The sequence below is a fragment of the Thiosulfativibrio zosterae genome (assembly GCF_011398155.1).
Classification (GTDB): Bacteria; Pseudomonadota; Gammaproteobacteria; order Thiomicrospirales; family Thiomicrospiraceae; genus Thiosulfativibrio; species Thiosulfativibrio zosterae.
In genome coordinates, this window is the sequence record NZ_AP021888.1 from 2,481,374 (window position 1) to 2,539,044 (window position 57,671).

The 57,671-nt window shown below is 39.6% G+C and carries 46 protein-coding genes (2 of these 46 running past the window's edge); 24 read left to right on the top strand and 22 right to left on the bottom strand.

Annotated features, from left to right (window positions below; all coding sequences use genetic code 11):
• The 17 genes from THMIRH_RS11350 to THMIRH_RS11430 all read left to right on the top strand — a co-directional run.
• Nucleotides 1-441 carry the final stretch of an MATE family efflux transporter gene (locus tag THMIRH_RS11350; RefSeq protein ID WP_173292200.1) on the top strand. Its footprint begins 783 nt before the window's first position, so the window shows 441 of its 1,224 coding nt (coding positions 784-1,224); its start codon lies beyond the left edge, outside the window; the stop codon is at nt 439-441.
• Nucleotides 422-1,870, top strand: coding sequence for a hypothetical protein (locus tag THMIRH_RS11355; protein WP_173292201.1), 1,449 nt, complete (start codon nt 422-424; stop codon nt 1,868-1,870). Before THMIRH_RS11350 ends, THMIRH_RS11355 begins: the two co-directional genes overlap by 20 nt.
• Complete coding sequence (locus tag THMIRH_RS11360; protein ID WP_173292202.1) at nt 1,867-2,766, top strand: glycosyltransferase family 2 protein; 900 nt, start codon at nt 1,867-1,869, stop codon at nt 2,764-2,766. Before THMIRH_RS11355 ends, THMIRH_RS11360 begins: the two co-directional genes overlap by 4 nt.
• The gene (locus THMIRH_RS11365) at nt 2,766-3,905 is read left to right on the top strand and encodes a hypothetical protein (RefSeq protein WP_173292203.1); all 1,140 of its coding nucleotides are present in this window, start codon (nt 2,766-2,768) and stop codon (nt 3,903-3,905) included. Before THMIRH_RS11360 ends, THMIRH_RS11365 begins: the two co-directional genes overlap by 1 nt.
• A complete protein-coding gene (locus tag THMIRH_RS12150) occupies nt 3,902-4,306 on the top strand; it encodes an LbetaH domain-containing protein (protein ID WP_173292204.1) in 405 nt (134 codons plus the stop codon). The genes THMIRH_RS11365 and THMIRH_RS12150 overlap by 4 nt, the downstream gene beginning before the upstream one ends.
• 68 nt (nt 4,307-4,374) lie before the next feature.
• Nucleotides 4,375-5,313 carry a glycosyltransferase family 2 protein gene (locus THMIRH_RS11375; protein ID WP_173292205.1) on the top strand — a complete coding sequence of 313 codons (939 nt, stop codon included), beginning with the start codon at nt 4,375-4,377 and terminating at the stop codon, nt 5,311-5,313.
• 4 nt (nt 5,314-5,317) lie between these two features.
• Nucleotides 5,318-6,535 carry a glycosyltransferase WbuB gene (locus tag THMIRH_RS11380; RefSeq protein WP_173292206.1) on the top strand — a complete coding sequence of 406 codons (1,218 nt, stop codon included), beginning with the start codon at nt 5,318-5,320 and terminating at the stop codon, nt 6,533-6,535.
• A 5-nt stretch (nt 6,536-6,540) separates the two neighbouring features.
• Nucleotides 6,541-7,659, top strand: a complete 1,119-nt coding sequence (gene gmd / locus THMIRH_RS11385) for a GDP-mannose 4,6-dehydratase (protein ID WP_173292207.1) — start codon at nt 6,541-6,543, stop codon at nt 7,657-7,659.
• A gap of 272 nt (nt 7,660-7,931) precedes the next feature.
• Nucleotides 7,932-8,174 (top strand): type II toxin-antitoxin system Phd/YefM family antitoxin, encoded by a 243-nt coding sequence (locus THMIRH_RS11390; RefSeq protein WP_173292208.1) that lies wholly within the window; start codon nt 7,932-7,934, stop codon nt 8,172-8,174.
• Between the two features lie 5 nt (nt 8,175-8,179).
• Nucleotides 8,180-8,443 (top strand): Txe/YoeB family addiction module toxin, encoded by a 264-nt coding sequence (locus THMIRH_RS11395; protein WP_173292209.1) that lies wholly within the window; start codon nt 8,180-8,182, stop codon nt 8,441-8,443.
• Nucleotides 8,444-8,458: 15 nt separating this feature from the next.
• Nucleotides 8,459-9,418 carry a GDP-L-fucose synthase gene (fcl, locus tag THMIRH_RS11400; RefSeq protein WP_173292210.1) on the top strand — a complete coding sequence of 320 codons (960 nt, stop codon included), beginning with the start codon at nt 8,459-8,461 and terminating at the stop codon, nt 9,416-9,418.
• Nucleotides 9,402-9,884, top strand: coding sequence for a GDP-mannose mannosyl hydrolase (locus THMIRH_RS11405; RefSeq protein WP_173292211.1), 483 nt, complete (start codon nt 9,402-9,404; stop codon nt 9,882-9,884). Before fcl ends, THMIRH_RS11405 begins: the two co-directional genes overlap by 17 nt.
• 51 nt (nt 9,885-9,935) lie before the next feature.
• Nucleotides 9,936-11,321, top strand: coding sequence for a mannose-1-phosphate guanylyltransferase/mannose-6-phosphate isomerase (locus THMIRH_RS11410; protein ID WP_173292212.1), 1,386 nt, complete (start codon nt 9,936-9,938; stop codon nt 11,319-11,321).
• Nucleotides 11,322-11,451: 130 nt separating this feature from the next.
• Nucleotides 11,452-12,879 carry a phosphomannomutase gene (locus THMIRH_RS11415; RefSeq protein WP_173292213.1) on the top strand — a complete coding sequence of 476 codons (1,428 nt, stop codon included), beginning with the start codon at nt 11,452-11,454 and terminating at the stop codon, nt 12,877-12,879.
• Between the two features lie 209 nt (nt 12,880-13,088).
• Entirely contained in the window at nt 13,089-14,081 is a 993-nt protein-coding gene (galE, locus tag THMIRH_RS11420; RefSeq protein ID WP_173292214.1) for a UDP-glucose 4-epimerase GalE, read from the top strand.
• A gap of 236 nt (nt 14,082-14,317) precedes the next feature.
• Complete coding sequence (locus tag THMIRH_RS11425) at nt 14,318-15,715, top strand: undecaprenyl-phosphate glucose phosphotransferase (RefSeq protein WP_173292215.1); 1,398 nt, start codon at nt 14,318-14,320, stop codon at nt 15,713-15,715.
• 64 nt (nt 15,716-15,779) lie between these two features.
• The gene (locus THMIRH_RS11430; protein WP_173292216.1) at nt 15,780-16,142 is read left to right on the top strand and encodes a VanZ family protein; all 363 of its coding nucleotides are present in this window, start codon (nt 15,780-15,782) and stop codon (nt 16,140-16,142) included.
• Nucleotides 16,143-16,162: 20 nt separating this feature from the next.
• Here THMIRH_RS11430 and THMIRH_RS11435 read toward each other — a convergent pair whose 3' ends face one another.
• On the bottom strand, nt 16,163-17,509 hold the full coding sequence (locus THMIRH_RS11435) for an O-antigen ligase family protein (protein WP_173292217.1): 1,347 nt from the start codon (nt 17,507-17,509) through the stop codon (nt 16,163-16,165).
• A gap of 480 nt (nt 17,510-17,989) precedes the next feature.
• On the opposite strand from THMIRH_RS11435, the gene THMIRH_RS11440 reads away from it, so the two are divergent.
• Both THMIRH_RS11440 and THMIRH_RS11445 read left to right on the top strand, forming a co-directional pair.
• On the top strand, nt 17,990-19,774 hold the full coding sequence (locus THMIRH_RS11440) for an EAL domain-containing protein (protein WP_173292218.1): 1,785 nt from the start codon (nt 17,990-17,992) through the stop codon (nt 19,772-19,774).
• A gap of 343 nt (nt 19,775-20,117) precedes the next feature.
• Complete coding sequence (locus THMIRH_RS11445) at nt 20,118-20,462, top strand: helix-turn-helix domain-containing protein (protein WP_173292219.1); 345 nt, start codon at nt 20,118-20,120, stop codon at nt 20,460-20,462.
• 228 nt (nt 20,463-20,690) lie between these two features.
• Here THMIRH_RS11445 and THMIRH_RS11450 read toward each other — a convergent pair whose 3' ends face one another.
• Nucleotides 20,691-21,089, bottom strand: coding sequence for a L,D-transpeptidase Cds6 family protein (locus THMIRH_RS11450; RefSeq protein WP_173292220.1), 399 nt, complete (start codon nt 21,087-21,089; stop codon nt 20,691-20,693).
• 373 nt (nt 21,090-21,462) lie between these two features.
• Here THMIRH_RS11450 and THMIRH_RS11455 point away from each other — a divergent pair, with 373 nt between their 5' ends.
• The 5 genes from THMIRH_RS11455 to THMIRH_RS11475 all read left to right on the top strand — a co-directional run bounded on the left by THMIRH_RS11455 (nt 21,463) and on the right by THMIRH_RS11475 (nt 33,254).
• Entirely contained in the window at nt 21,463-26,553 is a 5,091-nt protein-coding gene (locus THMIRH_RS11455) for a PAS domain S-box protein (RefSeq protein WP_173292221.1), read from the top strand.
• Nucleotides 26,554-26,785: 232 nt separating this feature from the next.
• Entirely contained in the window at nt 26,786-27,820 is a 1,035-nt protein-coding gene (locus THMIRH_RS11460) for an IS481 family transposase (RefSeq protein WP_173289970.1), read from the top strand.
• Nucleotides 27,821-28,052: 232 nt separating this feature from the next.
• Nucleotides 28,053-29,444: a hypothetical protein gene (locus THMIRH_RS11465; RefSeq protein ID WP_173292222.1), complete on the top strand. Its 1,392-nt coding sequence runs from the start codon at nt 28,053-28,055 to the stop codon at nt 29,442-29,444.
• A 3-nt stretch (nt 29,445-29,447) separates the two neighbouring features.
• Nucleotides 29,448-32,723 carry a hypothetical protein gene (locus THMIRH_RS11470; protein ID WP_173292223.1) on the top strand — a complete coding sequence of 1,092 codons (3,276 nt, stop codon included), beginning with the start codon at nt 29,448-29,450 and terminating at the stop codon, nt 32,721-32,723.
• 177 nt (nt 32,724-32,900) lie between these two features.
• On the top strand, nt 32,901-33,254 hold the full coding sequence (locus THMIRH_RS11475) for a hypothetical protein (protein ID WP_173292224.1): 354 nt from the start codon (nt 32,901-32,903) through the stop codon (nt 33,252-33,254).
• A 251-nt stretch (nt 33,255-33,505) separates the two neighbouring features.
• Here the strand turns inward: THMIRH_RS11475 and THMIRH_RS11480 are convergent, their stop codons facing one another.
• The 20 genes from THMIRH_RS11480 to THMIRH_RS11570 all read right to left on the bottom strand — a co-directional run.
• Nucleotides 33,506-34,078, bottom strand: coding sequence for a hypothetical protein (locus THMIRH_RS11480; RefSeq protein ID WP_173292225.1), 573 nt, complete (start codon nt 34,076-34,078; stop codon nt 33,506-33,508).
• Nucleotides 34,030-35,760, bottom strand: coding sequence for an MFS transporter (locus THMIRH_RS11485; RefSeq protein WP_173292226.1), 1,731 nt, complete (start codon nt 35,758-35,760; stop codon nt 34,030-34,032). The genes THMIRH_RS11480 and THMIRH_RS11485 overlap by 49 nt, the downstream gene beginning before the upstream one ends.
• Nucleotides 35,761-35,781: 21 nt before the next feature.
• Nucleotides 35,782-35,952, bottom strand: a complete 171-nt coding sequence (locus THMIRH_RS11490) for a hypothetical protein (RefSeq protein WP_207710569.1) — start codon at nt 35,950-35,952, stop codon at nt 35,782-35,784.
• A gap of 27 nt (nt 35,953-35,979) precedes the next feature.
• Nucleotides 35,980-36,954, bottom strand: coding sequence for a hypothetical protein (locus tag THMIRH_RS11495; protein WP_173292228.1), 975 nt, complete (start codon nt 36,952-36,954; stop codon nt 35,980-35,982).
• Nucleotides 36,945-37,172, bottom strand: coding sequence for a hypothetical protein (locus THMIRH_RS11500; RefSeq protein ID WP_173292229.1), 228 nt, complete (start codon nt 37,170-37,172; stop codon nt 36,945-36,947). Before THMIRH_RS11500 ends, THMIRH_RS11495 begins: the two co-directional genes overlap by 10 nt.
• Nucleotides 37,173-37,176: 4 nt before the next feature.
• Nucleotides 37,177-38,496, bottom strand: coding sequence for an ankyrin repeat domain-containing protein (locus THMIRH_RS11505; RefSeq protein WP_173292230.1), 1,320 nt, complete (start codon nt 38,494-38,496; stop codon nt 37,177-37,179).
• Between the two features lie 53 nt (nt 38,497-38,549).
• Nucleotides 38,550-42,797: a CHAT domain-containing protein gene (locus THMIRH_RS11510; RefSeq protein ID WP_173292231.1), complete on the bottom strand. Its 4,248-nt coding sequence runs from the start codon at nt 42,795-42,797 to the stop codon at nt 38,550-38,552.
• An 88-nt stretch (nt 42,798-42,885) separates the two neighbouring features.
• Nucleotides 42,886-43,821: a hypothetical protein gene (locus THMIRH_RS11515; RefSeq protein WP_173292232.1), complete on the bottom strand. Its 936-nt coding sequence runs from the start codon at nt 43,819-43,821 to the stop codon at nt 42,886-42,888.
• A gap of 186 nt (nt 43,822-44,007) precedes the next feature.
• Entirely contained in the window at nt 44,008-45,618 is a 1,611-nt protein-coding gene (locus tag THMIRH_RS11520; protein WP_173292233.1) for a CHASE2 domain-containing protein, read from the bottom strand.
• A 116-nt stretch (nt 45,619-45,734) separates the two neighbouring features.
• Nucleotides 45,735-47,015 (bottom strand): CHAT domain-containing protein, encoded by a 1,281-nt coding sequence (locus THMIRH_RS11525; RefSeq protein ID WP_173292234.1) that lies wholly within the window; start codon nt 47,013-47,015, stop codon nt 45,735-45,737.
• The gene (locus THMIRH_RS11530) at nt 46,982-47,734 is read right to left on the bottom strand and encodes a tetratricopeptide repeat protein (protein WP_173292235.1); all 753 of its coding nucleotides are present in this window, start codon (nt 47,732-47,734) and stop codon (nt 46,982-46,984) included. The genes THMIRH_RS11525 and THMIRH_RS11530 overlap by 34 nt, the downstream gene beginning before the upstream one ends.
• Nucleotides 47,735-47,739: 5 nt before the next feature.
• A complete protein-coding gene (locus tag THMIRH_RS11535; RefSeq protein ID WP_173292236.1) occupies nt 47,740-49,623 on the bottom strand; it encodes a tetratricopeptide repeat protein in 1,884 nt (627 codons plus the stop codon).
• Between the two features lie 83 nt (nt 49,624-49,706).
• On the bottom strand, nt 49,707-51,155 hold the full coding sequence (locus THMIRH_RS11540) for a type II secretion system protein GspD (RefSeq protein WP_173292237.1): 1,449 nt from the start codon (nt 51,153-51,155) through the stop codon (nt 49,707-49,709).
• A gap of 10 nt (nt 51,156-51,165) precedes the next feature.
• Complete coding sequence (locus tag THMIRH_RS11545) at nt 51,166-51,573, bottom strand: hypothetical protein (RefSeq protein ID WP_173292238.1); 408 nt, start codon at nt 51,571-51,573, stop codon at nt 51,166-51,168.
• Between the two features lie 507 nt (nt 51,574-52,080).
• Complete coding sequence (locus THMIRH_RS12155) at nt 52,081-52,209, bottom strand: hypothetical protein (RefSeq protein WP_279585848.1); 129 nt, start codon at nt 52,207-52,209, stop codon at nt 52,081-52,083.
• Between the two features lie 4 nt (nt 52,210-52,213).
• Nucleotides 52,214-52,729: a hypothetical protein gene (locus THMIRH_RS11550; protein ID WP_173292239.1), complete on the bottom strand. Its 516-nt coding sequence runs from the start codon at nt 52,727-52,729 to the stop codon at nt 52,214-52,216.
• A complete protein-coding gene (locus THMIRH_RS11555; RefSeq protein ID WP_173292240.1) occupies nt 52,689-54,131 on the bottom strand; it encodes an Lcl domain-containing protein in 1,443 nt (480 codons plus the stop codon). The genes THMIRH_RS11550 and THMIRH_RS11555 overlap by 41 nt, the downstream gene beginning before the upstream one ends.
• Before the next feature lie 699 nt (nt 54,132-54,830).
• Nucleotides 54,831-55,790, bottom strand: a complete 960-nt coding sequence (locus THMIRH_RS11560; RefSeq protein WP_173292241.1) for an ATP-binding protein — start codon at nt 55,788-55,790, stop codon at nt 54,831-54,833.
• A complete protein-coding gene (locus THMIRH_RS11565; RefSeq protein ID WP_173292242.1) occupies nt 55,787-57,346 on the bottom strand; it encodes an ATP-binding protein in 1,560 nt (519 codons plus the stop codon). Before THMIRH_RS11565 ends, THMIRH_RS11560 begins: the two co-directional genes overlap by 4 nt.
• A 112-nt stretch (nt 57,347-57,458) precedes the next feature.
• Nucleotides 57,459-57,671, bottom strand: the 3' end of a protein-coding gene (locus tag THMIRH_RS11570; protein ID WP_173292243.1) for a tetratricopeptide repeat protein. The gene runs 738 nt beyond the window's last position; only the last 213 of its 951 coding nucleotides appear in the window; its start codon lies off the right edge, out of view — the gene reads right to left on this strand; it ends in the stop codon at nt 57,459-57,461.

Below are 57,671 nucleotides of genomic sequence, written 5' to 3' on the forward strand. Positions count from 1 at the left end.
ACAGCTGCAAAAATTTATAAGGCTGGTGGTATAAATAAATTAAAAGTTTACTTAGTAAAATCCACCTTATATCTGTTTGCACCAGCACTGGCTTTAATACCATTAACTTTATTGTATTCAGACTTTATTATCGATTTAGTTTATGGCAACGAATTTACAGAGTTTTCTTTTGTCCTAGTATGGTTTGCGTTTATGACAACGTCATTAGTACTAATGACGGGATTACGCACTTATCTTAGAGTCTTAGAACAAACAAAACCTTGGTTTCTAGGTTATTTAATTTCTTCACTATTCTCACTAGTTTTTGCCTACCCATTAGAAATCACTTTTGGTTTGAACGGTGCATTGTTTGGAATGACTGCAGCACAACTTATACTAATCTTAAGCGCATTAATATATGCAAAAAAACTAGGGCTTTTTAATGAAAATCTGCAAGCTTGAACTAAATTTAAACTCAAACTTAAAAAATCAAATGGACGAAAAAGACTATATACAAATTTCAGCTGATGCTAAGGAACTATTAAGTTCTAATAGATTTGATTTAGCTGCAAAACTCCTTTTTTTAAGGTTTTATGAAAATGGTTTTCCAAATGGTTTTGGTAGAGAAGTTTATATTGAACATCAAAAAGCAATGAATGGACTTTACGAAGCTGACGGTTCTAATAAAATTGGAGAAGAACAATTTATAAAAGCTTTTATTGAAGTGTTTAACTCAATAAAAGACAGTGGTTTTAATCAAGAAAATATTGTACCCACTGCTAAAGATAAAACCATATTGGATGGCGCACATAGAATAGCCTCTAGCATCTACACAGGTAAAGATGTTGTTTATGTGGATACAGGACTAGACTCATTAAACCTCAATTATCAGTTTTTTAAAGATAGAGGTCTGGCAACGGTTTATCTTGATGCAATGGCCAATGAATACATTACTTACAAAAAAGAAATTTATCTCGCGATTGTATGGCCTACGGCAGGCCAAGAAAACAATCAAGCGCTTAAAGAATTACTCTCTAGTAATGGTTCTATTGTTTATAACAAAACAATCCACTTAACACGGAATGGCTCCCTATTGTTAGTAAAAGAAGCTTATTCAGAAGAAGCTTGGTTAGGCAACTATGCAGACGGTTTTCAAGGCGCGCAAAATAAATCTAGTTGGTGCTTTAATAAAGAAGGGCCAGTACAAATCTATTTATATGAAACATCACAAGATTTGATTGAACTTAAAGATAAAATTAGAGCTATTTATGGTGAAGGCAAACACTCTATTCATATGACTGACAATAAAGAAGAAACAGTTAAACTTGCAAACCTATTATTTAATGACAATGGTATACATTGGTTAAACAACGCAGGCCTACGTGATTTTACATGGTTCAGAGAGCTATTATCTAATTACAAATCGTTTTTAAAAACAAACAACCATAAAAATCAAGACTTCTGCCTTGATGGCAGTAGCGTACTTGCCGCTTATGCCATAAGAGAACCAAGAGATCTCGACTTTATTCATAACGGTCAAAATGAAATTGATACAGGGTACAAAGAAATTGGTGACCATAACTCTGAACTTACTTACCACCCGCTACCTAAAGATTCACTAATAAATGATCCACGAAATTTTTTCTACTATGATGACGTAAAAGTATTAGCCTTACATGTTATTCAATCCCAGAAAAAGAAAAGAAATGAAGATAAAGATATAGAAGATTTACGCTTAATAAAAATGATGATTGATAAAGGCGTCATCAACTACAGCTTCAAAGAAAGCATTAACATTTATAAAAGCCCTGCTTTTTGGAAAGGTCGAATTAAATTCTTTCTTTTAAAAACAAGGTATTTCTATACTAAAATTAAGTTGTCTATGAAATGAAAAAAATTTCCGTTGTTATTTTAACTTTTAACGAAGAACAGCACATAGAGCGTTGTTTAAATTCTTTAAAAGAGGTTGTTGAACAAGTATTTATTGTGGATTCTTTCTCTACTGACAAAACAGTCGAACTGGCAGAAGCTTTAGGTGCAAAAGTTTACCAAAACAAATGGGTAAACTATGCCAACCAATTTGAATGGGGCTTAGATAATTGCCCTATAGTAACGGAATGGGTCATGCGAATGGATGACGACGAGTATCTTGAGCCGGAGCTATCTAATGAAATCAATGATAGCCTAAATACGTTAGATGATGAAATTACAGGCATCTACTTAAAACGTAAAGTCTTCTGTAAAGGTAAATGGATTAAATATGGCGGCTTTTACCCGCACATATTACTCAGAATATGGCGCAATGGTATAGGCCGGATAGAACAGCGTTGGATGGATGAAAATATCGTCTTATCTAAAGGTCAAATTGTGCAATTTAAAAATGATTTGGTAGACGATAACTTAAATGATATTACCTGGTGGGTAAACAATCATAACGCCTATGAAACAAGAGAAATGCTTGACCTTATGAATATAAAATATGGCCTATTCGAAAGTGATGATGCACTTCTAGAAACTAATGTCCCACAGGCAAAAAAGAAACGGTTGTTAAAAGGAAAAGTATACTCAAAAATACCAACGGGTTTAAGAGCATTTTTATATTTTGTATACCGTTATGTTTTTAAATTAGGTTTTTTAGATGGTTCAAAAGTGTTTGTGTTTCATTTCATGCAAAGCTGTTGGTACAGATTACTTGTCGATGTAAAGGTTGATGAGTTTGGACTACAAGTAAAGTCCAAAGGTATAGATAAAACACTGGACATGTATCATGTTCTGAGAACACAATAATGCTTCACTCCCCATATAATGATATGAATTTTCTTGCAAAAGCAGTTTTGCTTCTATTTATAACTTTAGCTATTTACAGTTTTTTGTCCATCAATACAGCGTTAAACACTTCAAAATATTTTGAGCTTTTTCTTATTGTTTTGGCAGCCTTCTCGGCCTTGGAAGTACAAAAAGTAGCAATACCCTACATTACAGTTCTCGCAATTTATATCACTTTTTCTTTAATCTATGCACTACTATTAACAGATACATATTTTTTAGATTTTCTTGTTGCATATAAACTTTTCTTCTACTTATTAATAGGTTTTCTATTTCTACACAAACAATACTTTGATAGTAGGTTTATAAAAAACCTATTTAATCTATTGTTGTTTGTATTTTTTGTTAAGTATTCAATATCATTACTCGGTGGCTTCTCTCATAGACCAAGTGTATTCATTGAAAACAATTTTGAACTAATGTTTTTGTTATTGCTTGGTGTACTCTCATACCATATTCATGGCTTTAAAATAACAAGCTTTATAGTTCTTTCACTCATTTTTATCATGTCTGGTTCAAAGTCTGCAATTTTAGCTCTTGCTTTCGCAATACCCGTTTTATTAATTCAGCGTTTAACGCTTATCAGAATTTTATCAATAATTGTTTTTAGTATATTTTTACTAAGCGCTGTTTATTATGTATTCCTTACAAGGGGAGCTCTTTCACTAGAAAATATCGATCGTTTTTTATTCCTAAATGTATTTCTAAGTGAATACACTGCTTTCAATTGGGTAAATTTATTATTTGGTGCAGAAAGGCTAACTGAACTATCTAATCAATCCTGCTCATCGTTGGTTTATTACGAAAAATTATTTAGCTATAAAGACGCAAACAGTTGTTATTCCGTAGTTTTCCACTCTTACCACTTGAGAACCTTGTATGATCACGGATTGGTAGTTTATATTTTGGTTATTTTATTGGTTTATAAAACATTAAGATTAGCTGGTCATAATAATAGATTAATATTGATTGTTATTGGCGTCGCTTTAATAAATGGTCTTTCAGTATCATCTTTCAATAGCGTCTTTTTTGCATTATCTTTGTTTTTTTATCTAACCACTTACCAAAACGAAAGTTACCCGAGATTTAGAAAAAAATGAATTGCCCTGATAATTTTAGAAGCCGTAGTGCTTTAACCGTACAAATTTGGTGGTTTGTTCAAAGTACCTTATTTGGTCTTTCACATCAATTTATGTTCCAGTGGCGTAATTTTTTATTACGTTTTTTTGGTGCAAAAATTGGTAACGGCGCCATTATCCGACCAACGTTTAAAATCACATACCCTAGGGAACTAACAACGCCCCCATTCCAAGGAGGCGACTTATTTTTTTTGAATACTTTATTGGAAAAAGACAATGAACTTAAAGATTTTGGGCTGCCTGCACAAGAAATCGCTTTGGCTTTATCACGATACATTTCAAGCCAAAATAGTACACCAGTTTGTTCGATGTTTTCACCAGAGCACATAAAGTCAAATGTAAAAGCAATGGAAAAAATATAACCTTTAATTTAGTTACAACATGCTGTTTATCGGGCGGCTTTAAGAAATAGATAAGATTGGATGACGTTATGAAGCCAAAAATCACAGTTCAAATTTTAACCTTTAACGAAGAAAAACATCTTGCACGCTGTATTGATTCAGTTGCTTCTTTTGCAAGCCAAGTCGTCGTTATCGATTCTTTCTCTACTGATAGAACCGTTGAAATTGCCAAAGAAAAAGGTGCGTTAGTCTTGCAAAACAAATGGCTTAATAATTATGCCCATCAGTTCAACTGGGGTTTAGATAATGCAAATATTGAGAGCGATTGGATTATGCGTTTAGATGCTGATGAATACATCACACCAGAACTCGCTGAAGAAATTGTAAATAAACTACCAGGCCTGGTCGATTCTGTCAGTGGTATTTATATGCGTAGACGTATTTTCTTTTTAGGTCAGTGGATGAAACGAAGTGGTACCTACCCAATGTGGGTTTTACGCTTATGGCGTAATGGGCATGGTCGTTGTGAAAACCGTTGGATGGATGAACACATATTACTTTCTCAAGGTGAAAGTACTCGTTTTGAACATGATTTAGTGGATGATAATCTCAACGATCTGACTTGGTGGACCAATAAACATAATCACTACGCAACTAGAGAAGCGGCTGACTTACTAAACCATAAATATCATTTCACACCATTTGACGAACGTGATGAAAGTGATGGTGAACAAGCTATGTTTAAACGCTGGTTAAAAGAAAAAGTCTATGCCAACATTCCTCTATTTGTACGCCCTTTTATCTACTTTTTATACCGTTACTTCATTCGTTTAGGTTTTTTAGATGGGCGAAGAGGATTTATGTGGAATATTCTGCAAGGTTTTTGGTATCGCTTTTTAGTCGATTCAAAAATGTTTGAAGCAGAAGAAATAATTAAACACGCAAGCAACAAAAAAGAAGCGGCACAGGATTTAGTTGAAGACCAATGGGGTTTAAAACCACCAACTAAAACAGCTAATAAAGGATAATCTGATGAAAATCCTTTTAATCTCCACTAACTATTCACCAGAACTTACCGGTATTGGTAAATACTCTGGTGAAATGACTGAATGGTTAGCGAAACATGGGCATGATGTGCGGGTGATTTGTGCTCCACCTTATTACCCTGAATGGAAAGTGAGTGAGGATTATTCTGCGTGGAAATATCAAAAACAATCTTCTGAAAACCTAACGGTTTACCGCTGCCCTATTTGGGTGCCTGCTAAACCAAGCGGCTTAAAACGTTTGTTACATTTAGCCTCTTTTGCGTTAACCAGTTTGCCTGTTGTTTTACGCCATATTTTTTGGCGCGCAGACGTAATCATTTGTGTTGAACCGCCTTTGTTTAATAGTTTTGGCGCTATTTTAACGAGCAAATTATCGGGTGCTAAATCAATCTTACATATTCAAGATTTTGAAGTGGATGCAGCTTTTGAATTAGGTATTGTAAAAGCCAATTGGTTAAAACGTTTTATCTACGGGGTTGAACGTTTTTTAATGCGTCGTTTTGATAAGGTCTCAACCATTTCTGAGGCGATGCTTAAAAAGCTGGATGAAAAAGACATTGCCAAAGACAAACAATTGTTTTTTCCTAACTGGGTAGATACCAGCTTTATCCATCCTTTAAGCACTGTCTCTGAATATCGTTCTGAACTCAATATTCCATTAGATAAACCTGTGGTTTTGTATTCTGGCAACATGGGTGAAAAACAAGGATTGGAGATTGTGATTGAAGCAGCTAAAAACCTAGCGAATGACAATATTCAATTTATCATGTGTGGCTCAGGGGCGGCCTTAGATCGTTTGCAAACTTTAGCAAAAGGTTTAGATAATATTCTTTGGTTACCCTTACAGCCTTTTGAACGCTTAAATGAATTTTTAAACCTAGCAGATATTCACTTATTACCTCAACAAGCCGGGGCAGCCGATTTGGTTATGCCGTCTAAACTCACGGGCATTTTATCGTCTGGTCGCCCCGTTGTGGCCACTGCACAGCAAGGCACCCAAGTCGCTTGTGTGGTTGAGGGTAAAGGCATGGTAGTTGCACCTGCCGACAGTGAAGCGTTTAGTGCCGCTATTAAAACCCTGGCCAACAATCCAAAATTACGCAATGAATTAGGAATAAACGCTAGAACCTATGCTGAAAATAACTTAGAATATAATTCAATTATGTCCAACTTAGAAACAGAATTAAAACTTTTAGCAAGGTGAATAAAATGAAGAAAAAAGCGCTTATTACCGGTGTTACTGGCCAAGATGGTTCCTATTTAGCCGAATTCTTATTAGAAAAAGGGTATGAAGTTCACGGTATTAAACGCCGAGCTTCTTCATTTAACACTCAGCGTGTTGACCATATTTACCAAGACCCGCATGTGGATAATAAAAATTTTATTCTGCATTATGGTGATTTAACCGATTCATCTAATCTAACGCGTATTTTGCAAGAAGTACAACCGGATGAAGTGTATAACCTAGGCGCACAATCTCATGTTGCGGTTTCGTTTGAATCACCTGAATATACCGCCGATGTAGATGGTATGGGAACTTTACGATTATTAGAAGCGATTCGTTTATTAGGCTTAGAAAAGAAAACCAAATTCTACCAGGCCTCTACCTCTGAGTTGTACGGTAAGGTCCAAGAGATTCCACAAAAAGAAACCACGCCTTTTTACCCTAGATCACCTTATGCTGTTGCCAAAATGTATGCTTATTGGATTGTGGTTAACTACCGTGAGTCTTATGGCATGTATGCCTGTAACGGCATTTTGTTTAACCACGAATCACCTCGCCGTGGTGAAACCTTTGTTACCCGTAAAATAACGCGTGGTTTAGCGAATATTGCCCAAGGATTAGAACAATGTTTATATATGGGTAATATCGATGCGTTACGTGACTGGGGACATGCCAAAGACTATGTGCGTATGCAGTGGATGATGTTGCAACAAGATAAAGCCGAAGACTTTGTTATCGCAACGGGTGTGCAATACTCGGTTCGTCAGTTTATCGCTTGGTCTGCTGAAGAGTTAGGCATTACTTTAGAGTTTACCGGTGAAGGTATTCATGAAATTGGAACCATTACCGCTATTGAAGGCGATAAAGCCCCTGCCTTAAAAGTGGGTGATGTGATTGTAAAAATCGACCCAAGATACTTCCGCCCTGCCGAAGTAGAAACTTTATTGGGTGATCCATCAAAAGCCAAAGCCAAACTCGGCTGGACACCCGAAATTACCGTACAAGAAATGTGTGCAGAAATGGTAGCAGTAGATTTAAAAATCGCACAACGCCATGCATTGCTGAAAGAACACGGGCACGATGTTCCGGTTTCTGTGGAGTAATTTTATATTCAAGCATCTTGCGGTTTTATCCAGAGAAACCTAGCACCACGACCATTGTGAGGAACGCAGCGAAGTGACAATCTAATTCGGCATAGCGTTTAGCCTTGGGAGATTCTTCACTTCGTTCAGAATGACAAGAGTGGCGTTTAGAATGACAAAGTGGATGTACAGATTACATGAGTTGTATTTAGATTGATTATAGTTATGATACATTTGCTCGTCCAAACGCAATAACGTACGATAACTTCAATCTGTATTAGGTGATTTGAATTATGACAACATTAAACTCTACCGAGGCACGCTCAAACCTTTACGGCTTAATAGCTCAGGTGAATGAATCTCATGAGCCGGTAACCATTACCGGTAAAACAGGTAATGCTATTTTAATTTCAGAAGATGACTGGAGCGCCATTAACGATACGTTAACGCTTTTGAATATTAAAGGCATGCGAGAATCGATTGTTGAAGGCATGCAAACCCCTCTTGATGAATGCAGCAAAGAACTTGATTGGTAAGCAATATGACTTGGACTTTGGTCTACACCAAACAAGCACAAAAAGACGCTAAAAAACTATCTGCTAGAGGTTTAAAGCCAAAGGCGCAAACATTGATGAGTATTTTTGAAAAAAACCCGTATGAGAATCCACCCCGTTTTGAAAAACTTGTTGGGGATTTAACCGGTGCTTATTCTAGACGAATTAATATACAACACCGCATCGTATACCAAGTTTTTGAAGAGCAGAATATGATTAAAGTTCTGCGCCTTTGGTCCCATTACGAATAAAACGAGTTTAAACAAATGAAAAATATTTTTGTAGCAGGCCACAGAGGCATGGTAGGTTCGGCGATTGTTCGTCAATTAGAACAAGACAGCCATAACAAGGTTATTACCGCCACCCGTTCTGAATTGGATTTAATCAATCAATATGCGGTCAATGCCTTTTTTGCCAAAAACAATATTGACCAAGTCTATTTAGCGGCGGCTAAAGTGGGCGGTATTCATGCCAATAATGAATACCCTGCAGAATTCATTTATGAAAACCTGATGATTGAAGCCAATATTATCCATGCCGCGCATCTAAACAATGTACAACAACTATTGTTTTTAGGCTCTTCTTGTATTTACCCAAAGCTAGCACCGCAACCAATGAAAGAAGATGCCCTATTAACAGGCGAATTAGAATGCACCAATGAACCTTATGCGATTGCTAAGATTGCCGGGATTAAGTTATGTGAAAGTTATAATCGTCAATACGGGCGTGATTATCGCAGTGTGATGCCAACCAATTTGTATGGTGAAAACGATAACTTTCACCCAGAAAACTCGCATGTGATTCCTGCGTTATTAAGACGTTTTCATGAAGCGAAACTCAATAATGACCCTGTTGTTATGGCTTGGGGTTCGGGCAAGCCCATGCGTGAGTTTTTGCATGTAGATGATATGGCCGAAGCCTCTATTTTTGTAATGAACCTAGATAATCAAACCTATCAACAAGAAACCTCGCCCATGTTATCTCATATTAATGTGGGCACCGGAGTGGATTGTACAATTCGTGAATTGGTAGAAACCGTGGCTAAAGTGACGGGCTATAAGGGTAAGATTGAATTTGATGCAACAAAACCCGATGGTGCGCCAAGAAAGTTAATGGATGTATCACGCTTAGCGCGTTTAGGCTGGAAAGCTAAAACCAGTTTAGAAGACGGATTAGCCGCAACCTACGAATGGTTTTTAGCGCATCAAGATGACTACCGAAAGTAATCTGCTACCTTTAAAAGCCTTTAAACAAGTAGTGCAAAATGCACCGCTGTTTGCCATTGATTTGGTGGTGGTCAATGATAAAAATCAAATTTTGGTTGGCGAACGCTTAAATGCTCCCGCTAAAGGTGCTTTGTTTGTGCCAGGTGGCCGAGTTTACAAAAATGAATCTTTAGAAGATGCGTTTAAACGACTTTCTAAAGCCGAACTGGGTTGTGAATTAGAAAGACACCAAGCCTGTTTATTAGGTTTGTATGACCATTTTTACGATGATAGCTTTTTTAGTGCCAACATTTCGACCCACTACATCAATGCAACGCATGCCATTCGGCTGTCAACGGAGTTGTTGAATTTACCAACAGAGCAGCACAATAAATATCTTTGGGTTGCGATTGATGAGTTAGCAAATGACGAAACGGTTCATAAATTTAGTAAAGTTTTTTTGCCCGCTTTAATAAACTGGCTCTAACCAAAAATTTTTCACGATGCAGCGATAAGAAAACACATTAAGGAAATTCTTATGATTAACATTATTCTATGCGGCGGTTCTGGAACACGGCTTTGGCCTTTGAGCCGTACTATGTTACCTAAGCAGTTTGTGCGTTTATTTAATAACCGCTCTTTGTTTCAAGATACGGTTTTAAGAAACCAGCCCGTGTGCTCTCATTCGATGATTGTTTCTAATAAAGAGCAGTATTTTTTGGCGGTTGATCAGTTAAGCCAAATACATTCGCATAATGCCCAATTCTTATTAGAACCGGTTGGGCGCAACACCGCGCCCGCAATTGCTTTAGCTTGTATGGCGTTGGATGCTGATGATTTAGTGTTAGTGACCACTTCTGATCATTTAGTGAAAAACCAAGCGGCTTATGAAGCGGCTGTTTTAGAGGCTAAGGCGTTAGCTGAGCAAGGTAATCTGGTGACCTTTGGTATTAAACCGACTTACCCAGAAGTAGGCTTTGGGTATATTGAAGCGAATGGTCACGAGGTGTTATCTTTTAAAGAAAAACCCGATGTTAAAACAGCACAATCATACATTGACCAAGGCAATTATTATTGGAATTCTGGCATGTTCTGTTTTAAAGCGGGCGTGTTTTTAGATGAACTCAAACACTATGCGCCAGAAATGCACCAAGCCTGCTTAAATGCTATGCCAAAAGATGGTTTTAAGCTAGAGATACGTATTGAACTTGATACCATGAACGCAATTCCTGAGGACAGCATTGATTATGCGGTGATGGAAAAATCACGAAAGGTAAAAGTCGTTCCTTGTGATATGGGTTGGTCTGACTTGGGGAGTTTTGATGCATTATTTGATGAGGTTAAACAACCAGGCCTTGAAAACGCGGTGTTATCGCGTTTAGACGATTCACCTGAACCGATTTGTATTGACTCTAGCAATAATTTAATTGTGGCACGCGAGCGCCAGATTGCTTTAGTGGATGTAGAAGATTTATTGGTTATAGATACTTCTGATGCCATTTTAATTTCTAAAAAAGGCAGTTCACAAAAAGTTAAAGCAGTGGTTGCTCAAATCAAAAAACAAGCGCCAGAATTAGCCGATATTCATCGCCTAGCGTTTCGTCCCTGGGGAACCTATGAAGTATTACAAGACTCCGAGCAATACAAGGTTAAACGCATTGTGGTTAAACCAGGCAGCAAGCTGTCGCTACAAAAACATTTTCATCGCAATGAACACTGGATTGTGGTCTCAGGTACTGCCACGGTGACTGTTGACCAAGATGTATTTTTGGTTAGACCCAATGAATCAACTTATATTCAAATGGGCCAACTACACCGCCTAGAAAATCAAGGCAAGATTGATTTGGTGATGATTGAGGTGCAAGTGGGTGAATACACTGGTGAAGATGATATTGTGCGAGTGGATGATATTTATGGGCGTTAAGCTTTAACGCTTAATAGCCACATGACTTCAACAAAATAATACCTAAAATGGCTGTTATTTTGACCAGGCCTGGTTGATTTTATGCAATTTTTAGCAAAATTTTTTACATTAATTACGAGATTTCATCGATATGAAACTAAGCCACAATGTTATTAAAAACTCGGGCATTGAATTTGGAACAAGTGGCGCTCGTGGCCTGGTTGAGCAATTTACCAATGAAGTATGTGCTGCTTTTACCCTTGCCTTTTTATCAACATTAAAAGGCAGATTTGAGGTTAAATCCGTTTGCATTGGCATAGATAGAAGACCCAGCAGCCCGCAGATTGCGGCCGCTTGTTGCTCTGCCGCCGCTACTTTTGGTGTAGAGGTGGAATATTGCGGGGTTTTACCCACGCCAGCATTGGCCTATAAGGCAATGCAAAATAATCAAGCGGCCATTATGATTACGGGCAGTCACATTCCATTTGATAGAAACGGCATTAAGTTTTACCGACCAGATGGTGAAATTTCTAAAACGGATGAGCATTTAATTTTAAGCGCAGAACAAGTTATCCCCACAATTGACTATGCCGCTCTACCTTTAATTAAAAATGAAGCCGTTAATATCTACTTAGAGAGATACTTAAAATTGGTGCCATTAGATTTCTTACACGGAAAACGTGTGGGAATTTATGAACATTCTTCCGCTGGAAGAGCTTTGTATGTTGATTTATTCACCCAATTAGGCGCAGAAGTGATTTCTTTAGGGCGGTCTGAAGAATTTGTGCCGATTGATACTGAAGCGGTTAGCCAAAAAGACGTTGAACAAGGCATCGTTTGGGCAAACGAATTTCAATTAGATTTTTTATTTTCAACCGATGGTGATGGAGATCGTCCGTTGATTGCGGATGAGCATGGTCAATGGTTAAGAGGTGATATTGTTGGCTTGTTGAGCGCACAATATATTGGCATTAAAGCTTTAGCCGTTCCGGTCAGTTGTAATTCGGCAATTGAAAAATCGGGGCTTTTTGAGGTGGTTATTAGAACCAAAATAGGCTCACCTTATGTTATTGAATACATGGAAAATTTGATCCATGCCAATCAAACAGCTGTGGCAGGTTTTGAGGCAAATGGTGGGTTTTTGCTGGGATCTGACTTAACTATTAATCATCAAAGCCTTAAGGCTTTGCCTACCCGTGATGCTTTATTGCCGGTCATAGCTTTAATCGCATTAAGTATCGAATCTCAAAAACCTTTATCTGTTTTGGTGGATGCGCTGCCCTGTCGTTATACCGCAAGTGACCGAATTCAAAACTTTGCAAAGGAAAAAAGCCAAAGATTAATTGCAGAATGGACAAAAAATCCGGAAGCTGCTTTGGCATTTTTTGCATTACAGACTCATCACATTCAATCAATCGACACTACAGATGGCTTACGCATCACTTTAGATAACGACGACATTGTTCACTTTAGACCCTCTGGTAATGCACCAGAATTACGGTGTTATGCAGAGGCCGCGTCTTATAAAGCCGCACAAGCCTTAGTCTTTAACTGTTTGAAGCGCATTTCTGAATTTTGAACCCTTAGGATAACAAATACCTGGCTGTAGGTTATTGTTGTGGTTGTGAATGTTTAAAATAGGGTTGTTATCACTCAGCGTGAGTCATCTAAGCCTAGTAAAAATGTTAGTCTAATTTAAAAAACTCTACATTAGATCAGCGCTAGCACTTACTAGCCCGAGAACATCGGTTAAGAATTTATTAAATATCTTTAATGAGAGGATATCCCATGAAACTTTTAGTGGTTGGTGGTGCAGGCTATATTGGCTCTCACATGGTTAAAATGTTGGCTCAATCTGACCATGATGTTATCGTTTTGGATAACCTTTCAACGGGTTTTAGACAATCGGTTAAATATGGCAAATTGGTTGTGGGTGATTTGGCCGATATTCACTTGCTAGAAAACCTCTTCACAGAACATCACTTTGATGGCGTCATGCATTTCGCGGCAAACAGCCTTGTGGGTGAGTCGATGATTTTGCCATCAAAATACTACCGAAATAATGTTTCCAATACCTTAAATCTTCTTGATGTAATGGTTAGACATAATATTAAACACTTTATTTTTTCTTCAACTGCGGCGACTTTTGGTGAACCAGAATATTCTCCAATGAACGAACTTCATCCGCAAAACCCTATTAACCCCTATGGCGCTAGTAAATTGATGGTTGAGCACCTATTGAAAGATTATGCGACTGCCTATGGTTTGAATTCTGTTTGCTTAAGATATTTTAATGCCTGCGGCGCAGACCCAGAGGGCGAAATAGGCGAATTGCACGACCCAGAAACTCATTTGATTCCGCTGATTTTGCAAGCCGCTTCAGGTAGAAGAAAATCCATCACTGTTTTTGGGCGAGATTACGCAACTGCAGACGGTACTTGTATTCGTGACTACATTCATATCAACGATTTATGTTCGGCCCATGCCTTAGCGTTAGATTTTATTCAATCTGGCAAAGGTAAAGGCGCTTTGGCCTATAACTTGGGCAACGGACAAGGCTTCTCTGTACAGCAAGTTATTGATGCGGTGGTTAAGGTTGTGGCGGCAGATGGTTTTAGTTTAAAGATTGAGAATGGAGAACGCCGAGCAGGTGACCCAGCAGTTTTAGTGGCCGATGCGACACAAGCAAAAACGCTGCTGGGGTGGAAACCTAGGTACCCTGACCTAGAAACCATCATTCAACACGCCTGGAATTGGGAAAAAAAACAAAGCATACCTTAATGTTAAGGTGTGCTTTGTTGTCATAAAAAATTCAGCAAAAAAACACAAAAAATAACAACTAGTTAAAATTCTAACCCCCTCTTTTTGCCATTCGTAAAAGAATTTATTTTATGTGTTTTTTATCTATCATTTAAACACTTCTATGCTAAAATCATTGTGCAAAGCAATGTATATTCCCCTCATTGCTGTCTTTCAGATTTATTTTTGTTTATTAAATAAGTTTAAGTGAGTGACCAATGATTCAAGACACTTCTCGACTTCGATCTGACAATAATGCGCCTTCGATATTTCGCATCATTGATATCACCATTTTAGTCTTTTCACTAATTGTGGCGATTGGTCTATACGGCGTAGCATTCAACAAAGATTATTTGCTTTTATTGACTTTAACCTTGACCATTTTCTTTTTCTTAACTGAGGCGATGGGACTTTATCGCAAACTGCGTTTAGGAAAATTCGCCCAGCGAATAATGGTTATTTTCGCATCCACAACCTTAACGTTTTTGTTAGCGACTTTTGCTTTATTTTTATTTAAAGAAAGTGAAACTTTTTCTCGCGTCGTGCATGTGATTTGGTTTGTCTTATCTTTGTTTGGCTTTATTATGTGGCGGGTTGCCTATAGACATACCAAAGAAAAATTATATAAAAATGGCATTAATTTAAGAAAAGTGGCCATTATTGGTCTTAACCCTGTCGGTAGAAATTTACTTGAGCAAATTAAGAAATATCCCGAGCTAGGGTTAGATTTTATTGGCTTTTATGATGACCGCGAACCAGAGCGTTTAGAGGGTGATTTAAGCCCCCTTAAAGGTAAAGTAAATGATTTGCTAAAACTAGCTCAAGATGGCACCTTAGATAGTGTTTATATTTGTATACCTTTGGTTGCTGAAGCCCGTATTACAAAAATTATTCAAACATTAAGTGACTCTACGGTGAATGTTTTCATGGTCCCTGACTTTTTATTAAGTACCTTGATACATGGAAATATTGGAAACTTAGGAAATGTAGATACAATTAGTGTTTTTGAAGAACCTATCTCAGGCAGTAAAGAATTTTACAAACGTTCATTTGATATTATTTTCAGTTTATTTGCCTTGGTCATTACCTCTCCTATTTTATTGGCAATTGCCATCGCTATCAAAACGACATCGAAAGGACCTGTACTCTTTCGCCAATGCCGATATGGTCTAGATGGGCGAAAGATCGGCGTTCATAAGTTTCGTTCAATGAAAGTTATGGAAAATAGCGACACCGTTGTTCAAGCGACTAAAAATGATTCTCGAATCACGAAAGTAGGTGCTTTTTTACGCAAGACTTCTCTAGATGAACTACCACAATTTTTTGATGTTTTAATTGGCAACATGTCAGTGGTTGGTCCACGCCCACATGCCGTTGCTCACAATGAAGAATACCGTAAACTAGTTAATTACTATATGCTTAGACACAAAGTTAAACCCGGGATTACTGGTTGGGCTCAAATCAATGGATGGAGAGGTGAAACGGATACGCTTGAAAAAATGGAAAAGCGTGTTGAATATGATTTGCAATATATTCGAAACTGGTCATTATGGTGGGATATTAAAATCGTATTTTTAACGGTGTTTAAAGGTTTTATTCACAAAAACGCTTATTGATGCTTAACTTCAACTTCCAAAATGTCTTGATAAGACTTGATTCATTTATCCAAAAGGATTTAGATTGAAAATTTTGTTTCGCATCCGCTATGTGCTTTTTATGGTTAGTTTAACGATTTTGCTTTATGGGATTTTACGCCCAGAGTCACCACCTAATTTATTTAATCAATCCGATAAACTCATGCATGTCTTTGCATTTCTGGGGTTTAGCCTAATTACCCGTTTTGCATTTTGCTGTCGCAAATTTGTTTGGCTAGCATTGTTTCTAAGTGCACCTAGCCTTGAGTTTTTACAACACTATGTGCAAATCACTCGCCAGTTTAGCTGGGCAGATGTCGCAGGAAACTTAAGCGGCCTGGTATGCGCTTTAGTTGTTTGGAAGATAATACTTAAAGAGAGTGTTGAAAAAAATTTTAACAAAAATTGATTTAACAATAACGATGCTACTCAAGAACTTCTTACCCTGCTGCGGTGCGTATTTGCCAATACAGCTATTGCCGCAACGACAACAAAGGTCATAGCATTGGCTGGAATTTGTAAGTTAAAGTCTGAAAATGAGTGAATGATGATGGCAATCATGGCCATCGCGGCTCCAAAACCTACACCACTTCTAAAATGCGATTCTTTATTGCTTAGTGCCCTGAACGCCTGATACAGTGCAATAAGCGTAAATAAAACTAAGGGTAGGCTACCAATAATGCCGTACTCTGCCCAAAATTGAATATAGTCATTGTGAGCATGGTCAAAATGACCGCCAAAATTTGGTCCTGCATGCCCCATAAATACCACTTCATAACTGCCAGCTCCGTGTCCGATGAAAGATTTTTCTTGGGCCATAGGGATGGAATTGGTAAAGGCAAGCCCACGTAAATCATTGATATCAAAAACGAGCTTGCCGCCAGCTTCTTGGGTAACACTCACTTCTGTGTTGACCAGCCGGTCTTTTAAACGCTCTAATCCGAAGTATTGACTGATAACAATCATATCGATAATGATAAAGCTCACAAGCAACAAACTATTACGCAAGCGATGTTCTTTGGTTAGCAGAATAAATATAGCCCCCACAATCAATAAACTTGCGAAAAAACCAGCATTTCCCATTCTGGACTGAGTCATAACCAGCCCTATGACCATAATCACTAAGGCTAAACGAAGTTTAGTTTTCGGCCCTAGAAGCAAATCAATCACATTGCGCCAGCGAAATGACTTGCCATCTCTTAAAGCGAGCATCAACCCTATACCCAAACCGATCGTCATCTCCAAGTATCCAGCCAAATGATTACGGTTTACAAAAGTTCCAGTGGCTTTGCCTAGATAATGTTCTTTTGGCACACCAAACAACCACTCAACACCAGACAAGACCATGGATGCACCCCAAAATGCTTGAAATGCGCCACTCGCAACTAAAACACCGAGCAACAGCGTTAATCTCTTACGAGTATTGAATAGACTTATCATCATTAAAAACAGAAATGTGTAACCAATGCCTAGCATGAAATATTGAAAGCTTGCGCCAGGATTAGCTGTTAACCCAAACAACCATTGAATAGATACCCATAGCTGGGTCAATGACAATAAACCTAACATTGCTAGACCTGGTAGTTTCAGTTTTTTATCTGAATCTGGGCTTCTAAATAAATGATAACCCCACAACAGGGCTAGGAAACTAATCAAAATTATCAGTAAAGCCGCCGACCAGTCGCGATTACTGCCTAATGGAAGCGGAGCCCACACTATAGTTGCTAATAGCCCTGCTATGATAAAACCTTCTAAACGAGACTTATGATCTTCCATCGCCTTTCCAAATTAATGCTTACACTACTTAATGATTAAGTATCTCACATTATAATATGTTAATGCTGCTTAGTGAAATTGATGGCTGGTTTTCAAGCCTGTTCTTACGAATACCATATCTTGGTTATCTTTAATTGCAATTGTGATTTTCTTCATGCAAACAATTAACTCTTAGCTTTACATAGTTACCGTTGGCGCATCAACAACTTTCCGTTAAGTACTTTTTGATATACAGCTAATAAAATTAAATCGTTTTTGCATGGCATTAAAACCTTATCAAACGAACAAAATTTCAAAAGACCATGACTTACTAATGAAAATTAAAAAACTTAAATGCGAAGATTATATTATAATCAAAATTCATTACAGCTTATTGAATTAACACATAAATTTAATTTTTTAAGGCTCCTGGTTTTTTATGTTTTCTATTATATATTTTTTAAATAATTACCATTTAGAAATTTAAAGGTTATTAAAGTTATGACTTATTTTGGCAACAATAATCTTAATTCGGATTTTGATAAGGCTTACCATAAGCTTCTTGATGAAATAGTCAGTCAAACCTCAGTCGCTTTTTACGTTCTAAATCTAAAAAACCATTCAATTGAGTTTACGAATAACGCATTCAACTCTCTATTTGCCTGCCAATCTGGTTATTTTCATAAAAAAGATTTTAGCCTTTTCAAAGACTTTTTAACCGAAGAAGATTATCTTTGTTTCTTTAAGATTCATTTTCAAAGTTACATTCGATTGACACGAGCGAAGCCTAATAAGACGGTTCAAGAAATTAATATATTGGATAAAAATCTTAAGCAAAGAACATTAAAAGTTTCAATATCTTCATTATCTCTTTCCCAAGATTGTAAACCTAGCCATGTCTTAGTTCAGTTAATAGATATTACAATTCAAAAGAACCGAGAGAAAGAACTTATAGAATCTGAAAAGATTTTACATTTCATATCACATCATGATGCCCTTACAGAATTACCCAATCGAAAATTGTTAATCCACTATTTGAATGACAGTATTTTAGATTTTGAAAAAAAACAAGAAGGTTTTACAGTCATTTTCTTTGATATTGATAATTTTAAAAATATTAATGATAGCTATGGTCATAAAGTTGGAGATTCTGTTTTATTGGCTTTCAGCCAGCGTATAAAAGAAGTTATCTACCCAGGCGATATTTTAGGGCGCCTTGCCGGAGATGAGTTTGTACTGATTGCTTTTAATGTGTCTACAGATCAGCAAATAGAAAGCCTTGCGAAAAAGATAATCTTACAATTTAAAAAAATGATTGAAATTGATGAATTAAAATTTTTAGTAACTTGCAGCTTAGGCATCAGCAAATTTCCAGATGATGGTAAGACTCCCGGCGACCTTATCAAAAATGCAGATATAGCCATGTATCATGCAAAAAGAAATGGCAAAAATTTTTATAAAACATACGAACCAAATATGACTCTGGAAATTTTTAAGCGACTTGAAACTGAAAGAGAGATGATGAATGCCATTAATGAGGAACAGTTCGAAGTATATTATCAGCCACAAGTAAATATAAATACGAATGAAGTCGTTGGACTAGAAGCATTAATCCGATGGAATCATCCAACAAAAGGACTGATTAATCCAGACGACTTCATTCCCATCGCAGAAGAATTGCGTTTAATCATTCCCTTAGGTGAGTTTGTATTTCATCGGTCTTGCCAACAAGTACAAACGCTCATAGATGAGAATCTTTTTAATGGATATCTCTCAATAAATGTTTCAGGCGTTCAAATAGAACGAGGGAATTTTGTTGAATTTGTTAAGGACTCATTAGGAAAAACCCTTTTTGAACCCACAAAAATTGAGTTAGAAATTACAGAATCTGTGATTATGAATGATACAAAAAGCTGGATTGACGTTTTGAATAATTTAAAGAGTATTGGATGTAAAGTTGCCATTGATGATTTTGGAAAAGGTTACTCTTCATTAACACATCTTTCTAATTTGCCCATCGATAAAATCAAAATTGATAAAGCATTTATTGATGACATATCAGAAACCCAGAATTCCAGATTAATCACTGAAATTGTTATGTTTTTAGCTAAAAAAATGGATTTAACGCCTTTCGCTGAAGGCGTTGAAAGTGAAGTTCAAAGAGATATTTTAATGTCATTAGGCTGTGAATTTGTTCAAGGCTACTTTTTCAGCAAACCAAAATCATTTAATGACATTAAAAACTGGCTCAAAAGTGTTAGAGATACTCAATGCCTAGAAAACTAGTTTGTTCAGGTTTAATGTTATACAGGTATTTAACAATGCGTAATTTTAACGCAATCACAATGTTATATTGTTATTATTTTTGTATAATCAAGCATGAATGAAATAAACTGGACAACTAAAGCAATTAAGCAACTGCTGAAGATAGGTGTTTAGCCAATCAAACAACATATTAAAGATGCTGTCGAACAAGAATTGGCTGACTTTTCAAATTCACGCAACGTTAAAAAACTAAAGAATCATGATTATGATTAACGTTTACGGGTAGGTCATTATCGAGTCTTGTTTAATTATTCTGTTAACGGTGTCGTAAATATTGTTACGGTAGAGGAGGTAAAAAAACGAGATGAACGCACTTACTAATGTACAAGTCATTCACCAAGGTGGGCAACCAGCTTTTGTGGTGATTCCTTATGAAGACTATATGAATAGCATTAAGTCTCGCCAAGGTGATGCGATTGTACCCCATGCCGTGGTTTCTTTAATGATTGACGAAGAAATGACCATTTTTAAAGCTTGGCGTACCTATAAAAAACTAACACAAGCACAGGTAGCGCAAGCCATGGGCATTGCTCAATCAGCCGTGGCTAGAATTGAATCTGGTAAGCATGAGCCTTCTCTAAGCACCTTAAAATCCTATGCTAAAGCGATTGGTGTACTACCTGAGCAATTGGATTTAAGCGACAATTGATGTTTTTATGATGTCATTGGCAGTGTAAAAATCCCCCCTAACGGCAACTGAAAATTGAACCCTTGAGTATCATAGCGGTCTTTTGGACCGCATAATTATGTTGACTCAGAAGATGCCTGTGACAATCAATTTACTTTATAAACAAGGCATGGGCATTAAAGTTATTGACCGTGGCTGTAAAACTGGGGTAAAAACCCAACAGGTTTTATGGTTTGATGTATCTCAACTTTAAGAGCTAATCACTAACTCTTTTGTAATTAAACACTTGCCTCCGATATCTTCAAACACTAAGGTTTTGATGACTGTATCTTGGTAAAGATTGCTTTTATAGTTTTGTTTGAATGTCACCTGGTATTGCTTAGCGTTGTTTGACCAGGTCTTGTTTTCTGCGCCTATCCAAATATAACCTTTCGGCGCATTAATCCTTTCAGCTCTGAGAGCCTTCCATGCTGCATGAGACATGTTTTCGGATGCAAAATCAGGTGCATATTGTGCAAGATAAAGATCAACTTTTTTGGTCATCCAAGCATATCGCCAAAAGTCAAAAGTAAGCTCTGCTTTTTGACAGGCATTATTTGATCGGTAAGTTTGCGAAGCTATCATTGCATCCGCTACTTCTTTAGACACAGATGATTTCATTGATAGCATCGGTTTTGGACAACTCGCAAGTCGTTCATCACAACCAACTTTAACCAAGGAGGTCACTTTTTCTTTTTCTTGAGTATTTGTACAAGACTATGATCTAAAACTAAAAGACTATCTAGAAAACAAGATTTCTACTTCTCAGGAACTCTTCTTCTGAATAAAGGATGCATTTAGCCATAATTTTTTCTTTTTATGATTAATGTAATTTTTACCATAAAAAGTGTCTAGTGTTTCTAGGCCTTACCACTAGATCCCCTCAATAAAAAATTAAATGGGTTTGCTTTTTAAAGCCTTTAAATTATGATGACTTTCACAATTGAAATATGAGATTCTAAAGAATTGAGGGCTCGCTAAAATGTCTAGATATCTACAAATCCTATTGCTACTACTCATCCCATACAGCACCTCTTTTGCAAAAGAGGCTACCTCTAAAAATCTCATTACATTGACCAATGAAGAAAAAGTTTGGCTTGATGCTCACCCAGTTCTTAATGTAAGTAGTGAACCAGACTATGCTCCCTGGGATTTTATTGAGGATGGCGAGTCAAAGGGATATTCTGTTGACTACATGAACCTGTTAGCCGAAAAAATAGGGGTGAAGGTTCATTATGAACAAGACAATTGGAATAACCTTGTTTCGAAACTTCAAGATGGCCAAATTGATATTGTTCACACCATTTTCAAAAACAATGTTCGAAAAAACGTGGTTTATTCAGAGCCATATAAAAAAGTAACCGCCGCACTCTATATCAACACAAAAAGCACTAACCTTAAAAACACGTCTGATATATCAAAACTCGTTATTAGCATCCCTAGAGGTGACACGACTGCAGATGCATTGATAAAAAAATATCCTAACATTAAGTTGCGCTTGACCAATACCTATACCGAAGCTTTAAAAGATGTTGCCTTTAATAAATCGGAGGCTGCTGTATTGGAGTTGGGCGTAGCTAATTACTTAATTAAAGAATTTAACATACCCAATATGAAGGCTATTAATGAGTTCAATGCTGAGGAGTTAGGATTGGATTATTCGCTTCATTTTGGTGTAGTGGAAAAAAATGCTGTTTTAGTTTCAATTCTGAACAAAGCAATGGATGCGGTTACTCACGAAGAACTCGCGACATTAGATAAGACTTGGTTATCTTTTGAAACAGAAATTGATTATTCGCTCATCTGGAAAATTCTAGTAGCAGTACTTTTCTTGATGTTAGTTTTCTCATTTTATAACTACAGACTACGCAATCTTGTCAAAGAAAAGACCAGTGAGCTTCAATCGCTTGTAGATTCTTTTGACCATAATGTCATAGCATCTCGCTCTGATATCCGAGGAACCATCACTTATGTGACGGAAGCGCTTTGCCAAATTAGCGGTTACTCAAAAGAAGAATTGCTTAATAAACCCCACAATATTTTAAGACACCCTGACATGCCGCGTGAAACGTTTGCCGACTTGTGGAATACGATTCAATCGGGTAAAGAGTGGCGAGGCGAAATCAAAAACCGAAAAAAAGATGGCGGTTTCTATTGGACAGAAGCAATTGTTTCTCCAGAGTTTGACATAAATCAAAATATCGTTGGTTTCAAATCGATTCGCCATGACATTACCGCAAAAAAAGAAGTTGAAGAACTTACACATTCATTAGAAGAAAAAGTTCAAGAAAGAACTGCTGCTTTAAAACAAAATACCGACTTAATGAGTTATGTTTCTGAAAATGCCAATCTCGGATTTTGGAATTTCAATCCTCAAGTAGGTGATCTTTTAGTGAATGATGTGTTTGTTAAAATGCTTGGCTATGATCCTCAAGACGTACTCAAAGAAGATTCTGAAGGCGACATGTTTAAACCCTTTAAAGGTGGTTTAGCATTTTGGAATCAATTGCTTCACCCTGACGATGTTGAACATACTAATAAAGCACTGATAGGTCATATCAACGGAGAAATCCCTATTTATGATGTAACTTATCGAATGAAAAAAGCGGATGGCAATTACATGTGGTCAACCGCAATTGGACGTATCTCTAAATATGATCAAGATGGCAAACCCATTAAGTTTGACGGAGTTAACCTTGACATAGATGCCATGAAAAAGGCGCAAGATGAAATTGCACAATTAGAGGAGCGTAGTCGCTTAGTTCTTTCTGCCGTAGGTGATGGCATCGTAGGTCTGGATACACAAGGCAAAATGACCTTTGCGAACCCAGCAGCACCAAAACTCCTTGGATATGAGTTGGATGAACTACTTAATAAATCTATGCATGATTTAGTTCATCATACTTACCCTAATGGTAATCATTTCCCTAAAGAAAGCTGTTCAATGTATCTAACTACCAAAGACGGACAGGCTCGCACCGTTGATGATGAAGTACTGTGGTGCAAAGATGGCACTTCTCTTCCTGTTGAATATTCAACAATGCCTATGTACAAAGGAAATGATCTGGTTGGAACAGTGGTGGTATTTAGAGATATCACTGAACGTAAAGCTATGCAACAAGCCATTCTTGCTGAACGCGAACAATTGCAAATGATTTTAGACACCAGCCCCGTTGGAGTCGCATTTACAGCGAATAGCATTTTTCACTTTACCAACCCTAAATTTGTTGAGATGTTTAATATTCACACCGGTGAGAAAGCACCAGACATTTATGTGAATCTAGAAGAGCGCGATGCAATGTTGCAAAGACTTGACGAAAATGGTCGTGTAGATAATTACGAACTACAAATGTACACCCATAATAAAGAAATCCGAGATATGCTTGTGTCTTTCTTGCCTGTTAAATACAACAATGAAAAAGGCATTCTGGGCTGGGTACTTGATATCACTGAACGCAAACAACAAGAACAGGCGTTGAAAGAGCATTCAACTTTCTTACAAGCTTTATTGGATACGATTCCTTATCCTGTTTTTTATAAAGATCATAAGTCACGCTTTTTGGGTGTTAATCATGCTTATGCCCAAACATTTAATGTTGATCCAAAAGCACTCATAGGTAAAAGAGTACTAGATTTAGACTATTTACCCGAGCAAGAACGAATTACCCTTCAAGCTGAGGATGAAGATGTGATTGCAACAGGAGGAGAGTTCAAAAAAGAGATTCAAATTCCTTTTTCAGACGGCCAACTTCATGACACGATTCGTTATGTTAAAGCATTTAAAAAAGCGGATGATTCTCCGGGCGGCGTTGTTGGTACCTACACAGATATTACCCCGCTGGTAGATGCACGTCGAGCAGCAGAGAATGCAACCAAGGCAAAATCTGACTTTTTGGCGAATATGTCGCATGAAATTCGCACGCCAATGAATGCCATTATCGGTATGTCACATCTTGCATTACAAACGGATTTAACTTCAAAACAACGAAATTACATAGACAAAGTTAATCGTGCCGCCGACTCCCTGTTAGGTATTATCAATGATATCCTCGATTTCAGTAAAATCGAAGCAGGTAAGTTAGACATTGAAAAAGTCGATTTTAGACTAGAGGATGTCTTTGATAACTTAGCCAGTCTGGTTGGTATGAAAGCAGATGATAAGGGACTAGAGTTATTGTTTAATGCTAACACAAATATCCCAACAGCTTTGATTGGTGACTCATTACGACTTGGACAAATTATCATTAACCTAGGCAATAATGCTGTTAAATTTACCGATGAAGGTGAAATCGTTATTGGTGTTGAAGAAGTCAGTCGCTCTCAAGATCAGGTAGAACTCCACTTTTGGGTCAAAGATTCTGGCATTGGCTTAACTCCAGAACAACAATCCAAGCTCTTCCAAAGCTTTTCTCAAGCCGATACTTCTACCACCCGAAAATATGGTGGAACCGGTTTAGGTCTAGCGATTTCTAAACAACTTGTAGAAATGATGGGAGGCAAGATTTGGGTTGAATCAGAGGCAGGAGAAGGTGCTACCTTCAACTTTACCGCCAAATTTGGTTTACAGAAAAATCCACAAGCGCGCCGAGCATACAAAGCAGATGAACTTAAAGGATTGCGTGTTTTAGTGGTTGACGACAATGCCAGTGCCAGAGAAATACTGTCAACCATGGCTCTCAGCTTTGGACTTGAGGTGGATGTTGCCTTTAATGGGCAACAGGCACTTAAATCCATTGAAGACTCAGATAAAAAATCGATTCCATACGACCTCGTTCTTATGGACTGGCAAATGCCGATTATGAACGGTATTGAATGTGTTCACGAGATGCAAAAAATTGGAAACAGTCATACTCCTGCCGTCATTATGGTCACCGCTTATGGCCGAGAAGATGCTATGAGCGAGGCCGAGCACCAAAGCGTTCACATTCAATCCGTACTGGCAAAACCCGTTACACCTTCATCATTGCTTGAAGCAATTGGTGAAGCTTTAGGCAAAGGCGTTGAAATAGGGACTGCAGAAGTTAAGCGCCAAGATACTGCACAAGAAACGATGAAAAAACTAGCTGGTGCTAAAATTTTACTGGTTGAAGACAACGAAATGAACCAAGAACTTGCACTAGAGTTGCTCAGACAAGCTGGTATTGAAGTTACCTTAGCTGAAAATGGCCAAGAAGCACTTGATCGTCTGACTGAAATACACGATTTTGATGGTATTTTGATGGACTGCCAAATGCCCGTGATGGATGGTTACACCGCCACTAGGGAAATCAGAAAAAATGCCGTATTTACAAAATTGCCTATTATTGCAATGACGGCTAATGCCATGGTTGGTGATAAAGAAAAAGTCATTGAAGCTGGAATGAATGATCATATTTCTAAACCTTTAAACGTAGAGGCCATGTTTGCGACGATTGCTCAATGGGTAACACCTGCAAATCCTAAGGAGTTAGTGACCCCAGAAACGTCTAAAATTTCAGCCCCCCAAGGCTCAATAAACGACCTACCAGGTATCGATACCAATAAAGGGCTTGCTATTTCAATGCAAAATATCAAGCTATACACCAAACTCTTGGTTAAGTTTAGAGATGCACAAGCCAATTTTGAGGACAAGTTCAAGGCCGCACAACAAGATGCTGATCCAACTGCAGCAACTAGAGCTGCACATACCTTAAAAGGCGTTGCTGGAAATATTGGTGCTTTAAGCGTTCAAGCAGCAGCAGCGGAACTGGAAGAAGCATGCAAAAATGAAGCTGATTCGCTCGTGATTAATACATTACTGCAAAAAACACTAGAAGAACTCTCTCCAGTGATTGATGGATTAAAAGGTGTTGGTGATGAAGCTGTTGAAGTTCAAGAAAACAATACCGTAGTTGATCCGTCCCTAATAGAACCATTATTAGAAAAACTTAAAATGCTATTGGAAGATGATGATGCTGAAGCTTCTGATGTGGTAGAAGAGCTCCTACCGCTAGTGAAAGGCACATCTATGGAAGCCACACTTCGTAAGGTCTCCAACTCTGTTTTAGACTATGAGTTTGAAGAAGCCTTAGAAGCAATCAATGCATTAGATTAAAGAAGTTTTAAAACCTAAACCAAAACGAATTCTAAAAATGTCCCGCCACTTTTGAAGTGGCAGGTGGAAGAAATGGGGGTTAAAAGAAATTCAATGGCGCTTGTAAGGTTAGGAAGCGTGATTACCTTTATCTGTAAAAGTCACGACTTCATCTGACACTGCTCTTGAAAAAGAGCAAGTTTCCCGTTTTGATATTAGGTGTCTAATCAAAATCAAAACAAAGGAAACTCACATGATTAATACTAATCAAAAAATCATCAAACATAAAGTCGGATTACTCAATCTTGCAGAAGAACTTGGCAATGTTTCAAAAGCCTGCAAAGTAATGGGCTTATCTCGAGATACTTTCTATCGTTATAAAGCTGCCGTTGATGACGGTGGTGTTGATGCTCTAATCGATAAAACCCGCCGGAAACCCAACCTTAAAAACCGAGTAGATGAAGTAACTGAACAAGCCGTTATTCAATATGCGATTGACTATCCTGCTTACGGTCAACTTAGAGCAAGCAATGAACTCAGAAAACTCGGTATATTCGTTTCATCTAGTGGCGTGCGCAGTATCTGGATCAGAAATGAACTGGCTAACTTCAAAGACCGTTTAAAAGCTTTAGAAGACAAGGTTGCCAACGACGGCATTATTCTGACCGAAGCGCAGGTCGTAGCCCTTGAAAAGAAAAAGCATGACGATGAAGTCAGCGGTGAAATTGATACTGCCCATCCAGGGTACTTGGGTTCGCAAGATACCTTCTATGTTGGCACCTTAAAAGGTGTTGGCAGAATCTATCAACAAACCTTTGTCGATACCTACTCAAAAGTAGCGTTTGCTAAGCTTTATGCCACCAAAACACCGATAACAGCGGCAGATACCCTTAATGATCGAGTGCTACCATTTTTTGAGCAACACGAACTGCCCATGCTCAGAATCCTGACTGACCGTGGCACTGAGTATTGTGGTAAAGCGGAGCAGCACGATTATCAATTATACTTGGCGCTAAATGATATTGAGCACACTAAAACCAAAGTCAAATCACCGCAAACCAATGGCATTTGTGAGCGCTTTCACAAAACCATTTTGCAGGAGTTTTACCAAATCACTTTCCGCAAAAAGATTTACACATCAATTGAACAACTTCAAACGGACCTGGATGAGTGGATTCATTTTTACAACCATCACAGAACTCATCAAGGTAAAATGTGTTGTGGAAGAACACCAATGGAAACATTGGAAGATGGCAAAAAGATATGGGCTGAAAAGTTCGTAGCTTAAACTTAAACTGACAGACACTCATAAAAAACGGGGAACTGTCAGATGAAGTCTGAATTTCTACACATTAGAAGCCTTTACTAATAAACTCAAATTAGAAAAACAATCCATCCTTAATAACTGCTCTGCAGTTATTCAAATTTCGCTTAGTCTTTGTACCGGAAACAGTTTCAATAAAAATTATCGCATTCGATTAATTTCAAATGAAACCGCGTTAATTAATAAAACGATCAACTTGAAAGCGGATTGCACGCAAGTTTACCTACCCTTAACATACAAATACCTAAGTGGACTTGATGAAAACCGTGGACAAAACTATCGAACCGATGACTTTATCTGCCTCAACCTACCCCCAAGAATACAAGCCATACTTTTAAAAGCCACCAATATTTGGACCAGCGCTAAAGCTCAATATGAAGAAATCAATGGCGCTTTAATTGAATATAGTATTCATACGACTGATCAGCACTTAAAATCGTGTCTCAATAGTTTCAATTTGGACGCTAGATTAACTGCGGAGTTTTTACAACAAGCCATCCAAAATATTTTCTTTAAGGTTTCTAATGGCGACTTTTGGACCCTAGCAGTGCTATCCGGAAACCCTAGAGTGATTGGCGCTACACAACTTCACTACACAACTCTCGCAAACCTAAAGCTTTTTGAAGACTACCAAAAAGGCATCAAAGTCATATTTAAAGAAGCCATTGAACTACCCCAAAAAAATTCACCCAATCTCTTTATTGGTTATGGCAATCCAATCAGACCCATTAAATCAATTGTGCAAAAGGAACTAAATCACCTTTCAAGCTTTTTAGCAACTAGGGTTGGGCAAGATTCCATAAAGCTTTCTACTGAAGAACTGATAGAAACCCTAAATCTTGTCATGCTATTTGTAGAAACTTACTGCTCGTACTTTAACGCCATTCGTAATGTTACCAACCCTTATATTGGCCTTCAATCAATTGATCATGAAGGATTTTGCGCTATTGCAGACAAAATCATTCAGAATGGCTACAACACTCGCATCATTCCCGTCTTAAAACCTGTTGAAGAAACGCTCAGGCAATTTGAGGACTACATCCTCAGCTTAATGGATGTTTTTAGACGGAAAAAACTCGCCAAATGGTCTGACTTTTTTGCCGAGAAACTGCAACCAGAATTTAAATGGCGAGGACTGCTTGCACCAAACAGGAATTTTCCGGGTTATTTTTTGATCAGCCCTGAACTCAAATTAAAAGCGGGAAAGCGCCCAAAAGTAAAGTTTATTCCTTATACACGTAAAGCCGCTCTTAAATTTTATGAAGGAACTGAGCAATTCAAAAGCCCATTATTTTTGCAGCTAGCTCCAAATGCCAATCGTCATTTTTTGCGCTCGGCGCTTTTAGAGCGCGGAGTCAACCCAGAGTATATTGATGAATTTATGGGGCATAGACACTTTGGAACTGAATCGTGGAATCATAACTCTATATTTGATCCTCAAGACTACCGCAAAACCATAAAAGCTGAACTATATAAGGTATACGGTGACTTCAAGATTTCACTACCATTTAAACCGAATTCCAAGCAGGTTAGCGATAAGACTAATACTGAATGCCCCGATACAACTCAACGTCATTCCAATAGTTAAAATATGCACTCATCAAATATAGATACCCTCAAAAAAAAATTAGTCATTCACGCCTTTTGGTCGCAACAAATGGCTGCCAGCTCAGATTATTATTGCGCGGCGACCACTGCTAAAAAACTGCTTTTAGATATCGCTGTCAATGGCAAGTATCAACGCCGAGAAGAAGATAAAGAAGCGCCTCCAATTGCAATGATTTCGCAGTATTTATTGGGCATCTACACCCATGTTAAAGAAGCAAAAACGACACTTTCGCTTCGACCTAATCAAGAATCAAGCTCAGCGCCAGTAAAAGTTCCCAATAAAAACTTAAGTCCTGCAAGTTTTTACCAATTTCAGAAGGTGATTTTAGACAATGGTACAAGAAATCTGAATCAAACAACCCAAATACTGGAGTTTATAAATGTTTTGATAGACTTTGGCAATAGCAGCGCCCTATGGCACCTGCCACTCTTTGACACCCTAAAAAAGATTCCTAGACCCAGCAATCCTTTAGGCACTCAAGAAGACTGGCAAAACTATTTGTATGCCATCGAACTAAAAAATCTTCATTTGAATTTTGTCAGTGAAGCGCTTCAGGAAGCCAATCAATTATCTGATGACGTTAAATTAGGCATTATCATCACGGATCTTCTTTTTCAGTCATTTGTGCTTAATGAAAAGCAGCTAATCATGCTGGTTAAACAGCTTCCAGATGAGGGCAATTATCACTATCAAAATCAACGGTTATTTTTCAATGTGCCAGTAGATGATTTTAATCCAAGCAGACGCGTGTTTATTTCACCCATTACAGAGCTCTTAATTCATCGTCTTATTCCTAAAGATTTGATTACAGCCTTTGCTAAAAAAAAGGTTAAGAGCAATCGCTTTGAGAATAAATGCTCATCAAAGACCATCCCGTCAAATAAAACGAACCATAAACTTTTTGCTGCTGCCTTGCTTAAGGCACTTGAAGCTTATACGAAGCAACTGGGTATTCCGCGCCATTTGCTACCAACGTCTTTATTCGGCATCTGTCGATTCGCAGAAAAAGGACTTTTAGATACGCTTCCTCCAGTTCTGCTTTACAGCACAACTGGAACCTTAAAGTCGCACAGCTTAAAGCCAAGTGTTTTAGAAAAACTTTATGCTCTTTCTGCAATGAATACGACCATACCCAATGAGTATCAACCAGAAGTTAACAGTGAAAAATCGCAATATCGTAGTTATGGGCTCACATTGGTTCGCAAGGTTTTTAACCACCCTAGTCGCAAAGTAGATCCAAAAATTCTTCATGCCCAAATTCTGAATGAGGCACAGCAAATTTTTGGCTTAACACCCAACTTACAATACCTCTTAGACTGGGGGCTATCTCAAGTAAAAGTGTTGCTTGGTAAAAATCGTTTTGATGTCAGTCCTACTAAAATCCTAGGCAAGCTTGACTCGGTTGCCCGTCATATTTTGGCTGTTTTTCATGAAAGGGATTTACTGGGCGTGTCATCGGAAGATCGAGCGAATCTATTTTTAGAGGTGATTGATCAAGCAATTTCAGATCGTAATCTAAATACCATTCAGTACAATCTGCGTGCCTTTAATGTATGGCTTGAAAAAGCTAAAAAAGCACCACCTATTTTTAATAAGTTAGAAGTGTTTGGTGACCCTAAACTCACGGATATGACGGTTAACAGCAACTTGGTGTCTTTTGATGAATATGAAATGGTAAGAGCACACCTTAAAAAGTTGCAAACTGACACCCTGGATTCGCATCAGCAAAATCGTTATGCCATGATGGATTTAATGCTCATACTCGGTTTTAAGTGCGGTCTGCGTTCCACTGAAGCTTTTAAGATCAAGGTGAATGACTATATCTATTGCAAAACATCTCCCATTTTAGTTATTCGTGAGAGTTATGACCGTGAACTTAAAACCACCTCTGCAAAGCGAAGCTTAGAACTGGCCAACCTGTTAACTGCGGATGAAATAGCCGTTATTAATGAGCGTTTTTCCAAAATCACTCAACAAATCGAAAAAGCAGGTATGCGAGAGCATCAAAAACTGAAAGAACGACTTTATCTGTTTGGTAAAGCATCAGACCTTTCTAAAACTCCGCCTATTCAGGGCATTAAAACAGAATTAATGAGCTTCTTGCATGAATCCGCTCAGGATCAGACATTGAACTTTCATCATTTAAGGCACTCATTTGCCTCGTGGCATTTTTTATCCGCCTGCATTGCCGAACTTGATTTGGAGTTAAAGGATACCTTCCAACCTTTTCCAAAAACTCACGAATGGTTAGCATTAGCACAAGAACGAAAGTTGGCTCTTTTACCAACCTCGTTGAAAAGTAAAAAATACCCCTTTTGGATTGCCATCAAAATGGGCCATGCCAATTTTAAAACGACATTCGAACACTACGTTCATACAGCAGATATAGTGAATATGCTATTTCAAGAAAAATTAGCACGCGGCTTTTCTTCAAGTTTTTGGGCAACCCTTTCCAAAACTAACGACTCTTATCTTCGTAAAAAGAAAGCTGGCATGATTGCTTATGCCTGCCAATATGCAGCTCCTGAAAGTTTAAAACAAAAAATTCAACTTCAGTTAAAACGCCATCAAGCTTATCAGTTTAAGGTTACGCAACCCCTGACATTGCCTCCTAAACTAGAAACCTTGTCTGCAGATTGGCATCAAAAAATGCAGGCTTATCAAGCTTTATTGGAATTGGAGAATCTTGAAAATCTATCAAGAAAAGTGCGTGCAACTGCGAACTATTTCATGGAAATGCCTAAATATCGTTTAAGGGGACTTAATAGGTCTGAAAGATTGGCGTTTGATCGTTTAGCAACAACATTGGAAGGGATTAATGGTAACGATTTATCTCAAAAGAGCGGATTAACTTTAGACATCAAAAATGCTCTCAAGGTTTTTGCCCAATGCTTAACCCCGGAATCTAATGACATAACAACCCTTACTTCACAAAGAAACTACCGACTTTTAACCACAGATTTGAACAATGCACTTTTGCTTACAAAGCTCATTGGGTGTTTAGCCTTGAAGTTTAAGATTCTAATTCACTTAAAAAAACCTAATACTGAATCAGATGAGGACCGTAATCGAGAAGATGTCCATTATTGGGAAAAGCATTTAAATTTAAACCCGCTTCAAATTCATGAACAAGCCAGTTTTCACTCTCACACAGGAAGCCATTCCAGAATTGAGATACGAGTGGTGAATGATAAGGACAGAAAGTGTCATTCCTTTTATTATTTAATGACGGCAATTTCAGCATTTTACGACTTTTAAAAAAACCGATCTCCTACCAAACCTTAAAGTACAACTTTAAGCTTTCACAGTTTCAAGTAATATTTTCATCAAAAAATCAAAAGTACCTAAATTTGAGACCACTTTAAAAAAGGTAAACAATTTCAAGTTGTATGATTTTCTTGAATCAAGCCAAAATTAAAAACAAGGAAAATCAAAATGAACACCATCGATTACGGCCTAAAACTTTTAGCAGAAGGCGCCTCAAGAACGCAAGATATCTTCTTCAGTGAAGTACCTTTCTTGGAGTATGCAAAACTCAACAGCAACACCTACACTTTTGTTGCAACACATGAGACTCAAAATGACGAATATCTTTCTTCTTTTGACTTTTCTAAGCAATTACTACAAATAATACTCGCTAAAATTAAGGCTGAGAAAAGCTTGCTTACCAATCAGTCAGGCCTCCCCTACACAATTTATTTAAACTTGCGAGTCAGGCTTGGTAAAGAACAACATGATTTAACTGGCGAACCGTTCATTCCATTCGTCATTCAAGAAATCTTGGAGTGATCGAAAACAGGCTCTAAAATGATTCTGTAAATTAAAGTGTAGATTTTTATCTTCAATTTTGCTTCGATAGTACCGCACGCCGGCCCCAAAACTGCATGTTTTTTCTAACCGCCAAACCTTTAATTTAAAAAGCTTATCTTTTATGCCTAAGTACATTAACAAAAATCCTCGTAAACGCCCTCTTTTCTAAAGTCTGCGGTATAGATAAGAGTTCAATTTTGGTTAAGATAGGTGATTTGCATACTTTTTCCTTAATTCTCTTTTATTAACTTAGTCAAAATCTCTTTATTCTCTTGCGTTAGCCGCTCACTGTCGAGCAACGCATAGTGCGTTATGCTTCTTTGAAGAATATCAGTCAAGGTCTCTGCCGTTTCGGGCATAAGCCTTAATAGTCGGCTCTTTATCACGGGTAATAGCAGTTTTAAATACGAATTAATGGATAATACATCTATACCCTCCAACGCCATTATTTCTAAGCTGGTCACTAAACAGCCATGCGTCAGTTCCGCATCCAGAGGATAGCGTGTGAGCAGGTGTAAGGTCATGGCGCTGATGGCTGAAAATAATCGAGGGTGGTCATCATCAACAATGCCATAACGAAATTCACTTTGCCAATGGATAATCTGAGCGATTGCATTCTCTTGGCTAACCTTTATCGTGTCTTTTGGTGATATAGATAAAAACCACAACAAGACATCTTCCGGATTAGTCTGTTGAAAGCAGTTAACCAACTCATCAAACTTGTGGCGAAGGTGTGCTAAAAAGTCATCCAGATTCAGATGTTGTTGCTCAATATCCTGTTGCAGTTCAGCCAGCACTGCCAAAAAGCAGGTTGGACTTCATTGACTTTTTGATACAAAGCTTGGTTTAATCGTTGTTCTATGTCGTATTCGTAACGATCAACCTCATTGATGTAATTACTCTCAAAAACATCCCTTTCCACAGCTGTCAAGGCTTCTTCATAAGACTCAACCGCTAAGACGATACGGGTTAAATGATGCAATGCTGTGACTTGTTTGACTAAATCTGGTTCGTTGGCTTCCTCTTTGTACTGGTCGTAAAGCGCTTGTAACTTATCAATATGGACAATCTTCTCACAAGCTTTCCAAAAAACTTGCTGTGTGGTTTCATCAGCAATCGCTAAAGCAATTGCCATAGCAAAATCAGAGGCGTGGCGAACAATTAATCTCAGTTGAATCTCAGGCCGCTCGCTAATATCGGCCAAAAGCCATGTAAGCGAATGCATATAGTGCTCATCTTGGGCAGGAGAAAGTTGTTGCAAAGCATTTTGCACTCGCTCGTTTCGCTCCATTAGACTTTCTCGATAGTCGTCAATTTTATCTTCGGGAATACCCATTAAATGCTCGCCAAAGTGACGAAGCGCATTTTTGTAGAGTGATTTAGCATTCGCCAAATAGCCATGTTGCCGTTCGTCTTTATTTGCAACAATGGTTTCAATCATCCATGCAAAACTGTTTTGCTGAAACAGATTCATGTCAGTGTCATCAGCAAGTCTAAAACAGGCATACACGCTTAATTCCATGTCATCGGTATGCAGTTCGGCTGGCTGTTCCAACAGGCGCTTTAGAAGCGTCAGGTGAAAGTCCAATAGCTGGTCAACTCCTACCTTCCCTTTTTTATCACAGGCAAGCAACCCACTTTTGAGCCAAATAATGCTCAAATTACTAGACATCCCCTCTAATGTTGCTGTTTCTAAATAACGCTTTACCCAATTGAGTTTGCGTTGAATATCGTCATCAACCGGATGATAGGTTTCTATAAACCAACGGGTATTGTCGGGTAGCTCGCTAGTCTTCACACGAAAAGATAAAGCGGCAAACACAGGTAAAAAGTGCTGTACAAAATCATTTAAAAAACTTTCAAAATCTCGTGCGTCACGTCTGTTTTTTGAATTGTTAATGCTTTGAGTTATCTCTTTTAAATCCCCTAATAAGTTTTCAACAACTACGGGGAAATCTGAGTGCGGCCTCATGGATAAAGCTTCAAAATAGTGCGTGGTCGATACCATCTGCGCTGTAATGTACGGACTAGTACCACCATGCCATTTGTCTTGAATGACTTGCAAAGATCGGGGTAAATAAATAACGCTGACCGCTACCAATATCAACACCATGCCCAAGACCGCCATCCATGCGAAAGGCAACAGGGTAACTAGGGCTAAAGGCATCGCAAATCCTAAAAACATGAGGATTAACCAACCCAGTTTCGCAAACTTATCCGATAAGCGTAGCATTACTAATGCCCAGCCTATCAGCAAAGGATAAGTCATCGCAAACCACAACCACTCGGTTTTATCTTGATTGTCATCGGGTGATAACCAAACGCCCAATTGATTACTCATCCATAACCCAAAAAAGAAAATGGCGGGTAATAGCCTTAACAACCCGAAGGCTAAAGGCTTGATATTTTTCCACTGCCAAAACCGCTCACGGTTGGTAACGGTGGGTAGAATAAGTTGCGCATTTTGTTGGATGGGGTTTTCCATAGTTTCCTTTGGTGCGTTCTATCATTTGCGCAGCGTTTTGTACTGCTCCATAAAGGTTTCAGGTTGTTGCACGGCGAGTTGTTTGGCTGCGATTAGTTCTTGTTTAAACCAGTCTTGGGTTCGTTGATTTAGCTGATTGATAAATAATCGAGTAAGTCGAGGCTGGCGTTGGGCCAGTGGCTCTAATGCCACACGCCCCATTAACATTAAATTTTTGCATTACAACACACTTAATAAACGTTGTTTGAATGCTTCATATTCCTCGCCATACTCACGGTTGTTTTTAAATAACTGTGTTTTCAAATCTGCGATTTCTTTATCAATGTCCATTTCAGGTTGTTGCACAAGAAAGGCGTGATAATCACTTATATCCTTAAAAAGATTTTCTTCAAAAGCAGACCATCGAATCACCTGATAGGTGATTAATGCTTGAAAGTAGCGATTCGCCAAGTCTGGATTGCTCTCATTTTGTGCTTCAGTAATCAGGTTCTTAAAAACATCTCTTTCAAAACCATCAAAAGGAACTTTTTTGCCACTACCGCCATCTAGTATATAAGCATAACTGGGTTGTTTTTGTGTGCGGTTAATTGTTCGAATCGCTAAACACGTTTGATAAGCTTCTTCAAGGGCATCTAAGTCGGCATAAGTGATTTCTGGCATAGGTTCTTCGCTGTACCAGTCCAACAATAATGTTGCCAACCGCTCATACAAGGGTAATTTCTGTTGGATGATAGCAATCGTGGTCGCTGTTATCTGTCGATGCGTGGCATCGGGTTCGATGATTGCGTTGCTTGGTGTTTGTGCTAATTGCTGTTCGGTAATGCTTGTTAATAGCTCAAAAACTTGGGGGTTGTGATAGGCAGACTCATTGAAATAAGCCAATTTACGCTTTAAATACTCTTGCCTATTGGTTGGAAAGTTAGAAAAATTTTTAAGTTCTTTAAGATTAGTGGGTATAAGCCTGTAATGCTCCCAATCCATAAATGTACATCTCTCATAGAAATTCTTTGGATTTTCTGAAAGTTTGGCCCTTAGTTGCATATAGGTTGCCATGTCTTTATCCGACAAAGGATAATTCTTCCAAACAGCCTTAAAAGTCCATATCAGGGCTAAAATGATAATAAAACCGAATAGGGCAAAGGTAATATTTCTTTTTAACGTGATTGTCTTCAAACTTGATTTTTTCATTGCCACGATTTCTCCAAAATCACACTAATCAGAATATACACAAATAACACACTTCCAATGCCATAAATAATCAGCCAAGCAATAAGCCCCAAAACTATTTTTGGCTTTGACATTGGCATGTAATTCCTTGTGAACTCTCGATGAAAACGCATCAAATCTTCTTTTGTTTTAATTTCTGTAATGCGTTCAGTTGGTGGTTCATTTTTATTCGTTTCGTCTGACATATTTTTATCTCGGAAACTTCGACATTAACGCTTTGGGTGTTTGCCCTGCTTTATTTTTCAATGAATCATCTGCTCCATGTTGTTGGAGCAATTGATAATAAGCATGCAGTTCTTCAATGTGTTTTTGGCTGATAATATGCGGGTCAATTTTTGCGCTTGTACCATAAGCGATTGCCAGCATTTCGTTAATATAACTTTCTTTGGTATAACGGTTTTGTGGTTTAGTATCGGTAATTGCGGCTTTTTCTTGGTAGAGCTTTTCTAAGCTAAACGCAATTTGATGCAAAGGCGTATCACCATCAACATCAGCATGATTAACAGACGCACCCGCTTTAATGAGCAGTTTGGCGACCTCTAAATCAACATAATAGGGTGCTGCCATTAACTGCAATAGGCTATTATCTTTCGGTTCGCGATACCAGTTAACATTGCTACCACTTTTTATCCAGTGGCGCATAATCAACAGGCGATTGGGTCGTTGTTGGTCAAACGTTTTTCGCAATCTGGCGTTATAAATCAAAGTACGCTCGATTAAACTATAAGGTTGCTGTTCGTGAAATTGAAGATAGTCTAATACTTTTATTAACAGCCCCGCGTTGTCTATTAAATGAATGTTTTCAAATAGAGCACTGTTATGACTGCTACTCGCCCATGCAGTGCTAGGACGAATATTGCTACGAATAATCTGCTCAATCATTGCCTCGTTGTAAGGGCTACGCAATGCTAACTTCCATACCTCATCCGCAGATTCTGTAAAGCTTTGCCCTAAAGCTATCAAGCGAGAAAAGGCGTGTTGGTTTTGATAATAGAGCGCATGAGCCAATAAAGAGCCGATTCTTGGATTGGGTTTGAGTGTCAAATCAACACCATTGTCAATCAGCCAATCGAAGGCTTCATTTTGCTGGTACTTAATCGACCAAAGCAAAGGTGTAATAGGCTTTTTGGGCTTGTAATATTGCGGCACGATGGTATTTATTGGCGCACCATTTTTTAGCATTTTGAGCACTAGCGAATGAGTGGCGGGATAATCCCCTTTGCGTAACAAATTTTCAAAGGGCGTAAATTCTGATTGGTTTTTGGCATTCACCTCTGCGCCCGCATCTATCAGGGTATTAACCATTCGCAGGATAGATTCATTCTTTAACGACTTTTCCGTTAGCGTAAAAGTTTGATAGCGATTGAGTATCGCATTACCATTGCGTAATTGATTGGGGTCTGCGCCCTGCTCTACACACTCGCTAATGGCAGTATACTCGTTTTGGTCGAGTAGCTGGTGCAAATCGCAAGCGGTGGCAGCGAAGCTGAGCAACCATGTGGTGAACAATAAAAGAAACTGGCGTAGAAGCTTTAATATGATCATCGACTCACAACCATCTCTCAAATCCCATAATAAACAAAAGGCGCCCAGATATTCACACCCGCATACTTGGTTTGGGTTATAAACTCTCGTTTGACCTGGCTATTGGCTTGTGCGGGTTTAACGCCTTCTTTCACCAGTTCGTAAAAGCGTTGCATGTAAGCCGCAGTGACTTTGTCATCCACCGACCAAAGCGTCATTAGCGTGCTTTGATTACCTGCCATGTACAACGCAAAGGGTAAGCCCACCACGCCTACGCCTGCTTTGGCTTCGTTGGCGGCGGTGTTGCAGGCAGACAAGACGGTCAGGTCACTTTGTAAGTCGAGTTTGTAAATGTCCTGTGCACTGAGATAGGCTTGTGCTTTGCCTTGATCAAAGCTGAGTACCAACGAGGATTGCATGGGGTCGCTGTCGTCAAGGTAGCCATGGGTAGCAAAGTGCAGTTGTTTGTATTGTTTTAGTGTGCCCGTTTGGTTTTGTTCAACGAGCCAATGTTTACTGGCATCTTTGCCTGTCTTGAGCGTCAGGTCGGGGTAGATGCTGGCAATACGCTTGGCTTCTATTTCTGTGCCCGGCAGGTCAACCCAAAAAAGTTGGTCTCTTTGTACAGTCTGCCCGCGTTGCGTGATCATCGGCAGTGAGCTGTTGGCTGCTTTTTGATCGCTTTGCTGTTGACTGTAGTCTGGATTAGCTAGGGCTAATAGGCTGAGACGTTGCTGTTGGTTGTAGCTGGCTTGGCGCTGGTGAGTGTTGATCCAGATAGAGAGTGATGGCGTGTAGCTGATGTCTTTTTCTTCAATCAGTCTTTTGCCATTAGGCGTGGTTAAGGCTTCAAAGGCAACGAGGGCTAAATCGCTATCAGGTGAAATCAGCAGGCTTTTGGCTTCGGCTATGTTTGACCAGATAGGACCGAGCAGGCTATCGCTGATGTATGCTTGTAGTGATTCGATGTGCATGACGCGGTCTTTGAAGGTGAGCTGGGCTGGCATACTGGCGGAAACTTCAAAGGAGCCATCGGCATGGCGCCAAAGGGTTTTTCGAGTTTCTTTCATATAGTCGATCACGCTGCCATGAAAGGCGGTGATTTCTCGATAGGCTTGTAGGCTGCGTTTTAAGTTGTCCTTTTTGATGCGTTGTGTAACCACCTTGCCATCAGCACTCATGACAAAGGCGAGATAGCTGTCGTTGAGTTCACCATCTTGCCAAAAACTGACCACACTGCCCTTGGGTAGATGCTGTTGCATGAGAGAAGTTGCTTGATCTAAGTCTAGGGTTTGCGGACGAGAATATTGGGCAAACACAGGATAGGTGTCTTGCAGGCGTTTAATGAGTTGGCTTTGTTGTTGTAACAGATCGCGTTGCTGTTTTTGTAGTTCTGCCAGTGGTGTCTGGTCACGCTCTGCTTTAGCCAGTCGTTCATTGACCTGTAATAGCATTTGACGAAGCTGGTCATAAGCTTGACGGTCAGCAACGCTGATATTGGCTTTATCCAGCGCATTTTGCTGCGATAATTGCGCAAATAAATAACGGGCTTTATTGCGATCGGCTAATACCAAGGCTTCATCCCCCTGATCTTGCTTGGCTAGTAAGCGCAAATGATAATTCAACGTTGAACGATTTTGTTCTAACACCTGTTGTTGTTCTTCTGGGGTTAACAGACCTTGCTGCACTGCAAACCAATGCTCATAGCTTTCATTACGCTTTGATAATAATGCCATGGCATCAGCATACCGACCCAAATCAAGATAGGTAACAGCGAGATTGTTCATGCTGGTTAGCGTATCAGGATGCTCGGCACCCAACACCTTTTCATGCAATGCCAGTACTTTTTCCTTAAGCACCAAGGCATCGGCATGGCGACCTAGCTCGCTGTAGGTGCCAGCCAGATTATTCATGCTGATTAGGGTATCAGGATGCTCGGCACCCAACACCTTTTCACACAATGCCAGTATTTTTTCCTGAAGCACCAAGGCATCGGCATGACGACCCAACTTGCCATAGGTAGAAGCGAGATTATTCATGCTGGTTAGGGTATCGGGATGCTCTACACCCAAAGTCTTTTCAAACAATGCCAGTACTTTTTCATTCAGCACCAAGGCATCGGCATGACGACCCAACTTGCCATAGGTAGAAGCGAGATTATTCATGCTAGTTAGCGTATCAGGATGCTCTACACCCAAAGTCTTTTCACACAATGCCAGTATTTTTTCCTGAAGCACCAAGGCATCGGCATGACGACCCAACTTGCCATAGGTAGAAGCGAGATTATTCATGCTGGTTAGGGTATCGGGATGCTCTACACCCAAAGTCTTTTCAAACAATGCCAGTACTTTTTCATTCAGCACCAAGGCATCGGCATGACGACCCAACTTGCCATAGGTAGAAGCGAGATTATTCATGCTAGTTAGCGTATCAGGATGCTCTACACCCAAAGTCTTTTCAAACAATGCCAGCACTTTTTCGAATAGCACCAAGGCATCGGCATGGCGACCCAACTTGCCATAGGTAACAGCGAGATTATTCATGCTGCTTAGCGTATCAGGATGCTCTGCGCCAGAAACCTTTTCACGCAATGCCAGTATTTTTTCCTGAAGCACCAAGGCATCGGCATGGCGACCCAGCTCGCCATAGGTAGAAGCGAGATTATTCATGCTGCTTAGCGTATCAGGATGCTCAGCACCCAAGACCTTTTCACGCAATGCCAGTACTTTTTCCTCAAGCACCAAGGCATCTGCATGGCGACCTAGCTTGCTGTAGGTAACAGCGAGATTATTCATGCTGCCTAGGGTGTCAGGATGCTCAGCACCCAAGACCTTTTCTCGCAATGCCAGTACTTTTTCGAATAGCACCAAGGCATCGGTATGGCGACCTAGCTCGCCATAGGTGCCAGCGAGATTGCCCATGCTGATTAGGGTGTCGTGATGCTCTGAACCCAAAGTCTTTTCACGCAATGCCAGTACTTTTTCCTCAAGCACCAAGGCATCGGCATAACGACCCAACTTGCCATAGGTAGAAGCAAGATTGCTCATGCTGGTTAGGGTTATTTCGTGCTCTGCACCCAAAGTCTTTTCACTCAATGCCAGTACTTTTTCGAATAGCACCAAGGCATCGGCATGACGACCCAACTCGCTGTAGGTGTGGGCGAGATTGTTCATGCTGGTTAGCGTATCAGGATGCTCGGCACCCAAGAGCTTTTCAAGCAATGCCAATACTTTTTCTTTAAGCACCAAGGCATCGGCATGGCGACCTAGATCGCCATAGGTGCCAGCCAGATTATTCATGCTGATTAAGGTACTAGGATGCTCAGCACCCAAGAGCTTTTCAAGCAATGCCAATACTTTTTCTTTAAGCACCAAGGCATCGGCATGGCGACCTAGCTCGCGATAGGTAGAAGCAAGATTGCTCATGCTGGTTAGGGTTATTTCGTGCTCTGCACCCAAAGTCTTTTCACTCAATGCCAGTACTTTTTCGAATAGCACCAAGGCATCGGCATGACGACCCAACTCGCTGTAGGTGTGGGCGAGATTGTTCATGCTGGTTAGGGTATCAGAATGCTCAGCACCTAACGCTTTTTCCTGTATTTCGAGTCGTTTTAGGCGATATTTTAGCTCTTTGTTATAATCATCCATCGCGTCATAAACACTGCTAAAGCCAGCATAAACATCAGACAAAGCCAGACTATCTTCCCCTAGATTTTTCGAAATCGTTAATAGTTGCGCTAATGTCTCCAATGCGCCTTGGTAATCTTTCTGTTTCTTTTGCTCTTTGTATTTTTTCATCAATGATGCAGTTTCGCTGTATGGCTGGTAAAGTTTATTCCATAATTCTAGCCCGCTGAGTATCAACTCCTTTTTCTCGGGAAAATGCTTGAGCAGCAACTGAAAATCTTCTTGCATTGCTTCATCATCATTAAGGTGTTTGAGAAACAAGCTGTAGTGCTCCTTGGCTTTTGCTATATCACCCTTCAAGAGGGTGCTATGCCCACTGTTTGAAGCAGCGAAAAATTCCTTGTCCTCAAGGATGGATTTGTTCGCCATAGCGATGCTTTGGTCGAACGCCTCAGCAAAAAGATAATACCAAGAGGCGTCTCCATACTTTTTATCTTTATTTTTTTCACCATCAGCAAAGCAGATGCTTTTAACTAAATTTTTATCTACAGGGTCTTTTTTGATGACATCGGCGCAACCCACGCTCTCTTCTTGAACATAAAGCGTGGTTGCAAAAATGCCCACAAGGACAATGAATAGGAGTTTAGTGAATGTCTTCATATGCTGCTCTTTGATATTCGGTTTTCTTGATATCTACTGATTATTCCAAATTCCTGAACAACTAAGTAGCCATGACGTTTTTAAAAACTCAAGGCCACTGACCACGAGCCCAATAATGCATCCAATCGTCTGCTAGTTTGTGCCGACCAACCAAGGGGAATACTCTTTGCACGGCCTCTAATTGCCATTCACCATCGCCTTGCCTAGCAAGCCAATCAGCTTGAAGAAGAGTGCGCTCATCCAAATCAAGTTCAGATGAACTGAGTGCATCTGGGAAAGATGGTAAATCACTTACATCAACAAACGTAAGTGTTTTTTCCTGCCAGTTATTTGCTTCATTTTTATCTGATAATTCCAGCGTATAAACCCCTGGTTGCCAATTGTGCTTTGTTAACGAAAAGTGACAAACATCTTTAATTCCAACAAATTCCTGAATTACTTTTTCATTTTTCAAAAGACGAACTTTATATGGAGACTTGCCGCCAACCCAATAAAGGGCTAAAGCTCGCTCTCCTGCTACAAGCTTTACCGAGGGCTGTTCTGTAACTGTTGGAATAAGGATAGGACAATCAACACAGCCACATCCTGCGTCATAGTTCTGCACCGTTGTATCTATACCTCTAACTGAAGCTTGGGCTATCTCCATTTTCCCATCATTCGGTATGACATCACGAAGCAATCCATAAGTATTGGCAATTTTAAAGAAGCTATCCACTAAACTAGGAGAGTCAATACTAAAAACGTATGGGCTTTCTGGGTATCTTACCCATTTTCTTTGACCGTTTTTTGCAACAAGAAGTACTGCTGCACTTTTACTTGCCAAAGTAATTTTATCCCCAACCAAAATAGCCATACCAAGCATTGGTTCAATTTTGATATTGTTTCGTTCTACAAAAACTGACTGCAAGGCATCCGGAGGATCAACTTTATTAAGGACAGCTGAATCCGAGTGGCCTGCCGCAAATACATAGAATGAACAACAAAAGCTCATCACCAAAGCAGTAGCAAAATTAAATGCAATCATCGAATCCCCCCATTTAAGAAATAATTTATACCATGCAGTTCTAATCAAAAAGATGTCTCTGAGTGTTTGTCATAATCGTTCCAAACAATATACAATCAAAAACATCCAAGTCAACTGTAAAAAAACAGAATGCTCGCACACAATACAACATTTATTTTATTGCACTATACAACCCAAAAAATGAAGCTAGGAGGACACACCGTGCACACCTTGACGCCTACGAAAAATCTGCATATTTAGATAGATAGCCATAATAGGTATGGTAAGGTCCAACCAAATACCATGCTCTTGTACTAACCATAGAGAAAAGGAGTAAAGTGCTATAGCAATAGTAACAAGCAACAGGGTAGATACCCAAAATTGCGGAAGTGCCGCAAATAGAAAACTCACTAAAACTAACATAATTACAACAAATACTGCATTGACCCATGGATTAGGCGGAACCAACAGTCCAGTGTTTTGCATGGTGTCAATTGCATTTGCTAATATCATTATTCCTGGCATTTTTCCCAACGGGGTGTGATGCCAATCTCTACTATCCTCATAGGATGCCCCCAAAATAGCAACGAATGGCATCGGCTCAAAAGTTAAATTTTTATCTTTGAAGTTGAGGGCTTTTTCGAAAATTACAGTCGGTACAATCTTGTCTATATTATCTCCTCTTTGGATGATGTCGGAATAACTGTAGCGATATAGAATTCGATTACCTAGATTTTCTCCCCGAGAATAACTATCAACCGCCCATGGAGACGTATCTTTATTGAATTCAGTGTTATTTACACACTGATCGCTGCTAAACAAATCTTGTTCGTAGCATTCACCAAAAGTTTTCCAGACCCATTGCCCAGCTTGATAATCTGCTCGGGCTGAATTTTCTCCCTGTTCTCTGACGGCAGTCAGTGAGTTATCCACCGCGCAGGTTGCCGTTATTAATTCCTTTGAGGTAGCCAAGCCCCATGGTGGCAGATCTGGTTTGTTAGATGATCGACTTAATGCGTAAAGTACGAGTTGTGGCGAAGGAACCACCACCCAACGACCTTTGCCATCTTTCTTAGGATCGAGGACCTGACAGGCACTCTCCCAAAGCCGCCAATATCGTATTTGTCTATCTTGTGGTGATACCACAAAGTTAGGTGCTACCGGGAAAACTTGTTCTGGAAAGTAGGTCGCCAACTCATCAAGAGCTGAGGGGCGCAATACCTGAAAAGTGTTACTTTGCAGGGGTTTTTGGAAGGACTTTACGTAGAGCAAACGCCTATCAGGGTGGTTCTGAAGAATGACTTTGACCCTATCTCTGAAAGCTTCGTCTTGTTTATGCAGCGTCTTTTCCAGTTCGGATACACTAGATTCGGTCAATGTATCAAAATTGAAATCAAGCATCACTATTGGTACGCCGGCTTCAAATAACTTTTCTAACAGCTCTGTAATTGGTTTCCGTGGGTTCACTCTCGGTTCTCCACCACCCCACCATTCATTTCGATAGGTTTCATCATCGACATCAATAAACAAAAATTGTGTCTTGCTTGGTCTGTCAGCCCATAAGTTCATTCCTACTTCTAAGGCCATATTCTTCATCTGAATTACGAAGGGAACGGACAGCGCCAAAAGAATTGAAACCAAGGCAGCCAACAGTAAGCCTATGGCCAAGTTCTGGATAAAATCCTGTCTTAATCGACTCCAGTTATACCAATTCCTGAAAATGAATGGTAATGGGTTGCGTAAGAATCTTCCATGTAAAGAGCGCCCATAGAAAATGAGTCTATGCAAAAAATATAATCGAACAAGTTTCGATTTCATTAACTTATCTTCAGTTGAACAAACTAATCAGAAATAAAGCATAAAATAAAACCCGTAGTGTCTATTTTTGACATTAACAATCTGTTGGTTGTTATTCTTATTTTTCTTATCATCTCTCAAATCCCATAATAAACAAAAGGCGCCCAGATATTCACACCCGCATACTTGGTTTGGGTTATAAACTCTCGTTTGACCTGGCTATTGGCTTGTGCGGGTTTAACGCCTTCTTTCACCAGTTCGTAAAAGCGTTGCATGTAAGCCGCAGTGACTTTGTCATCCACCGACCAAAGCGTCATTAGCGTGCTTTGATTACCTGCCATGTACAACGCAAAGGGTAAGCCCACCACGCCTACGCCTGCTTTGGCTTCGTTGGCGGCGGTGTTGCAGGCAGACAAGACGGTCAGGTCACTTTGTAAGTCGAGTTTGTAAATGTCCTGTGCACTGAGATAGGCTTGTGCTTTGCCTTGATCAAAGCTGAGTACCAACGAGGATTGCATGGGGTCGCTGTCGTCAAGGTAGCCATGGGTAGCAAAGTGCAGTTGTTTGTATTGTTTTAGTGTGCCCGTTTGGTTTTGTTCAACGAGCCAATGTTTACTGGCATCTTTGCCTGTCTTGAGCGTCAGGTCGGGGTAGATGCTGGCAATACGCTTGGCTTCTATTTCTGTGCCCGGCAGGTCAACCCAAAAAAGTTGGTCTCTTTGTACAGTCTGCCCGCGTTGCGTGATCATCGGCAGTGAGCTGTTGGCTGCTTTTTGATCGCTTTGCTGTTGACTGTAGTCTGGATTAGCTAGGGCTAATAGGCTGAGACGTTGCTGTTGGTTGTAGCTGGCTTGGCGCTGGTGAGTGTTGATCCAGATAGAGAGTGATGGCGTGTAGCTGATGTCTTTTTCTTCAATCAGTCTTTTGCCATTAGGCGTGGTTAAGGCTTCAAAGGCAACGAGGGCTAAATCGCTATCAGGTGAAATCAGCAGGCTTTTGGCTTCGGCTATGTTTGACCAGATAGGACCGAGCAGGCTATCGCTGATGTATGCTTGTAGTGATTCGATGTGCATGACGCGGTCTTTGAAGGTGAGCTGGGCTGGCATACTGGCGGAAACTTCAAAGGAGCCATCGGCATGGCGCCAAAGGGTTTTTCGAGTTTCTTTCATATAGTCGATCACGCTGCCATGAAAGGCGGTGATTTCTCGATAGGCTTGTAGGCTGCGTTTTAAGTTGTCCTTTTTGATGCGTTGTGTAACCACCTTGCCATCAGCACTCATGACAAAGGCGAGATAGCTGTCGTTGAGTTCACCATCTTGCCAAAAACTGACCACACTGCCCTTGGGTAGATGCTGTTGCATGAGAGAAGTTGCTTGATCTAAGTCTAGGGTTTGCGGACGAGAATATTGGGCAAACACAGGATAGGTGTCTTGCAGGCGTTTAATGAGTTGGCTTTGTTGTTGTAACAGATCGCGTTGCTGTTTTGTAGTTCTGCCAGTGGTGTCTGGTCACGCTCTGCTTTAGCCAGTCGTTCATTGACCTGTAATAGCATTTGACGAAGCTGGTCATAAGCTTGACGGTCAGCAACGCTGATATTGGCTTTATCCAGCGCATTTTGCTGCGATAATTGCGCAAATAAATAACGGGCTTTATTGCGATCGGCTAATACCAAGGCTTCATCCCCCTGATCTTGCTTGGCTAGTAAGCGCAAATGATAATTCAACGTTGAACGATTTTGTTCTAACACCTGTTGTTGTTCTTCTGGGGTTAACAGACCTTGCTGCACTGCAAACCAATGCTCATAGCTTTCATTACGCTTTGATAATAATGCCAAGGCATCGACATGGCGACCTAGCTCGCTGTAGGTGCCAGCCAGATTATTCATGCTGATTAGGGTATCAGGATGCTCCGCACCCAAAGTCTTTTCAAACAATGCCAATACTTTTTCTTTAAGCACCAAGGCATCGGCATGGCGACCTAGCTCGCTGTAGGTGCCAGCCAGATTATTCATGCTGATTAGGGTATCAGGATGCTCCGCACCCAAAGTCTTTTCAAGCAATGCCAATACTTTTTCTTTAAGCACCAAGGCATCGGCATGGCGACCCAGCTTGCTGTAGGTAGAAGCGAGATTATTCATGCTGGTTAGGGTTTTTTCATGCTGGTTAGGGTTTTTTCGTGCTCAGAACCCAAGACCTTTTCACGCAACGCCAATACCTTTTCTTTAAGCACTAAGGCATCGGCATGACGACCCAGATCGCCGTAGGTATAAGCGAGATTATTCATGCTGGTTAGGGTGTCAGGATGCTCAGCACCCAAAGTCTTTTCACGCAATGCCAGTACTTTTTCATTCAGCACCAAAGCGTCGGCATGACGACCCAGATCGCCGTAGGTATAAGCGAGATTATTCATGCTGGTTAGGGTGTCAGGATGCTCAGCACCCAAAGTCTTTTCACGCAATGCCAGTACTTTTTCATTCAGCACCAAGGCATCGGCATGACGACCCAACTTGCCATAGGTAGAAGCGAGATTATTCATGCTAGTTAGCGTATCAGGATGCTCTACACCCAAAGTCTTTTCAAACAATGCCAGCACTTTTTCGAATAGCACCAAGGCATCTGCATACCGACCCAAATCACGATAGGTAACAGCGAGATTATTCATGCTGGTTAGGGTATCGGGATGCTCTGCGCCAGAAACCTTTTCACGCAATGCCAGTATTTTTTCCTGAAGCACCAAGGCATCGGCATGGCGACCCAACTTGCCATAGGTAGAAGCGAGATTATTCATGCTGCTTAGCGTATCAGGATACTCAGCACCCAAGACCTTTTCACGCAATGCCAGTATTTTTTCTTCAAGCACCAAGGCATCTGCATGGCGACCTAGCTTGCTGTAGGTAACAGCGAGATTATTCATGCTGGTTAGGGTTTTTTCGTGCTCAGAACCCAAGACCTTTTCACGCAATGCCAGTACTTTTTCCTCAAGCACCAAGGCATTGGCATAGCGACCCAGCTCGCCATAGGTAACAGCGAGATTATTCATGCTGCTTAGCGTATCAGGATGCTCAGAACCCAAGACCTTTTCACGCAATGCCAGCACTTTTTCGAATAGCACCAAGGCATCGGCATACCGACCCAAATTGTAATAGGTAAAAGAGAGATTGTTCATGCTGATTAGGGTATCAGGATGCTCAGCACCCAAAGTCTTTTCACGCAATGCCAGTACTTTTTCATTCAGCACCAAAGCGTCGGCATGACGACCCAGATCGCCGTAGGTAACAGCGAGATTATTCATGCTGGTTAATGTATTGGGATGCTCAGTACCTAACGCTTTTTCCTGTATTTCGAGTCGTTTTAGGCGATATTTTAGCTCTTTGTTATAATCATCCATCGCGTCATAAACACTGCTAAAGCCAGCATAAACATCAGACAAAGCCAGACTATCTTCCCCTAGATTTTTCGAAATCGTTAATAGTTGCGCTAATGTCTCCAATGCGCCTTGGTAATCTTTCTGTTTCTTTTGCTCTTTGTACTTTTTCTTCAATGATGCTGTTTCGCTGTATGGCTGGAGCATTTGATTCCATACAGCCATTCCTTGGTGTATCAAGGTGGCTTTGTCTGGAAAATGCTTAAGCAGCAACTGAAAATCTTCTTGCATTGCTTCATCATCATTAAGGTGTTTGAGAAACAAGCTGTAGTGCTCCTTGGCTTTTGCTATATCACCCTTCAAGAGGGTGCTATGCCCACTGTTTGAAGCAGCGAAAAATTCCTTGTCCTCAAGGATGGATTTGTTCGCCATAGCGATGCTTTGGTCGAACGCCTCAGCAAAAAGATAATACCAAGAGGCGTCTCCATACTTTTTATCTTTATTTTTTTCACCATCAGCAAAGCAGATGCTTTTAACTAAATTTTTATCTACAGGGTCTTTTTTGATGACATCGTTACAGCCAATGACCTCTTCTTTAGCAGACAGAGTGGTTGCAAAAACGCCCACAAGGCCAATGAATAGGAGTTTAGTGAATGTCTTCATATGCTGCTCTTTGATATTCGGTGTTCTTGATAGTTACTGTTCTTTAAAGATGAGACGACCTACTGTCATTGCCTGAATGATTATTACTCTGCCTCTTCTTTTTCTCTTTCTTTCGTAAAATCCAGCATTTTTTCTTGGTTGTCTTCAATTCGCTTCTTAATGTTCTTAATCGTAGGACGAATCATAAACTCAATTGCTCCCCGGCTTTTAGTAGAGGAGCTGCTGCCAAACAACCAACCTAACCCTGGGGCATCTTTGAGATAAGGTAAACCATAGGAGCCAGTATCAGCTTTATCTAAGTAAATGCCGCCAAGTGAAATTAATTCTCCATCATTAACCACAATGGATGTATTAATCCTATTTTCATTTGTGTTTTGTGAAACACCTGGCTCTGAATTGGGTAAAAATTCACTTTGTTTTATTTCTATTTCTAGCAAAATAGATTTTTCACTCAGTATGGTGGGGGTTACCTTAAACTCAATACCTGTTTCAATTTTTTCTAGCTGTACAGTTTGGATACCCGTAAGTGAGACATACTTCACAGAATTAAGATAAATAGAAGATTGTTTGCCTGGTTTTACCATTAATCTAGGCTCAGCTAAAATCTTGACGCCGCTATCTGCTGCTTCAAATGCTAAACTGGCTAGGATGGTTTGTTTACGCTCAGTGTCAGTTTGATTAATAAGCAAATTACCAATTTCAGTAGTTAAGTTTTGTCCAAATATTGTACTTAGTCCATACGTCATGTCTTTTGATTGTTCTGCATATTGCAGAGCAGTACCAATTTTTCTATTCAATGCTTCATCATATTCAAATACGCGTGATTCTATAAGTACCTGGGGCGCATCAGCATCTACCGATAAAAAAATATTACCAATCCTTTCCAACAATTCAAGAGGCTCGTTGATAACTAATGCATTCTGGGAAGGGATACTAACTATTTTTAATGGCTTGTCATCGGAAGAAGGGAATAATGTATTTAGCTGTGCTTGTGCTTCAATGCTGGTGAGGTTAAATAAGAATACTTTTTTAAAAGCTTGCGTCCTTAAACTAGAATCCTTAGGTCTAAACTTAAATCCATCCGCTGTTTGGAGTACTTCAAAAGGCACTTGAGATTTTGAAAGTTGTGGCGTACTTAACCAAATCATCAATGTACTGAAAAAGTCTTCTTCATTTTTAAATATCCACTTACCGCATTCCTCATAAGATTTATTTTTTCTGCAGCTCGCATCAACAATTTCTGGCCTGAGAGTATCTGGAATTTGACCTTCAATGGTGTAATTAAAACGACGCTTGTATGCAAGTTCATCTATAAGTGTCAAAATTGGTCTGCCGGAAGCCTTAACCACAACTTCACCCGAAGAATTTATATCTATTCCTTCTGCAGTATCCACCATATTAGAACTTTGAATAGACTTAGCAATCACAGGTTGCTCGTACATTAACATCTTTGGAAGACTATCTCTTTGTGCTGAACAGCCAGCTAAAAGCACAAACAAAAAAAAGAGAAACGTAACTTTGATTAAGTACATGACTTAGTCCTTACTGGGATAATAAAATTGCACCGCAAGAGTACTGAAATTCTTGTTGATCAAAAATAAAATAATATAAGTTAGGTACACCTTCAAGGCGTTTGTAATCGACTTCAACAGATTTTTGTTGATTAAATACAATTTTTTCAATTGCGGAAGCAGGTATTTCTGCAGAGTCGTACCCTAATACCAGTAAGCTTCCTGACTTTTCTTCTTCGAAGTTAATTTGAACATTTACATTCGAAGCAAACTTTATATCTTTAGGATTCGGGCAAGTTAATTGGCGGTTACTATAACTAAGGTCTACTGCATCACGTGTAACACTTGACGATACGCCAAACATTGGTAAAGGCTCGATAATTTCTTGGTTAGCTTCAACTTGAAACGCCAATAAAGATAACAACAGTAATTTTTTCACAACAATTCTCCTTTTTTATCTGATACAAATTGTTAAATAATAACAACGCAAGGACATAATTTCGGCTACGTTTCTTAAGTTAGGAAACTGCTTATAATCTTATGGATAATCTAAAATTTCGCATTCTACTTCAACATAAATTTATTAGCAATAGCAATAAATTATCCTTTTATGAACATTTTTAAGTCACGTTTAAGATAAAAAATTTTTGCTTCACGTAACTTTAAGAACCTTTGTTCGAGCGGGTGAGAGGCAAAAATGAGATAAAAATGCCTGATTGCGGCGAGGAACGCATGGAATAGCAAGCTACTTGCATTTTTACTCCTTGTTTTATGTGGTTTTGGATAATTGGACACAGTTTGTGTCATCGGCATTCAAGTGGGGGAATTCAAGTGGGGGAATTCAAATTGAGCAATTCTATGACTAATTTGTTCAAATTATCTGCCACTGATTGTGCATCTCACTGATAATTTCAGTCTTTCTAAGCCATTATTTCTATTCCAAATTTTAGTGCGCATACTCAACAATCTTTTCAATTATTTTAGATCTAGCCGCATCATCAAGCGCACGCACCTCATCTGGTAGAACCAATCCCCCAGAAGCGTTTACATGATTATTAACCCATTCTGTAACCATTGTTTCAGGTAATACTTACCCCAAGATAACTATAATAACCGGCAAAACTAAAGTGGCTAACCCGGCCATCTTGTTGAATAACAGGGAACCAGCCCCAGTTTGCGTTAGAGAAAAGCTGAGACTTATTCGTAACTGCCATACTTTCTAAATCCACGAAATAGGAATAACCTGACATTGCATAGGTAGCGTTACTTTCTTTGCTATTGACAAATACATGAATTTTAGTTCCATCAATGTACATACCACCACTATTATGTGGTGCACTCAATAGTGGGAAAAAGGTATCGATCACAATATTAACAAATTCACCAGTTGGCGAAATCTTTAATAATCGTAACTCACTACTGTAAGCTTTGCTCCCATCTGGATCTGTAAAAGATTTCCCAGAAAGATCTGGAACTGATGCAAGTAGATAAATAATATAATCTTTTTTGTATACTCGAATAAAATTTAATCTTTCTAAATCTGACGCTAAGATCTTATTTTTTTGGTGTTTTAGATGATTGCTGCTCTCCGCCACGCACCAGACGCACAAACTTCCAAACATAATCCGATGCATAAATCATTTCATAGGGTTCGCCACTATCGAAAGAAACTAAAGCGCGGTAAACTACTCTACCATTTTCCTTGTTGCGCTCCAAAAATGAAGAAACCGTCAAATAAAATACTGAGATTAATCCCCCAACATTTGGTGTATTAGGGAAGGCCGTGCTGAAGATAGTCGGTGCTTGAAAATTGCCTTCACAGCGACCATCTAGCCATTCACCGTCTTGATGAGCAAATCTATTTCTGCCATCGTCAGCCATACGGAACTCTCTTTGCTGGCCAGAGCTGCAATAAACTAAAGAATGCAATTCTTCAACGGTGGGTAAACGCCAATCCGATTTTCCAGCATAAGTGGTGTTTTTTCCCCAATTGATGGCTGTTTTCCATTCATCAAATGATTTAGCTTCCCCTGAACAACTGCTGCCTGTCCAAGTTTGGCCTAGGCTACAGCGCATCCAGGTGAGGTTGGTTTTGGTGTCGGTAATGGTGCCGTCCTGGTTGTCAATATAGCCTTGTTTTGCTAGTAAAATTTTGTTTTCCGCATCGGCTTTTTGTTTCTCCTCTTCATAGGCTTTTTGTTTGGCAATGCGCTCCTCTTCATAGGCTTTTTTGTCAAATTGACCAGCTTTAAACATCAGCTCAAGATTGTTTTGCGCCGTGGCATTACCTTGCTCTGCGGCTTTGATGTACCACTCAACGGCTTTTTTACTATCTTGAGTAACGCCATAACCTTCTGCATACATGCCACCAATAGTATTTTGCGCACTGGCATCCCCTTTCTCTGCGGCTTTGGTAAACCAATAGACAGCTTTTTTATAATCTTGAGTAACACCTTCCCCATCGAGATACATTAATCCAAGAATCTTTTGCGTTTTTACATCCCCTTGCTCTGCGGCTTTGGTGTACCAATAGGCAGCTTTTTTATAATCTTGAGTAACACCTTTACCATCAGCATACATCTCTCCAAGATTAGATTGCGCAACACCACTGCCTTGCTCTGCGGCTTTGGTGTACCAATAAGCGGCTTTTTCAAGATCTTTTGTAACGCCTCGTCCACTTTTATACATTAATCCAAGTGCATTTTGTGAGCGCTGATCGCCTTGCCTTGCTGATAACGTCCATTCCTTTACGGCTAATGCATAATCCTTGTTTTTAAAGGCTATTCTTCCCTCATCATACCCAGCCCAAATTGGTTGCGAAAAAGCTAAAGCCAATAAACCAGACAATAGTTGTTGCTTGAATCGAGATTTCATTTTAAATCTTTTAGTTGATGCAGGTGGCTGGCGGTTTGACGTGATTGTTTCCATCAGTTTTTCCTTTGACAGTTGTGATTTTAAAGTCAGCTTGAGGATTGGGCTGAGTTTATTTGAGACCATTGCACGACTCACTGCACGAATAAAAATGGTTAAAATTCACCTGATTTTTGTTGAAAAACTTGTGAATAGCTAGCTATTCACTGCGTTTTCCGCCCCAATCTGGCAAATTTTTCCTTATTTTTCTTTCGCACCTGACTCATGCAAAGGTCTCATTTTTAAATTTAAAGGCATTTTGGGCACTTATTTTTACCAGGCCTGGTTAAAAAAGCACTGTATTATTGGCATTGTGTGTTGTCTTTGGACTAAATTTTAGTGATTAATATAAAAGCCCCAAAGCCGCTGTCAGCCACGCACCAAACAGGCACGATTGAAGTTGTTGCGACTGTAGTGTGCCATAGCCATAAACACCTACATAAGCCTAATTGGCTTAAAACTTACAAAAAAACAAGTTAAGTTATTGACTCTTTTCAGGTTTTTAAATTCCACAATTTTTGTGATTATACTCAAAGAAAAATAGGAAGGCAAATTTTATTTATTGCCACATAAATAAAGTTTTATGTGAGATTTTAAGCTATTAACTAAGTGGATTTTGAACAAAATGGAGGTGGCTATATGAGGAGTTATACGCTTTTGAAGAAGGCTAAAACCTTCGACACATTGTTATTTTGAAAAATTGGGAAGGCTGGCTTTAGAATGCTTTAGCATTTACGGTTATGTTTAAGTTTTTTTAACACCGTTGTTATCTTTGTGTTTTAGGCGTTACAAAAACCCCATTTTGCGTTTTTTGGTGGGTGGGTTTTGTTCAAGGTAGTTAGCCAGTTCATCATATACGCCGCTTTGATTGGCGTATTCAACCACATTTTTGGCGGATTCTAGCCATTCTAGAGTGCTGGGTTTGCGGTTTTTGAGGGCCTGGTGCATATCGGTTTGTGTGATGTTGCGTTCTTGACCGGTTTCTAAAATTTCTTCGAGGATTTGTTCACTAACTTGATCAACCCAGCCTTTGATGTCTGCCCCAGAAAAGTTGATGCTGGCTTGCGCAAGCGCTGGATAATCTATCTTATCCATTGGCAGGTCTTTTAGGAGTCCTTGCAGGATTTGTTCACGCCCCACTTCATCGGGTGGCGGTACAAAAAGTGTCATATCAAATCGACCAGGGCGACGAAATGCTGCATCTACATCCCAAGGTGCATTGGTGGCGCCAATGATTAATAGGTTTTCGTTATCGCTTTCTACCCCGTCTAATTCGGATAAAAAATGGTTGATGGTGGTGGTTAACCCTGAATGGCGCATTAATTCGCGTTTGCGCCCTAGGGCATCTATCTCATCAATAAAAATCACCGCTGGGCGTTGTGCTCGGGCAGTTGCAAACAAGGACTGGATGTTTTTTTCGCTATTGCCTAAATACATATCCAAAATGTCGTGGATACTGACATTAAAAAAGGCCGCGCCGCATTCGCCAGCAATTGCACGGGCAAAGTAGGTTTTGCCACAGCCCGGTGGGCCATACAGCAATAAACCACCACCGGCAGATTTGTTAAACTTTTTAAACAAAGCGGGGTTTTTAAACGGTTCGATAATTTTCATCCGCGCTTGGCGTTTGAGCTCATCTAGACCACCCACTTGATCAAAGGTTATCCAGTATTTGGGGGATAAGGGTTCAAACCGTGTGGCTTGGGGTTGATTGGCGTCTACTAGGATTTTTTCAGGGGTGCTCATACCTTCTCCCATTCAAACTGACTGATGTTTTTCTGCTGTGTGTCGAAATGAATGCCGATTAGGTAGATGGGTTTTTGAGCGTCTCGGTATTTGTCGGCGTAACGCTTTTCTTTGATTTGTTGCAGTGCGTTTGCGCTGTGTTGGCCGCTGAATTGACCTAGGTGATCGACTTTGAATTCAAAAATATAAATGGCCTGTTCCATAATAATCGTTAGGTCAATACGGCCTTGGCTGGTGACGTCTTCGCCAATGATATTGAGTCCCAAACTTTGCAAATAGACATAAATGACGCTGGCGTAAAAGCCTTCGTAGTTTTTGATGTTATTGTTTGTGTAATTATTGTAGGGAATGCTGGCGAATATACTAAACAAGGCCTGTTTAAAGTCTTCAGGGTTTTGTTCTCTCAGCGCACGACTGAGCGGCTTGGCTCTCAAGCTGTCATCTTGATAAAGCGCGGTAATAATGTGTTTATTTAACGATGTTTTGACTTCTCGATTAGGCACCACCAGCGTGTAAACGATGTCCTCATCTTCATCTTGCGTAACGCTGTCGATGGTTAAATAACCGCTTTGATACAAAATCACCTCTAAATCCAAATTATCAATATCAAAGCTATTGAGCAGTTTTTCATCAACCCGAAGATTGGCTAGGTTGGGCAGAAAGTAGTTTTGTTTTTTGATCAGTTCTATTAAAAAGGTGGGCGTGCCGCTTTCAAACCAGTAATTGGCGTACTTATGGTTCTTGGCGATGAATTTTAGAATGTCGAATGGATTGTACATTTTACTGCCCAAGAAATTGTAGCCGTTGTACCATTCTTTGAGCTTGTCTCTGTCCACGCCTTCAAGGTAAGGTTTAAAGGTCGTGTCAATATCGTGTTGACTGTAACCACAGATGTCACCAAATTCTTCGTCCAGTGAAATGTCGGTAATGTTGTTTAATCCACTAAAAATCGAGGTTTTGGTGAACTTGCTGACACCGGTTAAAAAAGCAAACCTTAAAAACTCGTCACTGCCCTTAATCACACTATAGAAGTTGACTAAGCCGTCACGGATTTCTTGTGCGACTGCGGTATAATTGATGTTGTCGAGAATGGGTTTGTCGTATTCATCCACCAGTACCACGACCTTTTGGTTGTATTTGGCGTGGGCTTTGCGGATCAGTTCTTCAAAGCACCCTGCCACACTGTCAAGCTCTTCGCATTGAATATCAAGGTCTTGTTGGTTTTGCTTTAAAATGCGTAACAGGCTTTGGTCAAGCTGCGCACGGCTTTCAATTTTACCGGAGGCAAAACTCACGCGAATCACCGGATAACTCACTTCCCAACCCCATTGATTCTCAATCGCTAGGCCTGTGAAAAAATGTTTGTTGCCTTCAAAGATATTGCGTAGGGTATCGAGAAATAACGATTTACCAAAACGACGTGGGCGACTGAGGAACGCATATTTATAGCTTTGCAACAGCTCATACGCCAGTCCTGTTTTATCGATGTAAACGTAATCATCTTCACGAATTTCGCTAAAGGTTTGAATACCAATCGGGAGTTTTTTGAGTTTCATTGTCTTTGGGTCTTGTGAGAGTGAAATTAGTATAACAAACTTAAAAATCAACGGCTTTAGAAGAAAGCACTGCTTGCCTGAAAAATGCGATTGCAGAAACGCTTATCCAAGTTTACCGGCCTGTTATGCTCGCTACCACAAAATAAAATCCTCTGGCTATGACAGTTAGCATGCCGCCCAGTAACGCGCTCATTAAAAACTTACCCAAATTAAATTCATACAGCGGAAAAGACACCACACAAACCAGCAAAATCAAGATAATGGCTGGCCATTTGGGCTGCCAACTAAATACCCAAATACTCACCACAAAGCCCACTCCCAACAC

Excerpts from the sequence above, each read along its gene's own strand:
- THMIRH_RS11515 (WP_173292232.1), bottom strand. The coding sequence starts at position 43,821 with ATGATTGCATTTAATTTTGCTACTGCTTTGGTGATGAGCTTTTGTTGT.
- THMIRH_RS11365 (WP_173292203.1), top strand. The coding sequence starts at position 2,766 with ATGCTTCACTCCCCATATAATGATATGAATTTTCTTGCAAAAGCAGTT.
- THMIRH_RS11375 (WP_173292205.1), top strand. The coding sequence starts at position 4,375 with ATGAAGCCAAAAATCACAGTTCAAATTTTAACCTTTAACGAAGAAAAA.
- THMIRH_RS11475 (WP_173292224.1), top strand. The coding sequence starts at position 32,901 with ATGAACACCATCGATTACGGCCTAAAACTTTTAGCAGAAGGCGCCTCA.
- THMIRH_RS11395 (WP_173292209.1), top strand. The coding sequence starts at position 8,180 with ATGACTTGGACTTTGGTCTACACCAAACAAGCACAAAAAGACGCTAAA.
- THMIRH_RS11530 (WP_173292235.1), bottom strand. The coding sequence starts at position 47,734 with ATGAATAATCTCGCTTCTACCTACAGCAAGCTGGGTCGCCATGCCGAT.
- THMIRH_RS11500 (WP_173292229.1), bottom strand. The coding sequence starts at position 37,172 with ATGTCAGACGAAACGAATAAAAATGAACCACCAACTGAACGCATTACA.
- THMIRH_RS11485 (WP_173292226.1), bottom strand. The coding sequence starts at position 35,760 with ATGGAAAACCCCATCCAACAAAATGCGCAACTTATTCTACCCACCGTT.
- THMIRH_RS11520 (WP_173292233.1), bottom strand. The coding sequence starts at position 45,618 with ATGAAATCGAAACTTGTTCGATTATATTTTTTGCATAGACTCATTTTC.
- THMIRH_RS11555 (WP_173292240.1), bottom strand. The coding sequence starts at position 54,131 with ATGGTCTCAAATAAACTCAGCCCAATCCTCAAGCTGACTTTAAAATCA.
- THMIRH_RS11445 (WP_173292219.1), top strand. The coding sequence starts at position 20,118 with ATGAACGCACTTACTAATGTACAAGTCATTCACCAAGGTGGGCAACCA.
- THMIRH_RS11535 (WP_173292236.1), bottom strand. The coding sequence starts at position 49,623 with ATGAAGACATTCACTAAACTCCTATTCATTGGCCTTGTGGGCGTTTTT.
- THMIRH_RS12150 (WP_173292204.1), top strand. The coding sequence starts at position 3,902 with ATGAATTGCCCTGATAATTTTAGAAGCCGTAGTGCTTTAACCGTACAA.
- THMIRH_RS11560 (WP_173292241.1), bottom strand. The coding sequence starts at position 55,790 with ATGAGCACCCCTGAAAAAATCCTAGTAGACGCCAATCAACCCCAAGCC.
- THMIRH_RS11380 (WP_173292206.1), top strand. The coding sequence starts at position 5,318 with ATGAAAATCCTTTTAATCTCCACTAACTATTCACCAGAACTTACCGGT.
- THMIRH_RS11470 (WP_173292223.1), top strand. The coding sequence starts at position 29,448 with ATGCACTCATCAAATATAGATACCCTCAAAAAAAAATTAGTCATTCAC.
- THMIRH_RS11390 (WP_173292208.1), top strand. The coding sequence starts at position 7,932 with ATGACAACATTAAACTCTACCGAGGCACGCTCAAACCTTTACGGCTTA.
- THMIRH_RS11565 (WP_173292242.1), bottom strand. The coding sequence starts at position 57,346 with ATGAAACTCAAAAAACTCCCGATTGGTATTCAAACCTTTAGCGAAATT.
- galE (WP_173292214.1), top strand. The coding sequence starts at position 13,089 with ATGAAACTTTTAGTGGTTGGTGGTGCAGGCTATATTGGCTCTCACATG.
- THMIRH_RS11360 (WP_173292202.1), top strand. The coding sequence starts at position 1,867 with ATGAAAAAAATTTCCGTTGTTATTTTAACTTTTAACGAAGAACAGCAC.
- THMIRH_RS11355 (WP_173292201.1), top strand. The coding sequence starts at position 422 with ATGAAAATCTGCAAGCTTGAACTAAATTTAAACTCAAACTTAAAAAAT.
- THMIRH_RS11440 (WP_173292218.1), top strand. The coding sequence starts at position 17,990 with ATGACTTATTTTGGCAACAATAATCTTAATTCGGATTTTGATAAGGCT.
- THMIRH_RS11510 (WP_173292231.1), bottom strand. The coding sequence starts at position 42,797 with ATGAAGACATTCACTAAACTCCTATTCATTGTCCTTGTGGGCATTTTT.
- THMIRH_RS11410 (WP_173292212.1), top strand. The coding sequence starts at position 9,936 with ATGATTAACATTATTCTATGCGGCGGTTCTGGAACACGGCTTTGGCCT.
- THMIRH_RS12155 (WP_279585848.1), bottom strand. The coding sequence starts at position 52,209 with ATGGTTACAGAATGGGTTAATAATCATGTAAACGCTTCTGGGGGATTG.
- THMIRH_RS11435 (WP_173292217.1), bottom strand. The coding sequence starts at position 17,509 with ATGGAAGATCATAAGTCTCGTTTAGAAGGTTTTATCATAGCAGGGCTA.
- THMIRH_RS11415 (WP_173292213.1), top strand. The coding sequence starts at position 11,452 with ATGAAACTAAGCCACAATGTTATTAAAAACTCGGGCATTGAATTTGGA.
- THMIRH_RS11405 (WP_173292211.1), top strand. The coding sequence starts at position 9,402 with ATGACTACCGAAAGTAATCTGCTACCTTTAAAAGCCTTTAAACAAGTA.
- THMIRH_RS11425 (WP_173292215.1), top strand. The coding sequence starts at position 14,318 with ATGATTCAAGACACTTCTCGACTTCGATCTGACAATAATGCGCCTTCG.
- gmd (WP_173292207.1), top strand. The coding sequence starts at position 6,541 with ATGAAGAAAAAAGCGCTTATTACCGGTGTTACTGGCCAAGATGGTTCC.
- THMIRH_RS11455 (WP_173292221.1), top strand. The coding sequence starts at position 21,463 with ATGTCTAGATATCTACAAATCCTATTGCTACTACTCATCCCATACAGC.
- THMIRH_RS11460 (WP_173289970.1), top strand. The coding sequence starts at position 26,786 with ATGATTAATACTAATCAAAAAATCATCAAACATAAAGTCGGATTACTC.
- THMIRH_RS11540 (WP_173292237.1), bottom strand. The coding sequence starts at position 51,155 with ATGTACTTAATCAAAGTTACGTTTCTCTTTTTTTTGTTTGTGCTTTTA.
- fcl (WP_173292210.1), top strand. The coding sequence starts at position 8,459 with ATGAAAAATATTTTTGTAGCAGGCCACAGAGGCATGGTAGGTTCGGCG.